This is a genomic window from Frigoribacterium sp. Leaf8 (assembly GCF_001421165.1).
Taxonomy (GTDB): domain Bacteria; phylum Actinomycetota; class Actinomycetes; order Actinomycetales; family Microbacteriaceae; genus Frigoribacterium.
Window position 1 is genome coordinate 58,701 of record NZ_LMKB01000008.1, and the last position, 57,020, is coordinate 115,720.

The following is a 57,020-nucleotide window of genomic DNA, read 5'->3' on the forward strand; positions in this document are numbered from 1 at the left end:
CTGGATGGTGGAGAAGTCTTCGTCCTTGCCGACTTCGAGCAGCGAGACGTCGAACGTTCCGCCACCGAGGTCGAAGACCAGGATGAGCTCGTCTTCCTTGCCCTTGTCGAGGCCGTAGGCGAGCGCCGCGGCGGTCGGCTCGTTGATGATGCGCAGGACGTTCAGGCCCGCGATCTCGCCGGCCTCTTTCGTGGCCTGGCGCTCGGAGTCGTTGAAGTACGCGGGGACGGTCACGACGGCGTCGGTGACCTCTTCGCCCAGGTACTGCTCGGCGTCGCGCTTGAGCTTGCCCAGGATGCGCGCGCTGATCTCTTGCGGGGTGTACTTCTTGTCGTCGATCTCGACCTTCCAGTCGGTGCCGACGTGCCGCTTCACCGACGCGATGGTGCGGTCGACGTTGGTGACGGCCTGGCGCTTCGCGGTCTCGCCGACCAGCACCTCGCCGTCCTTCGTGAAGGCGACGACCGAGGGGGTCGTGCGCAGACCCTCGGCGTTCGCGATGACGGTGGGCTCGCCACCCTCGAGGACGCTGACGACCGAGTTGGTGGTACCGAGGTCGATTCCTACTGCACGTGCCATGTGCTTTTCTCCTTCGTGGTGCGATGTTGCGGAAACCTGGGGGGCCGGCCTTGAGTCGGCCAGGCTCAACTTTACTCGCCCTGCCGACGAGGTCAAGCGGTGAACCTGAAAGTTGAGCCAGAAAGACTCAACTCTCGTGAGAGGGTCGCCGCGCCCACGCCGGACGAGCAGGCGCGACCCCCCTCGGCCACGGACGCCCACTAGGTTGACCCCCATGACCGCAGCGCAGACGCTCGCCGACGCCGACCCGATCCCCCGCCGCCGTGTGCTCTCGTGGGCCCTCTGGGACTGGGGCTCCGCCGCCTTCAACGCCGTGGTCACCTCGTTCGTCTTCAGCACCTACCTGGCGTCCGGCGCCTTCGTCGATCCGGCGATCGTGGCGGCGGCCGACGACGACGCGCGCAACCCGGCCCTGGTGCTGGCCAAGGCCGAGAACGCGACGGTCATCTCGACCGCCCTGACCATCGCGGGGGTGCTGATCGCACTGCTCGCGCCGGTGCTCGGCCAGCGCAGCGACGGCTCCGGCCGCCGCAAGCTCTGGCTGGCCATCAACACCGGTCTCGTGGTGCTGGCCATGGCCGCGATGGTGCTGGTCGCCCCGGCGCCCGGGTACCTCGTCTTCGGCGCGGCTCTGCTCGCCGTCGGCAACCTCTTCTTCGAGTTCGCGAGCGTCAACTACAACGCCATGCTCGTGCAGGTCTCGACACCGGGGACGATCGGGAAGGTGTCGGGGTTCGGCTGGGGCCTCGGCTACGTCGGCGGCATCGTCCTGCTGCTGTTGCTGCTCGTCGCCTTCTTGCAGAGCTTCGGCGTCGAGGGACGCGGCGGCCTGTTCGGCGTCGCCACGGGAACGGAAGGAGGCGCGTGGGACGTCCGCCTGTCGATCGTCGTCGCCGCGGCGTGGTTCGCGGTCTTCGCGGTGCCGGTCCTGCTGTCGGTGCCCGAGCTGCCCGCCACCGCCGCACGGGCCCGGGTGGGCTTGTGGCGCTCGTACCGCCTCCTGGGGTCGACGATCGCCAAGCTCTGGCGCACCAACCGCCAGGTGCTGCTGTTCCTGCTGGCCAGCGCCGTGTTCCGTGACGGCCTCGCGGCCGTCTTCACCTTCGGCGCGATCATCGCCGCCCAGGTCTTCGGCTTCTCGCCGAGCATGGTGATCTACTTCGCCGTCGGCGCCAACCTCGTCGCGGGGATAGGCACCTTCGTCGGCGGGTGGCTCGACGACCGCCTGGGCGCCAAGACGATCATCGTCGCTTCGCTGGTGGGGCTCGTGATCGCCGCCTTCGCGGTGCTCGCCATCGGGACGGCGACGAACCTGTTCTGGGTGTTCGGCCTGGCGCTGGCCCTCTTCGTCGGGCCGATCCAGTCCGCGAGCCGGTCGTTCCTCGCGCGGGTGACGCCACCCGGGCGCGAGGGAGAGATCTTCGGGTTGTACGCGACGACCGGGCGAGCCGTGAGCTTCCTCGCGCCGGGGCTCTTCACGCTCTTCGTCTCGGCGACGGGCGACACCCGGTTCGGCATCGTCGGCATCGCGCTCGTGCTGCTGGCCGGACTCGTGTTGATGCTGCCGGTCAAGGGAGTGCAGCGTTCGATCGACTGAGCCGGGCCTGAAGTCGCTTCTCGGGCGCGTGGAATGTAGAGTATCGGTTGGCCGTCCCGATCGGTCTTCCCTTTCCCCCATCCGGAAGAAGACATGAGCACGATCAGATCAGGCCTCACCGCCGTCGGCCTCGCAGCCCTCGCCGTGGGCACCCTCGCCCCCGCCGCAGCCCACGCGGCCCCCGCCATCACCGACCAGGCCCCGGCCGAGGCGCCGTCCGCGTCGCCCAAGGCCCCGTCCGCACCCCGCATCACGTTCGTCGAACCGAGCGAGGACGACAAGCTGTCCGTCGCCGGCATGGCGCCGGGCGCCCGACTCGCGGGGGTCATCGTCGAGGGAGGGGGCAGCTACAGCGCCGCCGTCTGGAACGACCGCTTCGCCACGCTCGTCGACGTCGCCGACCGGGGCAAGAAGGCCACACTCGTCTCGTACACCCCACAGGGGAAGGTCGAGGTCGAGTTCGTCCTCGAGACCCAGTACGCCGAGGGCGAGAACGAGGCACCCGGCACGCCCGTCATCCACGCCGTCAGCCAGTACGACGACGGCCACTTCGTGATCGAGGGGACCGTGGCGCACCAGCCCGACCTGTTCTCGAAGACCGAGGTGTGGGCCAACCGTTCCGGCATGTCGTGGGACTTCCCGTCCGAGAACGGATCGTTCTCGCTGACCGTGCCCGCCTCGCGCGCCGGCGAGGTCATCGAGGTGACGGCCTACTACCGTGGCCACGGGAGCGAGACAGCTCAGGTCGAGCTCGTCCCCACCGAACGCAACACCGCCTCGGACGTCCACCCGCTCGAGGTCGCATCGCCTACCGCGGGCGACGTGCTGGCGGCCCCCGAGGCGACGTTCGCCGGGTCCGGCATCCCGAACTCGCAGATCGTCGTGACGCGTGACGAGAAGACGAACCGCGCCTCCTCGACGCTCTGCGAGACCCGCGTCACGTCGCTGGGCGACTGGAGCTGCACGTCGCCGACGCTGCCGGCCGGCAGCTACGACACCGTCGTGACCGAGACGCCCGTCTGGGCCGCGGCACCGAAGCAGACCGCCGGGACGGCGTTCTCCGTCGCCGACACCATGCCCGACCCCGGGTCCGAGACGCCGGGTCGCCCCTCGACCCCCCTCCTGTCGTCGGTGACCGAGGGCCCCGACGGCCGCCTGACCGTCCGAACGATCATCCACGGGGCCGGCCAGGCCCGCATCGACGTCGGCGACCACAGCGAGACCCGCCTCCGCGGGCAGCACGGCCGGTTCTCGTTCCTGCTCGACGGGTCGCTGGCCGGGCAGACCGCGACCATCACGGGGCTGTCCCACGACGGCGACGGCGACGGCGACTCCCTCGAGATCGACCTGACGCCGCTCGAGGCCCCGGCCGGCTCACCGCTCTCGGCCCCGTTGATGCACGGCATCTCCGAGGAGTCGAGCACCTTCTACGTCCAGGGCACCACCTCGTACTTCGCCGACGAGTACCTCGTGCCGACGGTGATCGCCCAGATCGACGGTGAGTTCGTCGTGGCGACCGAGTCCACCTGGAACGGCGCGTACATCCTGCGCATCCCGACCTCGTTCGCCGGGCAGGACGTCGACCTCTACACCGTCCGGAACGGCGAGCTGTCCGAGGCCACCACGATCACGGTCGAGGCGACCGAGAAGAACTCGGCTCCCGAGACGTTCCCCCTCGAGGTGACCTCGATCGCCGAGGGCGAGACCATCTCGACCGACATGACCTCGATCACCGGCGAGGGCATCCCCGGGTCCCGCATCGCGATCGCGACCGACCTGGCGCGTGCCGGCGAGGCCTGCGCCGCGTTCGTCGGGAGCGACGGGACCTGGACCTGCGAGCTGGAGGCGCCCCTGACGTCCGGCCCGCAGACCATGACGGTCACCGAGACGCCCTACTGGCGGACCCTCGCGCCGTTGACCTCGACGCGCTCGTTCACCGTGTCCGACGGCTCCGACGGCTCCGACGACTCCGACGACGAAGACCTGACCGACCTCACCGTGACCAGCCACACCGACGGTGGCCGCTACACCACCGGCATCGCGACCTTCGCCGGCCGCGGCACGCCCGACGCCCGCGTGACCGCCGCCAACCAGTGGGGCACGCCCATGGGTTCGACCCGCGTGGACGAGGACGGCGACTGGAGCTTCAGCCGCAACCTCGGCCCGACCAGCGCCGGCTACGACATCACCTTCACGATGACGCCCACCACCGGTGCGCCCACCCTGGTGACCCTGCACCTCGACTACGAGGCTCCCTCGCGGCCGCTGACCGTCACCAGCCACGTGGACGGCGACTCCTACCGCGAGGGCATCGCCCGCTTCACCGGCACGGGCACCGTCGGCGCCCAGCTCGTCTCCACCAACCAGTGGGGCACCCAGATGGGCAAGGCGACCATCGGCAGCGACGGCACCTGGGCGTTCTCGCGCAACCTCGGACCGACGAACCCCGGCTACGTCCTGACCTTCGTCGCGACCCACGGAACGGACGAGCAACGGGCGACCCTGACGTTGACGCACCAGAAGGACGACCTCGTCGACGTGCAGATCTCGTCCCCGGTCATCCGTGACGGCGGCATCAGCGAGGCCCACCGGACCGTGACGTTCCGGGGCACCGCCACGCCCTTCGCCACGGTCGTCGGCAAGAACCAGTGGGGCACGCCGTTCGGCAGCACCACCGCCTCGTCCACCGGCGCGTTCGCGTTCGACCGCTACGTCGGGCCCGCCAGCACGACCTACCAGCTGACCTTCGAGCAGAAGGCCACCGACGGCACGACGAAGACCACCACAGGGATCGACTTCGTCACCGGACGCTGACACCACCACCAGTACCGACACCAGCACCAGCACCAGCACCACCAGGGCCGGCTCCGCACCCGCGGGGCCGGCCCTCCCCCGTCCCCGACGCCGACGCGCCCGGCGGTCGCCGCTCCTCCTCGAGACCGACGACAACGTCGGCCGTCCTCCGTAGGCTGACCGGGTGAGCACCCTCGACGACGACTACGACCTCCGCACCTTCGCGGCCGCGCTCGACCCCGAGGCGAGTGACGACTCCCCGCGGGCCGACGTGGCGACCGCCGCCTGGGTCGACGCCGAGTCGATGGGCTTCCACGAACCGGCCGGCGACGACGACTCCCTCGGCCGTGCCGCGCGTCGCCTCGTCGCCGACGGGCGACGTCTCACGGGCGTCTACCGCCGCGAGGCCACCCCCGGCTCGCTCGACGCCGAGGGTCGCCCCGTCGCCACCTTCGCGTCGTTCGACAAGACCCTGCACGTCGGCGGCGGCCGTCTGATCGACGCCGACCTGGTCGCCGGCGTCACCGTGCAACCGACCCACCGCCGCAAGGGCATCCTGCGTCGGATGATGACCGACGACCTCGCCCGCGCCAAGGCGGCCGGCACCCCGGTCGCCGCACTCACGGCCAGCGAGGCGTCGATCTACCGGCGCTTCGGCTTCGGCGTGGGCGTCCGCGAGCGCACCATCGAGGTCGACGTCCGTCGCGCGGGCGGCCTGCTCAGCGAGCCCGAGGGCAGCACCGAGCTCGTCACCACGGCCTCGCTCGCCGAGGTCGCCCCCGACGTCTTCGCCCGCTTCCACGTCCGCAGTCCCGGTTCCGTCGACCGGCACGAAGGCGCCTGGAACCACGCCCTCGGCCGCGAGCGCGCCGACGGCACGCCCGACCCCGCGGTCCGGGCCGCGGTGCACCGCGACGCGACCGGCACCGTCGACGGCTACGTCACGTACCGGGTCGAGTCAGCCGGGGGCGGCCCCGGTTCCACCGGCGTGCAGACCCTCGTCGTCGTCGACCTCGTGGCCGCGACCGACGACGCCTACCTCGGCCTGTGGCAGCTGCTGCTCGCGGTCGACCTGGTCCGGGTCGTCCGGTACTCGAACGCCCCGCAGCACGACCCCTTGGCGCACGCGATCGTCGACGGTCGCGCCCTGACCATCAGCCACGACGAGGACCACGTGTGGTTCCGCGTCCTCGACCCGGTCGCGGCCCTGCAGGCTCGCCCGTGGGCGGCCGACGGCGTCGTCACGATCGCCATCGGTGACGCGCTGGGCCACGCGGCCGGCACGTACCGGGTCACGAGCGAGGCAGGCGAGGCGACGGTGAAGAAGGCGGCCGTCCGCCGGGCCGACCTCGAACTCGACGTCGCGACGCTGGGTTCGCTCTGGCTCGGCGGCTCCGACCCGGTCACGCTGGCCGCGGCCGGCCTGGTCCGCGAGCGACGCAAGGGCGCCGTCCAGAAGTTCCGCGCGATGCTGCTGCCCGAGCGACCCCTGCACGGCATCACCTACTTCTAGGCACGGCATCGGCCCCGGGGCCGAGACGCAGGAGGCGCGGGTCGGGTGACCCGCGCCTCCTGCGTCCTCGTGCGCCCCGCGCCGTACCGGTCCGGCAGGGCCGGAGGGCGCTACGCCCGCGCCAGCCCGTTCGCGCGCGCGACCTCGCCGTACCAGCGGGCGCTCGGCTTCGGCGTCCGCTCGAAGGTGTCGCGGTCCCACCCGATCAGGCCGAAGGTCGGGCGGAACCCGCTGGCCCACTCGTAGTTGTCGAGGGCGCTCCAGTGCTGGTAGCCGAGCACCTCGATGCCCTCGTCGATGGTGTCGTGGACGTGCTCGAGCGCGCCCTGCGTGTAGGCGATGCGCCGGGTGTCGTCGGCGGTCGCGATGCCGTTCTCGGTGACCATGACCGGCACGTGGCCGGACAGCTCCCACGCGCTGCGGATGCCCTCGGCGGCGGCCGGCGGGTAGAACTCCCACCCGGTCAGCGTCGTCTCGAGCCCCTCGGCGACCGGCCGCGGCCCCTCGGGCCCGACGAAGGTCTGCGTGTAGGCCTGCACGCCGACGAAGTCGTCACCCGCCGCCATCTCGCTGTACCAGTCGTCACGCACGTAGCCGTACTCGCGCGTCGCCTCGGCGGCACCCGGCTCGTCGACGGCCTTGAACGCCTGGGTGGCGACGGTCCAGCCCGACTTGATCCGAGGCAGCTGTGACAGCACCTCGCGGCTGCGCTTGTGCGAGGCGAGCAGGGCGTCGGCGACCTCGAGGTCGGGGTTCGGCAGCCCGTATGCGACGAGGTTCGACGCGTCCTCCCCGCCGGCGAGCATCGCGGCGATGTTCGGTTCGTTGATGGTGCAGACGTACTCGACGCCCTCGGCGACGACGGGCAGGGCGAGCTCGGTGTACCGGGCGAACAGGTCGGCGGCGTCGGGTGCGCGCCAGAAGCCGTCGCGCTCGAACCAGCGCGGCACGGTGAAGTGCATCAGCGTGACGATCGGCTCGATGCCGAACTCGTGGCAGGTCTCGACCATGCGGCGGTAGTGAGCGATCTGCGCCTTGCTGACGACGCCGCGCTCGGGCTCGATGCGGGCCCACTCGATGCTGAACCGGTAGCTGTTGAGCCCCAGCTCGGCGAGCAGGCGGATGTCGTCGCGGAACCGGTTGTAGCTGTCGGCCGCGTCACCGCTCGGTTCGACGATGGTCGTGCCCGGCGCGTGCTCGTGCACCCACCAGTTGCTGTTCACGTTGTTGCCCTCGATCTGGTGCGCCGCGGTCGCGGCACCCCACAGGAAGCCGTCGGGGAAGGTGAGCACAGGGGTCCTTTCGGAGGAGGTCGAGGAGTTCAGGAGGCGCGGTGCGTGCGGCGCGGGTTCGGCACCGCGTCGAGCAGCTTCACCGTGTACGGGTCGGTCGGTCGCTGCAGCACCTCGGCCGTGTGCCCCCGCTCGACCACGGCTCCCTGGTTGAGCACCATGATGTCGTCGGTGATCAGGCGGGCACTGAGCAGGTCGTGGGTGATGTAGAGCATCGAGACGCCCCACTGCTCGCGGAGGTCCTCGAGCAGCGCGAGCACGCCGGCCCGCAGCGAGACGTCGAGCATCGAGACGGGCTCGTCGGCGATGATCACCTGCGGGTCGCTCGCGAGGGCCCGGGCTATCACGACGCGTTGCCGCTGGCCACCCGACAGCTGGTGCGGCAGCTTGGCCGCGAACTGCTCGACCGGCGTCAGACCGACCGTCTCGAGCAGTTCGAGCACCCGGCGCCGCGCCTCCTGACCGGTCAGGCCGGTGTAGTTCACGACGGGACGCGTGAGCGTGTACTCGACCGTGTGCAGCGGGTTCAGCGCCGCGTACGGGTCCTGGAAGACCATCTGCACGTCGCTGCGGAAGCTGCGCAGGGCGCGGCCGCGGAGCGCCGTGACGTCGGTGTCGCCGAACGTGACGCTGCCGCTCGTCGGCTTCTCGACGCCCGTGACGAGCTTGGCGATCGTGCTCTTGCCCGAGCCGCTCTGCCCGACGAGGGCGAGCGACTGGCCCGGTTCGAGCGTGAACGACACGTCGCGGACGGCCCGCACGGGGTCGTCGCCCCGACGGGGAGGCGCGTAGGTCTTGGTCACGCCGCTCACGGTGATCGCGTGCTGCGCCGTGCGCTGGCCGCGCGTGGCGACGGTCGGCACCGAGGTCGTCGTGTCGACGCGGCGGTCGCCCCGGGCCCGGCGGACCGAGCGGTCCTCGAACCCGGGCAGCGACACGACCTCGGCACGAGGGTCGGCGTAGTGCGACAGCAGCATCTTCGTGTAGTCGTCCTGCGGGTCGGCGAGCACGTCGGCCGAGCGACCGTCCTCGACGATGCGACCCTCGTGCATCACGAGCACGCGCTGGGCCGACTCGAGCACGATCCCGAGGTCGTGGCTGATCAGGACGGCGGTGAAGCCCTCGCTCTGCTGCAGCGAGATGATCGTGTCCATCACGGCGTGCTGCACGAGCACGTCGAGCGCCGTGGTCGGCTCGTCGAAGACCATCAGCTGCGGCTCGAGCGACAGGGCGAGGGCGATCGAGACGCGCTGGCGCATGCCGCCCGACAGCTCGCCGGGGAACCGGGCGAGCACGCCCGCGTCGAGCTCGACCTTCGCGACCAGCTCGGCGGCGCGGCTGTGCCACCGGTCGCGCGGCACGTGGCCGTGGGCCTTGAACACGTCGACGAAGTGGTTGCGGATCGTGCGCACCGGGTTCAACGCGTTCATGCCCGACTGCAGCACCATCGCGAAGCCGCCCTGACGCTGCTGACGCAGGGCCTCGGTGTCGAGGTCGCGGACGTCGGCACCGTCGAACCAGATGCTGCCGCCGTTGGTGCGCGCCGGCGGCTTCTGCAGCCGGGTCAGCGCGTAGCCGAGCGTCGACTTGCCCGAGCCGGACTCGCCGACCAGGCCGACGAACTCGCCCCGCCCCAGCCGGAACGACACGTGGTCGACGGCCTGCACGGGCTCGGCGCCGGCGCTCTCGTAGACGACGCTGAGGTCGCGGACGTCGAGCAGCACGTCGTCGGACGACGAGGAGGCGCGGTCGGCGGTGGTGAGGTCCGTGGCGGTCACTTGCGCGCCTCCTTCTTCTGCTTCGCGCCTTCGCGAAGTCGAGGGTTGCCGACGGCGTCGACGCCGAAGTTGATCAGGGTCAGGCTCATCGCCAGCAGGGCGATGCAGAGGCCGGGCGCGAAGAGCAGGATCCACTGGCCGGTGAGCAGGGCGTTCGAGTTCTGGGCCCAGTAGAGGATCGTGCCCCAGCTGACGATCGACGAGTCGCCGAGCCCCAGGAACTCGAGGCCGGCCTCGGCGAGGATCGCACTGGTCGCGGCGCCGAAGAAGGAGCCGGTGATCAGCGAGGTCATGTTGGGCAGGATCTCGCGGAACACGATGCGTCCCGCGCTCTCGCCCGAGAACCGTGCCGCCGTGACGAAGTCGCGCGAGCGCAGGGACTGCGTCTGGCTGCGCAGCACGCGGGCTCCCCACGCCCAGCCCGTGATGACGATCACCGCGAGGATCACGGTGATGCCGCCGTTCTGCAGGTAGGCCGCGATGACGATCATCAGGGGCAGACCGGGGATCACGAGGAACAGGTTCACGACGAAGCCGACGACGTCGCCGCCGAAGCCCTTCATGTAACCCCAGCTGAGCCCGATCGCCACGGCGACCAACGTCGACAGCACGCCCGCCACGACACCGACGAAGACGCTGATGCGGGCACCGTAGATCAGCTGGCTGAGGACGTCCTCGCCGGCCGCCGTCGTGCCCATCCAGTGGGCCCAGCTGGCGTCGGCGTTGCGCTCGAAGCCGTTCTCGCTGGCGCCGTAGGGGGCGAGCAGCGGGGCGAGGATCGCGACGAGCACGAAGACGCCGAAGATGACGACGCCGATCTTCGCCTTGGGGTTCGACCAGATGGTCGCGGCCATGCGGCCGATGGTGAGCCAGCGACTGGGCGCCTTCTGCTCGGCGGGCCCGGTGGGGGGCGCGCCTTCGGGCAGGTGGACGGACACGGTGGAGGTCATCGGCGGGTCCTTGGGTCGAGCACGCCGTACAAGATGTCGACGAGGAAGTTGGCGACGAGCACGCTGACCGTGATCATCAGGAAGAGGGCCTGCATCAGCGGGTAGTCCTGGCCGATGACGGCGTTGAACAGCAGGTAGCCGATGCCGGGGTAGCCGAACACCTGCTCGACGAGGATCGAGCCGCCGACCACGCCGCCCAGGGCGAGGCCGAAGCCGGTCAGGTTGGGCAGGATCGCGTTGCGGGCGGCGTAGCGCACGGCGACCGTGCGGCCCTTGAGCCCGTTGGCCTCGGCGAAGGTGACGTAGTCGTCGCCCAGCGTCGAGATCATCGCGTTGCGCATGCCGAGTATCCAGCCGCCGAGGCTCGTCAGCAGGATCGTGATCGCCGGGAGCACGGCGTGCTGCAGGGCGTCGCCGACGAAGGCCGGCGTGAACCCGGGCGTCGTCGTCGCGCCGTAGGCCCCCGTGGTGGGGAACCAGTGCAGCACGTAGCCCAGGAAGAACAGCAGCAGCAGAGCGGTCCAGAAGTACGGGAACGTGCTCATGAAGCTGCCCGACAGGGTGGGCAGCGAGTCGAGCCAGGTGCCGCGCTTCCAGGCCGCGGCGACCCCGATCAGGGTGCCGAGCACGAAGGCGATGATCGTGCAGACCCCGACGAGGATCAGCGTGAACGGCAGGGCCTGGCCGACCAGGTGGCCGACCGTCTCGGGGAAGAACGTGTAGCTCGTGCCGAAGTCCAGGCGCACGACCTGACCGAGGTAGCTGACGTACTGCTGGAGCACGTTGCCGCTCGGCACGCCGAGCTGGGCCTCGATGGCGGCGCGCGTCGCCGCGCTGACCGGGCCGTTCTGCGACAGCTTGGCGATCGCGGCGTCGGTCGGGCTGCCGGGCATCAACCGCGGCAGGATGAAGTTCAGCGTGACCGCCGCCCACAGGGTGAGCACGAACAGGCCGAGTTTCTGGGCTGCGTACTTCACTGGTCGCCCTCTTCCTGGTCGACGCGCTTGAGCTTCGTGAAGATCAGCAGCGGTGCCTGGTCGTAGTTCTGCGGTGCCATGTACGGGTTCTCGGCGGTGGGCCAGCCGGTGAACTTCGAGTCGTTGAACAGACCCCAGAGCCCGCCGTAGTAGAGGCCGATCACGGGCAGCTGGTCGTAGACGACGTTCTGCAACCGGTAGGCGTACTGCTTCTGCTGCTCGGGGTCGGTCGTGGCCTTCCAGTCGTCGAGCAGCTGGTCGACCGCCGGGTCGCTGAACCGCTCGAAGTTGGCCGCCGTGGTCTCGCCGACCGGGGTGGCGAACTGGCTGTTGAGCAGGTTGTTGTAGGCCTGGTAGACGTTGCCGTTGCCCATGCCGCCCATCGCCATGTCGAATTCGCCGTTCGCGATGGCCGACTGGTAGCCGGCCGGCTGGGGAGCCTGGATCTGCACGTCGATGCCCATCGCGCCCAACTGGCTCCGCACCTCCTGCACGGCCCGCAGCCAGTCGGTGTAGCCGTTGGCCGTCAGGATCGTGATCTCGAGCTGCTGGCCGTCGGGGCCGACCAGCTCGTCACCCTGCTGCGTGTAGCCCGACCGGGCGAACGCCGCGAGGGCGCCGTCGACGTCCTGCTCGAGGATGCCGGCGTTCGGGATCGACGGGTCGAGGTCGTCCTGCTGGTTGGGCAGGATGAGCCCGGTCTGACCGGCCGGCTCGAGGTAGCCCTCGGTGGCCGACTCGGCGATGGGGCCGCGGTCGAGCGCCAGGGCGATGCCACGACGCACGTTCACGTCGTCGAAGGGCGCCTTGGTGAGGTTCGGCACGAGCCCGATCACGCCGCCCGGCGGGAACCAGAACTGGTTGTCGGGGCTGGCGGCACCCCAGGTGCCCTCGACGTCGCTGATGAACGAGTACGACCAGTCATAACCGCGCGTGACGGTGTCGAGCTGGTTGTTCGTCGCGGGCAGGATCAGGTGACCGATCTCGATCTTGTCCGCCTGCCAGTAGGTCTCGTTCTTGTCCATCGAGTACTGCTGCGGCGAGTAGTTGCCGAGCGTGAACGGTCCGGTGCCCACCGGGTCGGGGTTGCGGAAGGTCGTGGGGTCGTCGACGTCCTTCCACAGGTGCTCGGGGACGATCGTCGTCTGACCGATGATCTCCATGGCCGGCACGTCGTCGGTCTGCAGGTGGAAGACCACGTGGTCGCCCTGCTGCTCGATCGTGTCGATGTGCTGCCACGCACCCTTGAGGTCGAGCGTGGGGTTCGCCTTGATGAGATCGAACGTGTAGACCACGTCGGCCGGGGTCATGGGCGTGCCGTCGGACCACTCGACGCCGTCGCGGATCGTCATGTCGATCGTGCGCGCGTCGGGCAGGACGGTCTCGCTCGCGAGCCAGGGCGTGATCTCGCCGTCGAGCGGATTGATCTCGAGCAGGGGCTCGTAGATCCAGGTCGAGGCCGTGCGCTTGTTCGTGAGGAACGGGTTGAAGTTGCGCTCGAACTGCGGGTTGCCCTTGTCGGCGTTGATCAGCATCGTGTCGGCCCCGATGCTGGGGTCGGGCTGGCTGCGGATCTGGATGCTGCAGCCGGTGGCCACGAGCACGGCGGCCGTGGCCGCTGCCAGGGCCGCGAGCGTGCGGAAGCGTCGGCGTGGGTGTCGCCGAGGGGGTGTCGCGTGCGTCATCGCCACGTTCTCTCATTCGTCGTCGAGGTGAGCTGGGCCCACTGTAAGCGCATACATCGCAGGGGCGCAAGTGGTCGGCCCCGTCGAGGGGCCCCGAGGAGGCGCGAGGTCGTTCGACGCCGAGCCAACCGTCAGGGGATGCCAGGGCCCGCACGCCAGAATCGGCGTCGGGTGCCGGTCACGGCACCCCGGCCGACCGGAGGGACCCGCATGGCCAGCACGACGCAGCTGCGAGCGCTCCGCGCCTCGCTGCCCGTGGTCGCCGAGCGGGCGCACGACATCGCCGACGACTTCTACCGCCGGCTCTTCGCGACGCGACCCGATCTGCTGCGGGACCAGTTCAACCGGGGCGACCTCGCCCAGGGGCGGCAGCAGCGCGAGCTCGCCCGCACGATCGTGGCGCTCGCCCAGGCCGTCCTCGACGCGGCCCCGGGGTCGACGCGTGCCGCCGGTGGCGACCGGCATCGCGCCTCCTCGGGGGGCGGACCGTCCGGCGTCGACGGCGACGCCGACGCCGTCGGCCAGGCCGGGGCGCCGACCCTCGCACCGGCGACGCCCGGCGAGATCGTCTCGCGGTTGGCCCAGCGGCACGCGGCGCTCGGCGTCACCCGCGACGAGTACGACCTGTTCGAGCGGCACCTCGGCGACGCGTTCGCGGCCGCCCTCGGCCCCCGGCTCACGGCCGAGGTCGCCGACGCGTGGTCGGCCGTCTACCGGCAGGCCCGCGACGAGATGGTGACGACGGTCGAGGCGATCTACCGGCAGGCCGACCTCGAGCCGGGCGAGGAGTGGCGCGAGGCCCTCGTCACCGAACACCGCGTCGAGGCCGAGGACGTCGTCGCACTCACCCTCGTCTCGGCCGACAGCGAGACGCTGCCGCGGTACCGTGCCGGCCAGTTCGCGTCGGTGCAGGTGCGGCTGCCCGACGGAGCCCGGCAGATCCGGCAGTACAGCCTGCGCGGCGGGCACGACGAGCAGTGGCGCATCAGCGCACGGCTGCTGGTCGGCGAACCGCCCGCCCCCGACGGCGAGGTCTCGTCGCACCTGATGCGCGAGCTGCGGGTGGGCGACGTGGTGAGCGTCTCGCCCCCGATCGGGTCGCTGACGATCGACGACCTCGACGACGCCCCGCTGCTGTTCGTCTCGGCGGGCATCGGCTGCACGCCCGTGCTCGGCATGCTCGACCACCTGGCCCGCACCGAGCCCGACCGCGTCGTGACGGTCCTGCACTTCGAGCGCACCCCCGAGCGGCACGCCCACCGCGTCGAGCTCGAGGCGCTGGTCGCGTCGATGCCGAACGCGACGCTGCGGGTCAGCTACACGCAGGGGTCGCTGTCGGCGCTCAGCGCGCTGGCCGAGGCGTCCATCGACGGGCCCGGGGTCTACCTCGACCCGATCGACCTGGCCCGGGTCGACCTCACCGCGTCGCACCGGGTGTTCCTGTGCGGGCCGGTGCCGTTCATGGCGATCGCCCGGGCGGCCCTGATCGGTCACGGCGTCGACGCCGACCGCGTGCACTACTTCGTCTTCGGGCCGGACGACGGCAGCGTCACGGGTGCCGACACCGGGCAGCGCGGACTGGGGTAGGACCGGGCGGAGGCGCCGGCCGACTCGCTGGCGGGGGCGCAGGCGGGCTCGCGGGCGGAGGCGCCGGCGGGCTCGCGGGCGGGCCACGCTCAGGGCGCGGGGCAGCTCTCGCGGAGCAGCACCTCGACCGGCAGGGTGACCCGCTGCGCGGGTGCTCCCGGGTCGGTCAGTCGCCGGACGACCGTCCGGACGGCGATGCGGCCGAGCTCGCCCATCGGCTGACGCACCGTGGTGAGCCGGGGCCGGGAGAACCGGCCGGCGTCGATGCCGTCGAACCCCGTCACGAGCACGCGACCGGGCACGTCGACGCCCTGCTCGCCGAAGACGTCGAGGACGCCGAGGGCCGACTGGTCGTTCGCGCAGAGGACGGCTCCGGGCAGGTCGCCGGCCTCGAGCAGGGCCGCCGCCGCACGACGACCGCCGGCACGGGAGAACTCGCCCGGCTCGACCCGGACCGTGACGCGCGCGCCGGACGCACGGTGCGCCTCGACGGCCCGGTCGAAACCGGCGTGACGGTCGAGTTCGTCGGGCGAGTCGGACGGTCCGGCGACGTAGGCGACGTCGCGAACCCCCCGCGACCCCAGCACGAAGTCGGTCAGGGCGTGCATGCCGGCGACGTTGTCGACGCCGACGTGGTCGAGGTCGTCGCCCGGTCGCGAGTCGGCGAGCACGACGACCGGGATGCGTCGTGCCACGTGCGCCAGCAGGTCGCCCGGCACCGTCTGGGCCAGCACCGCGAGCCCGTCGACCCGACCCGCGATGTCGTTGACCATCACCTCGCGGCTCGACCCCCGCCCGGCGGCGACCATGAGGGCGAAGCCCCGTCGCCAGGCCTCGACCTCGGCGCCGCGCAGCACCTCGTCGAAGTACAGGTTCGCCGGGTTCGACGCGTGGTCGCCCCGAGGAGGCGCGGTGAGGGTCGCCGCACCGCGGCCCGGGTCGACGACGGTCGGCGGGTCCGCCCGCTCGCGATCGTCGATCAGCGGGATGCGCGAGGCGTCCGACACCCGGGCCCAGTCGGGTTCGGGGCCGTCGATGCCGTCGTGGCCCGGCAGGAAGAGGCCGAGCACGCCCGTGCGTCGGCCGGCGAGGCCGCGGGCCGCGCCGCTCGGCACGTAGCCGAGGGCACGCACCGACTCGAGCACCCGGCTCCGGGTCTCGGGGCGCACGTCGTCGGGACGGCGCAGCACCCTCGACACCGTCGCGATCGACACGTCGGCGTGGGCGGCCACGTCGTAGACGGTCGGGGCCTTGGTCACGAGAGGTCCTCCAGGAGGGCGGCGGCGGGTCGCGGACCATCCTAGGTCGGTCGGTGCCCGGGGCCGACCCGCGCCTCCTGCCCCGGCCGGTGCGGGACGGCCGTCGGGTGCCGCCGGCGCGGACGTCGACGCGGGCGCCGTCGAGGGCGCCGTCGACGGACGTCGCGGGTGCCGTTTGTCGGAGTCGACGATGCGGGGCATACTCGGTATGCACGGGCGCCACGAGGCGACGCCGCGACTCGACCACAGGAGGCCACGTGACGGCACGACCGGACGGCGAGGCGGCCCCGTGACCGTGCGACTGGGCCTGCTGGCGATCCTCGACCAGGGCCCGGGGTACGGCTACCAGTTGCGCAGCGAGTTCGACCGACGCACCGGGTCCACCTGGCCGCTCAACGTCGGCCAGGTGTACTCCACCCTCGACCGGCTCGACCGCGACGGCCTCGTCGAGCGTGACGAGCCCTCGCCCCGCGACACGTCGCCCGAGGCCGACGGGTCGCCGGGGTCCGACGGATCGCCCGGGTCCGACGGATCGCCCGGGTCCGACGGGTCGCCCGCCGCCGAGGCCTCGGTGGCGGGCACCGGGCAGGCCGCCGGAGAACACCAACGACTCTGGCGCATCACGGCCGCCGGACGGGCCGAGGTCGCCCACTGGCTCGGGACGGCCGTCGACACCCCCGACGCCACCCGTGACGAGCTGCCGCTCAAGTTCGCCCTCGCCGCGACCCTGCCGGGGGTGGACGTGGCGACGCTCGTGCAGACGCAGCGCCGCGCCTCCTTGGCGAAGCTGCAGCGACTCACCCGGACCAAGCACGCCGGGGGCGACCCGGAGGCGCCCGGCGAGTTCGCCTGGCGCCTCGTCGTCGACTCGATGATCTTCGCGGCCGAGGCCGAGGTGCGCTGGCTCGACCACGTCGAGTCGAGCCTGCGCCGGGCGTCGCTCGCCGAACGGCAGTGGGCGGTCGAGGCCGTGGCCCCGACGACGAGCGGGCCCGGGTCCCCTGCCCGGACGCCGGGGCCGGCGCGGGCCGCACGAGGTCGGTCGTGACCGAGCGCGCCGAGGTGCTGACCCTGCTCGCGGTGGGGCACGAACACGGAACCGGCGACCTCGCCCGCACCGCCCTCGACGGCGTGAGCCTGACCGTCCTCGAGGGCGAGCTGGTCGCCGTCATGGGCGCGTCCGGCTCGGGCAAGTCGACCTTGCTGGCGATCGCGGGCGGCCTGACGACGCCGACCGCAGGGCACGTGCAGGTCGACGGCACCTGGCTCGCCGACCTGAGCGCGGCCGAGGTCGCGCGGGTGCGACGACGGTCGGTCGGCTTCGTGTTCCAGCAGTTCAACCTCGTCTCGACGTTGACCGCGGCCGAGAACGTCGCCCTGCCGCTCGAACTCGACGGCATCGGCACCCGTGCCGCCCGGCGTGCCGCCGACGACGCGCTGGCCACCCTGGGCCTGGCCGCTCGAGGACGGGCCTTCCCCGCCGAGCTCTCGGGCGGCGAGCAGCAGCGCGTCGCGATCGCCCGCGCCCTCGTCGGCAGCCGTCGCCTGGTGCTCGCCGACGAGCCGACCGGCGCGCTCGACAGCAGCACGGGCGACGAGGTCATGGGCCTGTTGCGCGAACGGGTCGACGCGGGTGCCGCGGGCCTGCTCGTCACGCACGACGCCCGCCACGCCGCCTGGGCCGACCGGATCGTGTTCCTCCGCGACGGCCGCCTCGTCGACGAGTCCGCGCCGCGGGGGCCCGAGTCGCTGCTGACCCCGGAGGCGCGGTGACGGCCGGCGGCCTCGTCGCGCGTCGACAGGTGCTCAGGCGCCTGCGCGAGTACGTGATGGTCGTGCTGCTGATCGCGCTGCCCGTGGCCGGCGCCTCGGGGGCGGCGGTGCTCGTCGCGAGCGCGATGCCCACGACCCGGCAGGAGATCACCTCGACGCTGGGCCAGACGGCCGCCCGGGTGCACTGGACCGGCTACGAGACCCGGCAGTCCGTCCGGGGGCTGAACCAGTGGTCGGGCGACGAGGTGACCTACCGCCCGCCGGCCGACGTCGTGCCCGGGGTCGAGCGGACGCTCACCCTGCGCACCCTCTGGACCCGGGTCGGCACGTCCCCTGCCGGCGTCGTGATCGGACCGGTGACCGACCCGGCCTTCGAGGGCCGTTACGTGCTCGAGCGGGGGCGGGCCGCCGAGCGGGGCGACGAGGTGCTCGTCACGCCCGCCCTCGCCCGCGACGACGGGCTCGAGACGGGATCGACCACGACCGTGCACCGCGTCCCCGGCGCCGACGGCCCGCGCGACCTCGAGGTCACGGTCGTCGGCATCATGTCCGAGGTCGGCGGCGGCACGGACGACCGGCAGGTGTTCGCCCGCGACGACCTGGCGGCGGGCCTGCCCGACCCGTCGTCGACGACCTCGGCGTCGTCGACGTCGTCCGAGCAGTACCTCGTGGGCGACGCCGTCGACTGGGACGAGGTGCGCGAGTTGGGGCGCGCGGGATTCGTCGTCTGGTCGGCGGCGGTGGTCGCCGACCCTCCGCCCGAGGGCACCCCCGGGCTCGAGAGCGAGGCGGGTTACGGCAGCACGGGCACCTACGCCGCCCTCGGCGTGGTCTTCGCCGTCTTCGCCGGCGCCGAGGTCGCCCTGCTCGCGGGGGCGGCCTTCGGGGTCGGGGCCCGTCGGCAACGCCGCACCCTGGCCGTGCTCGCCGCGGTCGGGGCCGACCAGCGCACGCTGACCCGGATCGTGACGCGGCAGGGGGTGTGGGTCGGCGTCGTCGCCGCGGTCACCGGTCTCGCCGTGGGCGTCGACCTCGGCATCGGCGTCGTCGCCCTCGCCCGTCGAGCCGGCGTCGACGTGGGCCCGTTCGCCTTCTGGGGCGTCCACGTCCCCGGGGTCGTGGTCGCGGGCATCGGACTCTTCGCCGTCGCCGTGTCGTGGATCGCGGCCGTGGTGCCCGCGCGCCGTGCCGCCCGGGTCGACGTGATGGACTCGCTGCGCGGCGGGACGGCCTCCGGCGCGGTGGACGCCGCGTCGGACCGGGGCCGCGGCCGACGGTCCGCCGTGCTCGCCGGCGTCCTCGTCGTCGGCGGCGTCCTCGCCTGCTTCGGGGCGGGATGGGTCTCGTACGCCACCTCGGTCCCGGTCGGCTCGCGCTGGTGGTGGGCGGCGTTCGTCGGCCTCGCGGTCTCCGCCGTGGCCGCCCTCGTCGGCGTCCTGCTGCTCGTGCCGGCGCTCGTCCGTCGGCTCGGGCGCGCGTCCACGCTCGCACCCATGCCGTTGCGGCTCGCCCTGCGCGACGCCTCCCACGGCGCCGCCCGCACGGCTCCCGCCGTGGCGGCCGTCACCACGGCGGTGTTCGTCGCGGTGTTCGGCGTCTCGATGTCGACCGCGGCCGCACGACAGTCCGAGGACTCCTTCTACCGCCCCTACCCGGCGGGCACCGTGGCGATCTCGTACGACCAGGCGTCCGACCTCCGCGTGCCGGGCGGCTCCCCCGAGGCGGCCTCGCTCGACTCCGCGGCCGTCGCCGCCGTCGCGCGCGGCCTCCCGGTGAGCGACCGTGCCGTGTGGCAGACCCCGGTCCCCAGCGGTTACGACTCGAACGGCGCCCCGGTCGCCGTCGACGCGGTCACGCCGTGGGCCGTGCTGACCGTCCCCGACCGTTGCGACTCGTCGACGGGGCGCCTCGAGGGCCTGTCGTCCCGTGAGGCGCAGCGGATCACCGATGCCGACCCTGCCTGCGACTACCCGCTCGGGTCGTTCACGTCACAGGACAACATCATCGTGACCGACGAGGACGGCCTCGCCGTGACCCTGGGGGCCGCTCCGTCCACGGCCGCCCGCGCCGCGTTCGAGTCGGGCGGCGTCATCGCCTTCGACCCGTCGCTCGTCGTCGACGGCGAGGCCACCATCGGTCTCGCCACCCCGGCCGATGTCGTGGACGGCTTCGACGCCTCGGCCACCCCCTCGACGTCCGTGTCGCTCCCGGCCGTCGTCCAGCGTCCGACGACGCTCAGCACCGGGGCCGTCCTGATGAGCCCCGGCACCGCCGAGCGGCTGGGCTTCGAGCTGACCCAGCGTGCCGTCGTGATGGTCACCGACCGGCAACCGACCGAGGACGAGGCCGCCGGCCTCCGGGCCGCGGTCACCACCGCCACCGACGGCCGGGCGACGGTCGAGACGAGTCCCGTCGATCGGGGCCTCGACCTGGCCCTCGTCCTGGCACTCCTCGCGACGACCCTCGTCTGCGCCGCGGCGGCCGCGGTCGCCTTGGGGCTGGCCCGCGCCGAGGGCCTGAGCGACCAGGTGACCATGCAGGCCGTCGGAGGCACGGACGCCCAGCGACGCGCCATGTCGTTCTGGCAGGGCGTGGTGGTCGTGGGCACGGGTGCCGTGCTGGGCACGATCCTGGGGCTGGTGCCGACGGGGGCCATGGTCTGGGCCTCGGACCTGCCGTTCGCCCCACCGTGGTGGGTGCTCGCCGTCGTGGCCGTCGGGCTTCCCCTCGTCGTCGCCGCCGGCAGTGCCCTGACGAGCCGTCGACCGGCCTCCCTCGTGCGACGACCCGTGCTGGACTGACGAGCGGGCGGGCCGCCGCTAGCGGGTCTCGTCGACGCGACGACGCCGCCCGACGCCGACGCCGACCACGCCGAACGCGACGATCAACAGGGCGGCGAGGGCCACGGGACCCGGCTCCGAACCGGTCCACGCGAGAGCGGCCGAGGAGGCGCGGGCCGGGTCGGCGGCGAGCGGGCGCCCCGGGGCACCCGTCGGGACGACGGCCTCGCCCGGCGAGGAGCCCGGCGTGGGCGACGCCGACCCCGGACCGGCCGGTGCGGCCCCGGGCTCGGCCGGGACGCCGGCCTCGTCACCCGGCACGGGAGCCGGGACCGGGTCGACGGCGAAGAGGACGGCGGTACCGGTCGCCGAGACGACGTCGTCCACGGTCCAGGTGACGGCCGAGACCTGCCAGGCACCGGCGGCGAGGCCGGCGAACGTCGCGCGGAACGTGCCGTCCTGCTCGGCACGGACCGTCGAGGACTCGGCAGCGGCGGGAGCGGCCGCCAAGGCCCGGGCCGTCGCGGGCAGGTCCCCGGCGGGCAGGTCCCCGGCGGGCGGGCTCCCGGCGGGCTCGACGGTGACGGCGACGCGGGCGGAGTCGATCGAAGTGCCCTCGACGACCACGGCCTGCCCCGAGGGCAGACGGTCGCCGTCGGCCGGTGAGGTGACGACCGGGCCGGCCAGCGCCTCCTGCACCTCGACGTCGACGACCGCGCCCGAGCCCGACGACCCGACCACGGAGAACGACAGGGGACCCGTCGGGGTGCCGGGCGAGAGCCGGACGGGCAGCTGGACCCGGCCACGCTGATCGGCGACGGTCGACGTCGAGTCGTCGAACGCGTCGCCCTCGGCCCGGACCGTCTCACCGGGCACGAAGCCGGCGCCCCGCAGGGTGGCCGCCGCGCCCGCCTGCAGCACGCCGTCGGGGGCGACGGCGACCGCCCCGCGTCCCCGGTCTTCGGTCACGGCCGCGAAAGCGTCGACCATGCCGGCCCCGAAGTACTCGGAGGGAGTCTCGCCGCCGGCCTGCCGGGCGAGCAGGTCCCGCAGTTCGGCCGGGGTCGCGCCCGGGTGCACGCTCGCCAGCAGGGCCGCGACCCCGGCGACGTGCGGAGCCGCCATCGAGGTCCCGCTGAGGGCGGCGAACCCGCCACCGGGGACCGTGCTGAGCACGGCGGCCCCGGGGGCCGTCAGGTCCACGACGCCCGCACCGTAGTTCGAGAACCGGGACTTCTCGATCGAGCTGCCGCCCTGCTGGGCCGACGAGACGGTGACGACGCCGTCGACCTCGGCGGGCAGCTGCGAGCACCCCTGCGAGACGTCGCGCCCCGGCTGCGGGGTCGAGTCGTTCGGGCTGAGCGAGTCGGCGGTCTTGTGGGCGAGGTCGACGGCGACGGCACCGACCGTGGCGTTGCCGGCGGCCGCCACGTCGAGGACGCCCTCGTGCTGGGACCAGGCGACCGCCCGCGCGACCGCGTCGAGGGCCGGGGCCTGGTCGGGGTCGGCCGAGCACCAGGCGGCCCACGGGTCGACGAAGAAGCTCGCGTTCGTCACGTCCATCTGCTGCTGCGCCGCCCACATGTAGCCGCAGATCGCGTACTCGGGGTAGATGAAGCCGTCCGCGTCGACGACCTTGACGCTGGCCAGCCGCACGCCCGGCGCGACCCCGACGACACCCCGGCCGTCGTCGGCCGCGGCGATGATGCCCGCCACGTGCGTGCCGTGCTCGCGGGTGCTCGTCGCGGCGTCGGACGACGGCGCCCAGGCGGCGGGGTCGGGGTCGGCGACGCCGTCCACGCTGCAACCCACGGAGGCGGCCGGGTCGACCTGCGAGACGAGGTCGGGGTGCGTCGCGTCGATGCCGCTGTCGAGCACGCCGACCAGCACGGCGGGGGTCCCGGGCTGCACCGCACGCGCCTCGGCGGCGTGGACGGCCTGGTCGTTCCACCGCCGCTCCTCGCCGGGATCGGCGACGTCGGCGACCCGCTCGGCCAGACCGGTCGCCTGCACTCCCGTCGACGGGACGGCAGAGGACTCGGCGTCGCCACCCGCGTCGGCGTCGGGCGTCGCACGGACGGCGGCCGTCCGGGTCGGGCCGGCCGACTCGACGGACGAGGAGGCGCGGACCCGGTCGACGAAACCGGCGGCGGTCGACCGAGCGGTCACCACCCCGATCTCGTCCCACCGGGCGAGGACGGTGCCGCCCGCGGCGACCACCGCGGCCGAGGCCGCCTCGGTCGTGACGGCGCCCGGCACCGCGTTGACGACGTAGTTCATCGCATCGACGGCAGCCGCGGCGGGGGCGGCGGGGGCTGCGGGGGCTGCGGCAGGCGTCGCGCTCGAGGCGGGCGCGGAGAGCTCGGGCACGCCGGCCGTGGGGGCCGGTGACGAGGAGGCCGTCGGAGCCGGTGACGAGGCGGCGGTCGCCGGGGCGTCCGCGGCGACGGCCGTGACCGGTGCGAACACGAGGACCGCGGCGAGCGCTGCCCCACCCACGGCACGGGTCGATCGACGAGCGGGACGGCGTCGAGGGCTGTGGGTCACCTGGCAACGATAGGCGGCGACCGGTCACGACGGGGTCACGATCCCGCCTCCCGTTCGAGGGACTCGCGGACGAGGCGGCTAGGCGGCCCGGCGCCCCGGGGCCCGTGCTCGTCCGGGCGTCAGGTGGCCGGGCGTCTGACGGCCGGACGTCAGGCGGCCGGGCCGCCCTCGGCCTCGGCTTCGGCTTCGGCTTCGAAGACGAGTTCGCGCAGCACGGGGGCGAGCTTGGCGTCGAACGCCCCCGTGTAGTGGGTGAAGTCCCGCTTGACGGGCACGTCGTCGACGAAGGCGGGGCAGAGCCCGTCGACGCAGAGGAACCGCGACGTGTCGACGAGGGAACCGCCCAGGGCGCTCATCGTCTTCTGCGTCTCGGCGAGGTTGGCGGCGTGATCCGCCGACACGGACGAGATGCAGTCGACGGGCGAGCCGCCCGGGCGGTAGCAGTCGTCGAGCGACCGGTGTGCCGGCGGGGGCGTGACGAACACGGTGCGCGTCGCCGCGCCGCCCACCGACTCGAGCTGGCGCTGCAGTGCCTCGGCGTACTCGCGCGGCGTCACGGGTGCGCCGGTGTCGGCGTGTTCGAACGGGACGAAGGAGTTCGTGACGACGAGCAGGTCGGGTGCCGTCTCGACGATCGTCCGGACGGCGTCGGCCTGGTGGGTGGTGCAGCTCTCGGGGTCGGAATTCTGGGCGACGGCGAGATCGACGAACGGGCAGCCGAACAGGGGCAGCGCGACCAGGCGCCACCCGCTGTCGTCCGGTTCGACGATCTCGACCACGGCATCCAGCTCGGCGGCGGCCGTCGAGTCGCCCACGAGGACGACCGTCTTGTCGCCGGTGCCGAAGGTGCACTCGGCGCGCGGCAGGGGCAGATCGACGCGACCGCAGTCGTTGTTCGCCCCGAACGGCATGGTGTCGCCCGGGTCGGGGGTCAGCGTCGGCCACGAGGTCGCCGCCAGCGCGGCCCGGACCGACTCGGCCATCGCCCCCTCGGCCGGACCGACCGGACCGGAGCCGTCGACGCCGTCGCCGTCGGCACCGCCGTCGGACGCCCCGGCCTCGACGGAGGCCCCGAGGCCGGTGCCCCCTGCGACGGGCGGGAGCACGGGCGGCGCCGCCACGGGCCGGACCGAGACCACCGCGGCCACCACCATCACGACGGCCAGCATGCCGAGGCCCCCGAGGGCGGCCCGACCGGCGGACGGCGCCTGGTCGTCGGCCCAGCGACGCCACAGCCGACGACGGCCCTCGCCCCGTCGCGGGGCTAGCAGGGGCGACGAGATGAAGGGCTTCTCGACGAGGTGGTGACCCACCACGGCGAAGCCGAGCGACAGGGGGTAGGCCAGCAGCTCGCCCTCGGGCACGACCGCGCGGATCATGACGACGATCGGGAAGTGCCAGAGGTAGAGCGAGTAGCTGATCGCACCCAGGTAGTCGGTGACCCGGTTCGCCAGGGGCGCCGGTGCGACGGCCCCGGGCACGCCGCCGCCCACGACGACCGCCAGGGTCGCGACCACGGGAAGCGCTGCCCACGGGCCCGGGAACGCGGTCTGCCCGTCGACGACCACGACGCTCGCCAGGATGCCGACGAGACCGAGCCAGCCGAGCGTCGTGCCGATCGCCCGCGGCAACCGCCGGGTCAGCGGAACGGCCAGCGCCGCCAGGGCACCGAGCCCGAGTTCCCAGACCCGGGTCAGCGTCGAGAAGTAGGCGCCCGTCGGGTCGCCCGCCGTGTCGACCACGGCCCAGACGAACGACGCCGCGCAGAGGGCGGTGATCACGGCCGCGAGCACGAGCCGTCGGCCCGACCCCGACCCCGTGCCCGCCTCGCGGGAGACGGCCGCGGGGCGCCCCGGACGCCGCAGGCCGAAGCCGAGGACGACGATCACGAGGAGCGGCCAGAACGCGTAGAACTGCTCTTCGACCGAGAGCGACCAGAGGTGCTGGAAGGCCGAGACGGGTCCGTCGGCGGTGAAGTAGTCGGTGCCCACGGCGGCGAAGTGCCAGTTGGCCACGAAGGCGAGGGAGTAGAGGGCGTCGATCCCGAGCCCGACCACGCGGCGGTCGGGCAGGAGGACCGTCGCGGCGAGCAGGGTCGCGGCGACGACGACGAGCGCCGCCGGCAGGAGGCGTCGGACCCGGCGACGGTAGAAGTCGGCCAGCGAGATGCGGCCCGTCCGAGCGTGCTCACGGAGCAACAACCCGGTGATCAGGAAGCCCGAGATCACGAAGAAGACGTCGACGCCCACGAAGCCGCCGTGCGGCCAGCCCGAGACGTGCTCGAGCACGACCGCGACGACGGCGACGGCGCGCAACCCCTGGACGTCGCGACGGAAAGCTGCCGACCCGCCGCCCGTCGAGGAAGCACCACCCCGACGCGACGACGAGGGAGCGGACGGAGGACGGTGGGGGGTCGAGTCGGACATGCTTCTCTCTCGGGTCGGAATCACGTGACATACCAATATCTCACGTCGCATCCTGAACGACAAGAGCCGACGGTCTCGCCCGTCGCCGCCACGGTCCCCGCGCGTTACGCAGCGTTGCCCCGCGACGCCCGCCACCGGCGTGCCGCCCGTAGCGTGGGACGCATGGCCACCAGCGACACCATCTCGAACCTGCTCGACGAGCGACGGACCTTCGCCGCGCCTCCTGCGCTCGTCGAGGGGGCCAACGTCACCTCGGCCGAGCACGCCCGCGCGGCCGCCGACCCCGTCGCGTTCTGGGCCGAGGCGTCGCAGCGGCTCGACTGGCACAAGCCGTGGACGGTCGCGCACACCTGGAAGCCCGTGACCGAGGGGCCGGACGGCACGCTCACCGTGCCCGAGGCGACCTGGTTCGCCGACGGAACGCTCAACGTCGCCGTCAACTGCGTCGACCGGCACGTCGACGCCGGCCTCGGCGACAAGGTCGCCCTGCACGTCGAGGGCGAGCCCGGCGACCGTCGTGACATCACCTACGCACAACTGCAGCGCGAGGTCGTGAAGGCCGCCAACGGCCTGCGATCGCTCGGCGTCGAGAAGGGCGACCGGGTGGTCGTCTACCTGCCGGTCATCGCCGAGACGATCGTCGTGACGCTCGCCATCGCCCGACTCGGCGCGATCCACTCGCTCGTCTTCGGCGGCTTCTCGGGCGAGGCGTTGAAGTTCCGCGTCGAGGACACACGGGCCAAGCTGCTGGTCACGACCGACGGGCAGTTCCGACGAGGGTCCGCGGTGCCGGTCAAGGCGAACGCCGACCACGCCGTCAGCGGCGACAACGAGATCGAGCACGTCCTCGTCGTGCGGCGCACCGGCGAGCAGACGCCCGACGTGCCGTGGACGGACGGCCGCGACCTCTGGTGGCACGACGTCGTCGACGCGCAACCCGACACCGACGAACCCGAGTACTTCGGCGCCGAGACGCCGCTGTTCATCATGTACACGAGCGGCACCACCGGCAAGCCCAAGGGACTCGTGCACACGAGCGGCGGCTACCTGACGCAGGCGAACTGGACCCACTGGGCCGTCTTCGACGCGAAGCCCGACGACGTGCACTGGTGCACGGCCGACCTCGCCTGGGTGACGGCGCACACCTACGAGATCTACGGCCCGCTGTCGAACGGCCTGACGCAGGTGATCTACGAGGGCACGCCCGACACCCCGCACCCCGCCCGCCACCTCGAGATCATCGAGCGCTACGGCGTCACCGCCTACTACACGGCGCCGACGCTGGTGCGGACCCTGTCGTCGTGGTTCCCCGAGGGACTGCCCGACACCTACGACCTGTCGTCGCTGCGCCTGCTCGGCACGGTCGGCGAGGCCATCAACCCCGAGGCGTGGGTCTGGTTCCACGAGCAGTTCGGCCGGGGCCGGTGCCCGATCGTCGACACGTGGTGGCAGTCCGAGACGGGGGCCGCCGTCATGGCCCCGCTGCCCGGTGCCGACACCCTCAAGCCCGGCTCGTCGCTGCGGGCGCTGCCCGGGCTCTCGACCGCCGTGGTCGACGACGCCGGCGAGCGCGTGCCGAACGGCAGCGGCGGCTACCTCGTGGTGCAGCAGACCGGACCGGCCCTCGCCCGCACGGTCTGGGGCGACCCCGAGCGGTACCGCGACAGCTACTGGGCGACCTACTGGCGGCAGGGCTGGTTCTTCTCGGGCGACGGCGCGAAGTACGACGCGGACGGCGACATCTGGGTGCTCGGCCGGGTCGACGACGTGATCAACGTGTCGGGGCACCGCCTGTCGACCATCGAGATCGAGTCGTCGCTCGTGTCGCACCCGGCCGTCGCCGAGGCCGCCGTCGTCGGCGTGGCCGACGACCGCACCGGCCAGGCGATCGCGGCGTTCGTGGTGCCGTCGACACGGCCGGAAGGAGGCGCGGTGCGGGACGCCGGCGACGTCGCCGAGCCGTCGGTGTGGGCTCCGCTCGCGGGGTCGCTGTCCCCCGTGCTGCGCGCCCACGTGGCCGACCAGATCGGGCCGATCGCCAAGCCCGCGACCGTGTTCGTCGTGCCGGACCTGCCCAAGACGCGCTCGGGCAAGATCATGCGGCGGCTGCTGGCCGACATCGTCGACGGCCGACCCCTGGGTGACACGACGAGCCTGCAGGACGAGACCGTGCCCGGCCGGGTGGCGGCGATCCTCGCGGAGGCGACCCGCGCCTCCTGAGGTCGGGAATCACCGGCCCACACCGAGGGTTACCGTGGTCGGGGCCCGATGACGCGCCTCGCCTCCCCCGTCCCGTTCCGAGAAGAAAGCGTCGTCATGTCGATCTCCGAGACCACCGCCGCCCCGTCCACCCTCCGCACCGCCGAGACGAGCGTGCCGCTCGTGCCGCTGCTCGACGAGCGCTGGAGCCCCCGCTCGTTCGACCCCACCGCCGAGATCTCGGACCGTCAGCTGGACGCCCTGCTCGAGGCCGCCCGCTGGGCACCGTCGGCCGCGAACACGCAGCCGCGTCGCTTCGTCGTCGGCCGTCGCGGCACGGCCACGTTCGACACGATCGTGAAGGCGCTCATGGGCTTCAACGCCGCCTGGGCGGGCAACGCGTCGGCGCTCGTCGTCGCCGTCGCCGAGACCTCGACCGTCGAGGGCGAGGTGCGCCAGTGGGCCGAGTACGACCTCGGCCAGGCCGTCGCCCACCTCACGGTGCAGGCACACGCCGAGGGCTTCCACACGCACCAGATGGCCGGCGTCGAATGGGACGAGATCGTCGTCGCGTTCGGCCTGACCGACAACCTCAAGCCCGTGACGGTCACGGCCGTCGGCGTCGTCGACGAGGCCGACAAGCTGATCGAGGCCCTCGCCGAGCGCGAGACCGCCCCTCGCGAGCGCCTGCCGCTCAGCGAGCTCGTCCTGCGGCGCGACTAGCAGCTCGGCGAGGCGAGCCCGGGCTGGTGCCTGCCAGCCCGGGCTGGTTGGCTGGGCGCATGTCGATCTCCAGCACGGCCGAGAAGGCCGAACTCCTCCGCTCCCTCCACGTCCCCGGCGACCCGCTGATCGTGACGAACGTCTGGGACAGCATCACCGCGCGCATCGTCGCGGGCGCACCGGGCGTCAAGGCCCTGGCCACCGCCTCCCACTCGATCAGCGAGGCGCACGGCGTCGAGGACGGCGAGGGCCTCGACGTCGACGACATGCTGGCCGCCGCCCGCATCGTGATCCGCTCGGTCGACCTGCCCGTCTCCGTCGACTTCGAGAAGGCGTACGCGACCGACGCCGCCGGCACGCTCGACAACGTCTTCCGCCTGATCGAGGAGGGCGCCGCCGGCCTCAACATCGAGGACAGCATCGGCCAGGCCAAGGCGCCCCTCTACGACATCGACACCCAGGTCTCGAAGATCGCCGCCGCCCGCCGTGCCGGCGACCGCGCCGGGGTGCCGATCGTGATCAACGCCCGGGTCGACGCCCTGGCCGGCGACCCCGACTCGTTCGACGACGCCGTCACCCGGGCCAACGCCTACCTCGACGCCGGCGCCGACTGCGCCTTCGTCCTCGGCCTGGGCACCGAAGACCTCGTGAAGGCCGCCCTCGACCGGATCGACGGCAAGGTCAGCGTCATCTCGAACCCGTCGTCCGTGCCGCTCGCCCGCCTGGCCGAGCTCGGCGTCTCGCGCGTCAGCTTCGGGCCCACCACGATGGGCCTGACGCTCTCGCACCTGCGCGACGCCGCCACCACCCTCACCGCGCGGGGCGACTACCCCGCCGAGCTCGGCTTCTCGTTCTGACCGACGGCCGGTGCGGGCGGGGCTCGCCCACCGGCTGACGAACGACGCGACCCGCGCCTCCCGAGCTCGTGAGAGCCGAGGAGGCGCGGGTCGCGTCGTCAGGGGACGTCACCTAGTCGTCGCGGTCGCCCTTCGAGTGCCCGTCCCCGGCGCGCTCGTCCTTCTTCCGGTCGGACTCGGACGCCTCGGAGCCGCCCTCGCCGTCCGGCTCGGGCACCTCGTCGCCGTTCCGCTCGATCGTCGCGGCGGCGGCCTGACGCAGTCGCATGCCGGCGAGTTCGTCCTTGGCGAGGGCCGCGGCCTTCTTCTCGCTCTGGGCCGTGTCACGGGGTGGCAGCAGGATGTCGCGCTCGGCCCGGAGGCCGGCCTGCAGCTCGCGACCACGTTCGAGCTCGGCGTCGAACTCGGCCCCGAAGAGCAGGGCGTTGTTCGTGATCCAGAGCCACAGCAGGAACACGATGACCGCACCGAGCGAGCCGTACGTCTTGTTGTAGTTCGAGAAGTTCGCGATGTAGAACGCGAACCCCACGGACGCGACCAACCAGATGACCAGGGCCACGAGCGACCCGAGGCTCATCCACTTGAACTTGGGCTGCTTGACGTTCGGGGCCCAGTAGTAGAGCACCGCCACGATCACGACGGCGATGATCGCGAGGATCGGCAGCTTCGCGATGTCCCAGACGAACACCGCGGTGCTGCCCAGTCCCACGAGGTCGCCGACCGTCTCGGCCACGGGGCCGCTGATCACCAGGATGAGGGCGGCGACCACGATGAGTACCACCGTGAACGCCGTGACGCCGAGCATGGTCGGGCGGAGCTTCCAGATCGGACGCCCCTCGTCGATGCCATAGACGCGGTTCATGGCCCGCCCGAAGGCGCCCACGTAGCCGGAGGCCGACCAGAGGGCACCCAGCACACCGACGATCAGGGCGACACCGGCAGCCGGCGAGCCGGTGAGCTGCATGATCGGGTCACGCAGCAGGTCGGCGACCTGCGGCGAGCCGAACTGCGAGACCAGGTCGAGCAGCGTCGTGGCCGTCGAGTCCGCCTGCCCCACGACGCCGAGCAGCGACACGATCGCCAGCAGCGCCGGGAAGATCGCCAGCACCGCGTAGTACGTGAGTGCGGCGGCGAGGTCGGTGCACTGGTCACGGGTGAACTCGCGCAGGGTCTTGCCCAGCACGTACCCCCAGGAGGGCTTGGAGACGTCCGACAGGTCTTGCGGCTTGCGCGAGTCGTCCGCGTCGGGCGACTGCTGCTCGCGCTCGGTGCTCTTCTGTGCCATCGGTCAGCGCCTGATCGTCTTGACGATGCCGGCGACGAGCGCGACGACGCCGATGGTGCCGGCCGCAGCGGCCGCCACCACGGGCTTCGGGTCGCGGTCGAGGCGCCGTGAGACGCTCGCCTTCAGCCGACGGGCGTGGGCAGGGACGCTCAGCTTGTCCTCGATGGCGTCGAGCGTCGCCGCGAACTCTTCACGGGTACGGGCGAGGTCGAGCTCGATCTCGGGGATGCTCGCGCCGGGGCGTGGCCCGGCCGCGTTCTCGGCGTCCTTGTCGGGAGACGTGCTGCCGTGGGCGTCGTCGCGCTCTTCGGCCGCACGCGCCTCGGCGAGCTCGGCACGGGGGTCGGGCTGGTCGCCCGTACCGTGGCCGTTCGCGTCAGTGCTTCTCGGAGTCATAGCTGCCCTGCCCCTTCAACGCGCTGACGTCGGCCTTCACGCTGGCGACGGCCTTCTCGGGGGTCGGCGGCACGCCCTTCTTGAGGGCCTTGATGCCGAGCAGGGCCAGGACGGCCGTGATCACGAGCAGGACGGCGGCGACGATGAGCGCCGCGAGCCAGGGGGCGACGACCGTCGCCAGCCCCAGGACGCCGGCCGTGATGAGCACGGCGAGCAGGAAGAAGCCGAACAGTGCGGCTCCGACCAACAAGCCGACACCCACCCCGGCCTCTTTGGCCTTCGTGGCGAGCTCGGTCTTGGCCAGCGCGATCTCGCCGCGGATGAGGCGCGAGATCAACTCGGGCAGGCTGCCGATCAGCGAGCCGAGCGAACGTTTGGTGCTCTGTTCGGGTGCCTTCAGGTCACTCACCGACCGTCACCCCCGGCAGCTTGTCGTCGTCGGGGCTGGTGCCCGAGGTCTGCTTCTTGACGTCGTCGGCCTTCTCGTCCACCTTGTCGGCGGCCTTGTGGGCTGCCTCGGTGGCCTTGGCGGCGACCTTGTCGGTGGCGCCCGAGCCCTTGCCCGAGACGGACTTGGCCTTGGAGCCGACCGCGTGGGCGGCGTCGTTCGCGACGTCCTGCGCCTTCTTGGCGACGACCGGAGCGTTCTCCTTCACGAAGCCCTCGGCCTGCTGGACGCCCTTCTGGACGGTCGGGTTCTCCCACAGGCTCTCGGCCTGGTCCTTGATCTTGACGTACGCGCCGCGACCTGCGCGGGCTCCGAGGACGTATCCGACGGCCGCTCCTGCGACGAAGAGGATCTTGCCTTTCATGAGTGCTCCTTGGCTCGTGGTGGCAGGTAGGCCTTCCACGCTGGCACGACCCGGCGTGGACGGCTCAGATTGACCGGGCGACCGGGGACGACGCCGCCCGGCGCCGGCCTGGGGACGAGCCGCCCCCGACACCACGTCAGGAGGCGCGGGCCGCCACGAGCGGGACGCCCACCTCGAGCGCGTCGCTGCGCACCGTGGCGACCGCCAGTCGCACGAGGCGCACCGCGCACCAGCAGAACAGCACCACGAGAAGGCCGTTGCGGGCACCCAGGACGAGCACGGCGACCGGGTTGAGCTCGATCAGCGGCCGGTAGAGGATCGGGAACACGAGCGTCGTGAGCCCCGAGGCCCAGGCGGTCAACACGGCGGGCGTCCGGAACGCCTCGGGACGCGAGGCATAGCCCACGGCCACGATCGGCACGATCCAGAGCAGGTACTGCGGCGACCCCACCTTGTTGAAGACCACGAAGGCGAGCGTGAGGGTGAGGGCGCCGAGCAGCACCGTGCCGAACTCGTCGCCGCGATCGCGAGCCGGGACGACGGCCGCGGTGCGCCCGGAGCCCGCCGACCCGCGCCTCCCGGGCTCGGCCCACCGGGGCAGCCCGAAGGTCGCCACGGCCAGCACGCCGGCCAGCAGCACGAGGACGGCGAGCATGACCTGCGTGCTGTCGTTGATCATCCAGGTGTCGCCCGGTCCCATGACCTCGCGCGTGGCGAGGGCGACGTTCTGGTAGACCGAGGCGCCGGGGACGCGCAGCATGGCCATCCAGAGCCAGGGCGTCGAGAGGGTCGCCTCGAGCTGCATCGCCCGTCCCGACTGCATCGTCACGAAGCTCGTGATGTCGTCGGCCCCGCGGCCGAGCAACACGCACGACACGACGACCATGGTGACGAGCACGCCCCCGCGCAGCACGACCGCCCGGTGACGCGACCCGACGACGACCGCCGCGATGACGGCGGCGGGCCAGACCTTGATCCAGGTCGCCGCGGCGAGCAGCAGCCCGGCCACCCGCGGACGCGTGGACAGCAGCATGAGGGCGGCGACGACCAGCGGCGCGCTGAACCCCTCGAGCCGGAGGAAGGCCACGGGGCTGAGCACGAGCGTCACGAGCAGCCACCACCAGGCTGCCCGGTTGTCGACCGTGCGACGACCGCGGTCGGTCAGCAGCCAGAGCGCGACGGCGTTGAGGGCGGTCAGCAGGGCCAGCCAGACGAACTGGTAGTGCTGTTCGCCGAAGACGTTCGGCAACACGATCGGGACGATCGCCCCGGCCGGGTAGACCCACGAGAAGTCGAGGACCGGCCAGACGCCCTCGCTCAGGGCCCCCGTCGCCCACAAGCGGTAGAGCGGCAGGTCGCCGCTCACCCCGCCGCCGATCATCAGCGGCGTGAGCGCCAGGAACACGGCGGCGTGCACGGCGACGAAGCCGTAGAGCAGCCCGCGCGGATGCGCCTGCACGCGCGACCAGGTCCGGCGGAGGCGCGTGGGGAGGGGCGCAGGCGCGACGGCGCTCGAGGTGGTCACGCCTCGAATGTACGGCCGCGTCCTTGCCGTTGTCTTTCCGGCAGGTGAATCCATCGGAAGATCACTCTCGAGACGGAGGTCCGACCGGTGTACGGTGCCGACCATGGACCGACGACGTTCCGCAGACGCAGGCGAGGTCACCCCGCCGACCGACGACACGCACGCACCCGACGAGCTCGGAAGCGTCGACGACGACCTGGCCGTCGACCGGGGGCGCCCGATCGGCTTCTGGTTGAGGCTCGTCGACGGGCTGATCGACCGGCGCTTCGAGGAGGTCCTCGACGAACACGGGGTCACCCGCCGGCAGTGGCAGCTGCTCAACCTGCTGGAGCGCGGCCCGACGACCCGCGCAGCACTCGACGGAGCCGTCGCGCCCTTCCTCGACCCGGCCACGGGCGAGTCCAGCTCGGACCACCTCGCCGAGCTGGTCGAGAGCGGCTGGGTGAGCCTCGCGACCGACGGGGTCGGCGACGATCGCTACGCCCTCACCGAGCGCGGGAGCCTCGCGCACCGCAAGCTCGTCGACGTGGTCGAGGGCATCCGCGACGAGACGGTCCGGGGGGCCGAGCCGGGAGCCCACGCGACCACGGTGCGCTTCCTGCGCAGGGCGGCACTCAACCTCGGCTGGCGCCCCTGAGCGCCCGGCCTGCCCGCGGGCCGCGGGCCGAGGGCCGAGGGGCTAGGGGCTAGGGGCGAGGGCCGACGACCGCAGGAGGCGCGGCGTCAGCCCCGCAGGAACACCCACCAGATCATGAGCATCGTCACGACGAACCCGCTGACGAAGTTGAGCGCCAGGAAGCGTCGCCACCCGCGGTTGACCTCTTCGGCCCGGTCGTCGGTCACGTTCCACCAGGGGGCGCAGCTGATCGCGTAGGGCAGGGTGAGCAGGGCCGCCAGCGGGCCGGGCCACTCGGTGAAGGTCAGCAGCACGCCCGCCAGCAGGTAGGCCACCACCGAGAGGCGGACGGTCGCCCGGGCACCGATCTCGGTCGCGATCGACGAGATGCCGCCCTCGCGGTCGGCGAGCACGTCCTGGACGGCTCCGAACGCGTGGCTCGCGACTCCCCAGAGGAAGAACGCGCCGAGCAACGCCCACAGCTGGGGCGTGAACGTCGCCCCGGCCAGCACGAGACCGTAGACGGCCGGGCTGACGAAGTGCGTGCTCGAGGTGACCGAGTCGACGAAGGGGCGCTCCTTGAAGCGCAGGCCGGGAGCCGAGTAGGCGATCACGGCGAAGACGCTGACGGCGAGCACGAGCCAGCTGAGCGGGTCGCCGACCGCCACGAGGAACACCAGGAAGGGCACGTTCGTGATCACTGCGGCGCGCAACGTCGTGCGGTGCAGGCTGCGGTCGAGCAGCGCACCCTCGACGCCGCCCTTGCGCGGGTTGTGCAGGTCGCTCTCGTAGTCGAAGACGTCGTTGATGCCGTACATCGCGAGGTTGTAGGGGATCAGGAAGTACAGGGCGCCGACGATCAGCACGAGCCAGTTCACCGGGCCGAGGGCGTTCTCGGCCGCGAAGAAGAGGACGGCCTCCGTGCCGGTCGGCGTCACGTCGACCTGGGACAACGGCTGGTACGACCCCAGGTAGCCGGTCGTCACCGGTGCGAGCAACGAGGTCAGCACGTACGCCGCCGCGAACGGGAACGCCGTGTTGATCCAGCTCAGGGGCCGGGACGAGACGAACAGGGCCTTGATCGTGTTCACGAGCGCGCCTCCTCGACGGTCGTCGACCCGCCGGCCGCCGGCGCCGCGGGGGCGCGGGGCGTCTTCGGGCCGCCGAGCAGCACCCACACCGACGGCAGCAGGACGAGTGCCGCGACCGCGTAGGCGAAGTCCTCGAGCGGGGCGATGCCGACGAAGACCCCGCTGATCCGGGCGGCGTCGTAGCCGACCAGCCCGATCCCGATCATGACGTTGTCGAACACGGCGGTCATCACGAGCAGCACGCCGGTCGCCAGGCCCGCCCCCAGCAGTTGCTCGCGCCGCCGCCGCGACCTCTCGGCCGGGGACGAGGAGGCGCGCGCGGCCCGGCCACGCACGCCTGCGGTCACCAGCGCCAGCACCCCGAGCACCGCGACGATCGACAGGAACACCGCGTTGACGGCCCAGTAGGTCACGACGCCACGCCGTCCACCGGTCGACCGGACTGCGTGGAGCTCGCGCCACGCCGGTCGAGCACGACGGCCGCAGCCATCCGGGCCGCGGCCAGCAGGTTCATCGTCAGGTAGCAGAGCAGCGTCAGGAAGAAGACCTCTTCGAGCGGCAGCTCGGTCGCCACCAGCACGCCGGTCATGAACGAGGTCTCGCCGCGGAAGAAGATGCCGAGGTCGATGCCGACGACGTCCCAGACCAGGAAGAACACGACGCCGACCAGCAGCGTCACCGCCGCCCGGGGCACGTCGCGCCAGAAGAACAGGCGGAACCTGCGGTCGAGCATCACCATGCCGAACAACGAGACGAGCAACGCCGCGAGGTAGACGAAGCCCATCAGCCGACGGCGGGCTCGGGGAGCGGCTCGGTGCTGGTGTCGCCGCGCAGGTTCTTGAGCAGCACCTCGGCGCTGATCAGGCACATCGGCAGGCCGATGCCCGGACGGACCGACCCGCCGGCGTAGAACAGCGAGTCGACGTGGGTCGAGACGTTGCCGGTGCGGAACAGGGCGCTCTGGGCGAGCGTGTGCGCGGGGCCGAGCATGCTGCCGCTCCAGGCGTTGACGTCGTCGACGAAGTCGCGCGGACCACGGGTGCGCCGCACCACGATCCGCTCGGCGAGGTCGGGCACGTGCGCCCACTCGGCGATCTGGGCGATGACGCCGTCCGCGAGACGCTCGATCATCGGGTCGCCGTCACCGTCGACGTCGCCCGAACCGAGGGCCGGGTCGGCGGGCAGTGGCACCAGGACGAAGAGGTTCGTGTGCCCGGCGGGCGCGGTCGACGGGTCGACGGTGCTCGGCTTGCAGACGTACAGCGACGGGGGGTCGGGGATGCGCTTGTCGGCGCCGAAGATGCGCTCGAAGTTCTCGTGCCAGTCGCGGGCGAAGAGCAGCGTGTGGTGCTCGAGCTCGGGGATCTCGCCCTCGACGCCCAGGTAGAGCAGCAGGGCGCTCGGCCCGGGGTTCTTCTTCGCCCAGTACGACGAGTCGTAGGTGCGCAGCTCGCGGGGCAGGAGCCGTGTCTCGGTGTGGTGCAGGTCGGCCGCGCTCACGACGAGGTCGGCGTCGACGCGGTGCGTCGCTCCCTCGGCGTCGGTCCAGTCGACCCCGGTCGCCTCGGCGGTCGCCTTCGAACCGCGCGGCAGGGCTGCGCCCTCGACCCCGAGCGGCTGCGTCACGATCCGGGTCACGGTCGCGCCGGTCACGACGGTCACCCCGGCCTCGACGGCCACGTCGCGGATGGCCTCGATCACCGAGATGAGGCCGCCCTGCGGGTACAGCACGCCGTCGTCGAGGTCGAGCGTGCTCATGAGGTGGTACATGCTCGGCGTGTCGAACGGCGACGAGCCGAGGAAGACCGCGGGGTACCCCAGGATCTGACGGAGGCGCGGGTCGGTCACCGTGCGGGACGCGTACGAGTCGAGGCTCGTCAGCAGCAGCCGGGCCAGCTTCGGCAGGCGGACCAGCACGTCTCCGCGCAGCAGGGGCGTGAGGCTGCCGAAGCTCGTGTAGAGGAACCGCCGTTTGGCGATCTCGTAGGTGTCGCGGGCGGACCGGAGGTACCGGCGCATGCGCTCACCGCTGCCCGGTTCGACGCGCTCGAACAGCTCGACGTTCTCTTCCAGGCCGCGCGGGACGTCGATCGGCGCACTCGCCGCGGGGGCGTCGGGCGTCGGCTCGAACAGCACGCGGTAGCCCGGGTCGAGTTCGACGAGGTCGAGGCGCTCGGCGGCCGACGTGCCCATCAGGCGGAAGAAGTGGTCGAAGACCTCGGGCATGAGGTACCAGCTCGGGCCGAGGTCGAAGCGGAAGCCCTCGTGGCTCCACGACCCGGCACGGCCACCGACCTCGTCGTTCTTCTCGAGCAGGGTGACCTCGTGGCCCTCGCGGGCGAGCAGCGCAGCCGAGGCCAGGCCGCTGATGCCGCCGCCGATCACGACGACGCGGCGGCCGTGGCGGGTGACGCTCAGGCCGTGCGACTCGTCGGACGCCCCGGTGCCGGCACCCGTCGCCCCTCGGTCGACCGTGTCGCGGCTCATGCGCGGGCCTCGGGCAGCCGGGTGACGCGACCGGCGGCGGCGCCCGCGGCGATGCGCACCTTCACCGGGTTCGGAACGCGCACGCGCGCCCGGACCAGCGAGGAGGCGGGGGTCGCCTCGAGACGCCGGTTCAGCTCGGCGAACAGGCCGTGGGCCAGTGCCACCGCCCGACGCGAGGACGTCGGCAGCACGGGGATGATCTCGCCGCTCACGCGGAGGTCGTCGTCGATGTCTCGCACCAGTCTCGTCTTGGTCTGCTCGTCGAACGTGGTCACGTCGACTCCGGGGAAGTAGCTGCGGCCGAGCTGCTCGAAGTCGGCCGCGAGGTCACGCAGGAAGTTGACCTTCTGGAAGGCCGCACCGAGGCGCCGGGCGCCCTCTTCGAGTTCGGCGACCGTGCTCGGGGGGAAGGGATGCCCGTGGAGGAACGCCTTGAGGCACATCAGGCCGACGACCTCGGCCGACCCGTACACGTAGGCGTCGAACGACGCCTGGTCGTGCTCGCGGGCACTGAGGTCGGCCCGCATCGACGCGAAGAACGGTGCGGTGAGCTCGGCACCGAACCCGGTGGCGCGGGCGGTGCGGGCGAAGGCGTGCACGACCAGGTTGGGGCTGAAGCCCTCGACCAGGGCCCGCTCGGTCTCGGCCTCGAAGCCGTCGAGCAACCGGCCCGCCGCGTCGGCGCCCAGACCGGCCTCGGTCGCGGGGCCGTCGACGATCTCGTCCGCGACACGCACGAGCGCGTATACGTTCTCGACGTGCTGCCGCACCTCGCCGCCCAGCAGGCGCGAGGCCAGTCCGAACGACGTCGAGTAGCGACGGATCACGCCTCCCGCGGTCGCGTCGGCCACGGAGTCGTACAACGACAAGCCCGTCATCGCACCCTCTCGAGGACGTCCTGGACGACCGGCGTCAATGCTTCGCGCAACGACTCGGGCACCTCGGCCCGGTCGAGCACGTCGAGCGCGCGGCGGGCGTGCTGCTCGACGAGTCCCTCGGCGAAGGAGCGGGCGCCGCAAACCTCGAGGCGACCACGGACGTGCTCGGCCTCGGCCTCGCTGAGGTCGGCCTTGCCGATGAACGGCTGGATCGTGAACCACTCGTCGGTGGTCGCGGCGTGGGCGACGAGCACCGTGCGCTTGCCCTCTCGGAGGTCGCCGCGGGTGGTCTTGCCGGTGGCCTCTTCGGTGCCGAAGACCCCGAGCAGATCGTCGACCACCTGGTACGCGACCCCGACCTCGCGGCCGAAGTCGCCGACCGCCGTGACGACGGCCTCGCCCGCGCCCGCCAGGACGGCGCCCGCCTGCAGCGGTGCCTCGAACGAGTAGACGGCCGTCTTGGCGCGCTCCATGTCGAGGATCTCGTCGACGGTCGGCAGCTCGGCGGACAGGGAGAACTCGACGTCGACCATCTCTCCGCCCGCGCTGACGAAGATCGCCTCGTCGAGCAGGTCGAGCAAGCGCGTGCGGACGTGGTCCTGGCAGCCGATGCCGAGCAGCATGCGACTGGCCCCGGTCAGGGCGAGGTCGCCGGCGATGACGGCGGCCGACATGCCCCGGTGCTCGGCCGCGGGGGTCGGGATGCCCGCCGTCGTGGCGGTGTCGCGGTAGCTGCCCGAGACGTTGGGGATGCCGCGTCGCGAGAAGTCGCGGTCGATGACGTCGTCGTGGACGATCAGGGCCGTGTGCAGCAGCTCGAAGGCCGCGCCGACCCGGGCCACGGCCTCGTCGTCGGTGCCCCCGAGGGCGTCGTAGGCCGTGAAGACCATGCGGGGCCGGAAGCGCTTGCCCCCGGCGCTGTTGCGCTCGAGCACCGACCAGAGATCGACGTACCGCCAGCCCACGGACTCGGCGCGGCGCTTGGCCAACGCGAAGAAGTCGTCGAGGACGGCGTCGACACGATCGTGTCTCGCCCGCGTGCCTGCGTGCAGGTGATCACCGTCCACCAGGGCAGACTACCTCTCATGACCCGTGAGATCTCGACGCATCCCCAGCCGACGTCCGGTGACCGCCCGGGCGCTCACGACGAGCTCGTGGTGCTCCTCGACGACGAGGGCACGCCCATCGGCACGACCGCGAAGGCGACCGTGCACACCACCACGACGCCGTTGCACCTGGCGTTCAGCTGTCACGTCACCGACGACCTCGGCCGCGTCCTGGTCACCCGACGAGCCCTGTCGAAGAAGACCTGGCCCGGCGTCTGGACCAACTCGTTCTGCGGCCACCCCGCCCCCGGCGAGACGCCGGCCGAGGCGTTGATGCGGCGCGCCCACCAAGAGCTCGGCATGGAGGTCCGCGACGTCGAGGTGATCCTGCCCGAGTTCCGGTACCTCGCCACGGACGCCTCGGGCGTCGTCGAGAACGAGATCTGCCCGGTCTTCACGGCCCGCGCCGTCGGCCTGCCCGATCCCTCGCCCGACGAGGTCGCCGAGTGGGCGTGGGTCGAGCCCGGAGAGCTTCGCGACGCGGTCGCGGCGGCACCCTTCGCCTTCTCGCCCTGGTTGGGCTGGCAGCTGGCGGCCTGGCCCACCTGAGCGAGACGGACGACGAAGGCTCCTCCGGGGACGACGAGGGTTCCTCCGGGGACGACGAAGGCGCGAGCCGGATCGCCTGACCCGACCCGCGCCTCCTGCGGTCCCTGTGTTCGGCGCCGCCTAGCGCGGACGCATCGCGTACGCCGCGGGGCAGTCGAACGGGTCGCGGGCCGAGAGGCCGACGCGGTTGAGGTACCGGATGACGATCGCGTACGACTTGGCGATCGTCGTCTCGGTGTAGGGGATGCCGTGCTCGGCGCAGTGCGCCTTCACCAGGGCGCTGGCCGCGCGCAGGTTCGGACGCGCCATGCTCGGGAACAGGTGGTGCTCGATCTGGTAGTTCAGCCCGCCCATGAAGGCCGTCGAGTGCCGACCCGTGATGTTGCGCGAGGTGAGCACCTGCTTGCTCAGGAAGTCGACCTTCGCACCCTCGGGGATGATCGGCATGCCCTTGTGGTTCGGGGCGAAGGACGACCCCATGTAGAGGCCGAAGACGGCCATCTGCACGCCGATGAAGGCGAAGGCCATGCCGAGCGGCAGGAACCAGAAGACGACGCCGAAGTAGGCGACGAGGCGCACGGCGATGAGCGTGATCTCGAGCGCGCGGCCCTCGACCTTGTCACGGCCGAGCAGCGTGCGGAACGAGGTCACGTGCAGGTTGACGCCCTCGCCGAGCAGCAGGGGGAAGAAGAAGTAGCCCTGACGGCGGGTGATGAAGCCGAGCACGCCGCGCTGCTTCGCCGCGTCCTCTTCGAGGAACGAGATCGTGTCGAACGCGATGTCGGGGTCTTTGCCCTTGGTGTTCGGGTTGGCGTGGTGGCGGCTGTGCTTGGTCATCCACCACGCGTAGCTGATGCCCACGACGCCGGCCGCGAGGACGCGACCGACCTTGTCGTTGCGCGTGCCCGACTCGAACACCTGGCGGTGCGCGGCCTCGTGCGTGAGGAACGCGAACTGCGTGAGGATGACGCCGAGGGCCGCGGCGATCAACAGCTGGAACCAGCTCGAGCCCAACAGGACGAACCCGGTGGCCGCGCCGCCGAGGCACGCGACGAGGACGACGAAGACCGTCACGTAGAAGCCGGTGCGGCGTTGCAGCAGGCCCGCCTCGCGCACGGACTTGAGCAGGCTCGAGTACGTGCTGGTCGGCTTGCCGACCTGTCCGGCGACGGTGGGGCGGAACCCGGCGGGTGCCGCACCTGCCGGTGCGTGGACGATCCGCGGGTACGCGGTTCGGGGGGTCGTGGGGACGGTGGCGGTCATCGGGCTCCCGCGGCTGATCGACTTCTCAGCCGGGTGGATGGGCCGGAGGCGGCCCGAAGATGGTGCGAACGTAACGGCGTGGGCTGGGAAGGTGTCGGGAGGTCGCCGTGCAGGAGGGTTGCAGCTTTCCGTATGTCACACGTAACCTATCGTCGATGACAGCGAGTTTCGTCGAGCGGCTCAGCGGGGTGGTGCACGACCTCGAGCAGGTGCCCTACAGGACGGGCGAACGGGACGCCCATCAGGGCCACGGCCTGCGGGACTCCGCCCTCGGGGCGGCGGCGTCGGACGCACCGGCCCACGAGATCGAGATCTCCGGGCTCGAGGTGCTCGTCGGGCTCTGGCCCGACGCGAAGGACGGCCACGGTTCATGGCTCGGGGGCGGCACCGTGGTCGGCATCGGGCCACGGCCCGCCACGGTCGTGGCGGGCTACGCCGACCTGCTCTTCGTGAGCACCGAGGGCGTCCGACGCACCTACTACCGACTGCTCACCGTCGACCATCCCGACCCCGACGTCGCGACGGTGCGCCTCCTCGAGTGCGTGAAGGAGGTCCGGCCCGGCTGGCGGTCCACGTGGGCCGACACCACCACCGCCTACACCCGGGTCAGCCGGTTGCCGACCGGCGTGCGGATCGCGATGGGGTTGGACACGGCCGAGGGGCTGGCCTCCACCCGACGTTCGCTGGACGGTGTGCTCGCGGGGTTGTCGCTCGAGGCCGAAGGGGTGCTGCGGGTGACGCCTGCCCACATGGCACGTCAGCTCGGGACGCTCAGGGGCCGCGGCTGGCCGTTGACGCTCGGCACCGTCCGCCGCCTGGCGTTCAGGAGCGCGCGGTAAACTCGGCGGGTCCCCCACCCGTGAAAGAGGTCTCGTGACGCCTGCGCACCACGACTCCGGCGCGACCGCCCCCGTGGCGTCGCCCGACCCCTCGGGCAGGGGCGTCGACCCGTCGCTCTCCGCGTACTGGCCCGTCCCCGTGCTGCGTGCCGTCCCGGCCCTCGCGGCCGCGGCGGCCATCACCTTCAACCCCGACCACTCGCCCCGGGTCGGCCTGCTGACCTTCGGGGCGGCGGCGGTCGCCGGCGGTGTCGTGCTCGCCGTCGGATCGGCCCTGCGCCTCCACGACCGCTCGAGCCGCACCATCGCCGTCCTGCAGGGCGTCGTCGGTGCCGTGATCGGCGCCCTCTGCCTCGTCTTCTCGCACGGCCAACTGCCCGTGCTGGTCGCCTTCGTCACGGCCTGGGCCGTGCTGACCGGCGGCCTCGAACTGCTCACCGGCCTGCGACGTCGTCGTCGCTCGCCGCTCGCCCGTGACTGGACGACCGTCGGCGTGCTCACCCTGGTGCTGGCCCTGGTCTTCCTGGTCGTCCCGCCGGACTACAGCCAGCAGCTCGGCGGCATCGAGCAGATCGAGGGCGAACTGACCTCCTCGACCGTGCTCGTCGGCATCCTGGGCGCCTACGGCGCCCTGGTCGGCGTGTTCCTCGTGATCGCCGGCCTCTCGCTCAAGTGGCAGACCGGGCACCCGGCCCCTGCCGACACCCCTGACGACAAGGGACGAACGTCATGACCCACCCCACCTGGCGCGACCGGTTCCGCCCCGCCGAGTTCCTCGGACTGTCGGGCGTCTTCGCCGCCTTCGTCGGCCTCGTCGTCCTCATGACGACGCGCGACCTCCAGCTGGCGCTGATCTTCCTCTGCATCGGCTTCATCGTCGCGCTCGTCACCATCGCCATGCTCGCGCTCGCGGCCAAGCCCAACGACGACGAGCGACACGAGATCGACGACGCCGACAAGCCGCGGGGCCACTGACGCTGGTCGACCGCCGCGGCCTCCCGGCCTCTCGGTCGCTGCCCGTCGGCCGCTGCTCCGTCGCGGCCCGTCGGCCGATGCTCCGTCGCTGCCCGTCGGCCGCTGATCCGTCGCGCGGCGCCCTCGGGCGCGCGGGCCGTCCTGACGGGCCGACCCGCGCCTCCTGGGGTCAGGCCAGGCGGTCGACGAGCTGCGCCGCGATGCCCGTGTAGGTCGCCGGGGTCAGGGCCACGAGGCGCTGCTTGGCCTCGTCGGACACGTCCAGGCCCTCGACGAACGCGACCAGTTCGGCCTGGCCGACGCGCTTGCCGCGGGTCAGCTCCTTGAGCATGGCGTAGGGGTCGTCGATCGAGGATCGTCCGGCGACGACCTCGGCGCGGATGACGGTCTGGATGGCCTCGGCGAGGACCTCCCAGTTGGAGTCGAGGTCGGACTCGAGGGTCACGGTGCCGACGGCGATCTCGCCGAGGCCGCGACGCAGGTTGTCGAGCGCGAGCATCGAGTGGCCGAACGCGACCCCGATGTTGCGCTGGGCCGACGAGTCGGTGAGGTCGCGCTGCTGGCGGCTGGTGACCAGGGTCGAGGCCAGCGAGTCGAAGAGCGCCGACGAGATCTCGAGGTTGGCCTCGGCGTTCTCGAAGCGGATCGGGTTGATCTTGTGGGGCATGGTCGACGAGCCGGTCGCCCCCGCCTGCGGGATCTGCGTGAAGTAGCCCATCGAGATGTACGACCACACGTCGGTGGCGAGGTTGTGCAGCACCCGGTTGGCGTGGGCGACGCGCGAGTAGAGCTCGGCCTGCCAGTCGTGCGACTCGATCTGCGTCGTCAGCGGGTTGAAGGTCAGCCCCAGGGCGTCCTCGACGAAGGAGCGGGCCGTCTCGGGCCAGTCCAGCCCGGGGTCGGCGACGACGTGGGCCGAGAACGTGCCGGTCGCTCCGCTGAACTTGCCGAGGAACTCGGTGCCGACGATCTGCGAGCGCAGACGCTGCAGGCGGTGCGCGAACACGGCGAACTCCTTCCCGACCGTGGTCGGCGTCGCCGGCTGCCCGTGGGTGTGCGCGAGCATCGGCACGTCGCGGGCGTCGGTGGCCCAGGTGGTGAGGGCGGCGAGCACGGCGTCGAAGGCCGGGAGCCAGACGTCGAACAGGGCCCCCTTGACGGTGACCGCGTACGACAGGTTGTTGATGTCCTCACTGGTGCAGGCGAAGTGGGTGAGTTCGGCGATCCCGTCCAGCCCGAGCTCGGCCAGCCGTGCCCGCACGAAGTACTCGACGGCCTTGACGTCGTGACGGGTCGTCGCCTCGAGGCCGGCGAGTTCGTCGATCGCCGCCTGGCCGAAGTCGGTGACGACGGCCCGCAGCGCCCGCTTCTGCTCGTCGTCGAGCGGCGTCGAGCCGAACGCACGGCGGTCGGTCTGGGCGATCAGCCATTCGACCTCGACGTGCACGCGGGCCCGGTTCAGCCCCGCCTCGCTGAGGTGGTCCCCCAACGTGCGGACCGACGAGCGGTAGCGGCCGTCGAGCGGGCTGAGGGGCTGAGGAGGCAACGTCATGACTGTCCCTTGCGGAGTGCGGGTTCGATCTGGCGGAAGAGGGCCGAGCAGGCGCGCTCGACCATGTCGAGCACCTCGTCGAAGAGTGCTGCGTCGGAGTAGTACGGGTCGGGGACGTCGAGACCGCCACCCGCCGGCGCCGCGTCGGGAGCGAAGGTGAGCAGCAGCTGCACCTTCGAGCGGTCGGCGTCGTCGCCTGCCCAGGCCCGGAGGATGCGTTCTTGGCCGCGATCGAACGCCACCACGAGGTCGTAGCGTGCGAAGTCGTCGGCCTCGAACTGCTTCGCCCGGTGCCGGGAACCATCGTAGCCGCGGCGCTCCAGGGCCTCGACGGTGCGGGGATCGGCCCCCTCGCCGACGTGCCAGTCGCCGGTGCCCGCGCTCGTGACCTCGACCCGGTCGCCGAGGCCCGCGTCGTCGGCGAGCGAGCGCAGCACGGTCTCGGCCATGGGCGAGCGACAGATGTTGCCCGTGCAGACGAAGCAGATGCGGAACCGGTTCACCGCTTCCGGTCACCCCGCCCGACCACGGGGCGGACGACGACGCCGATGGCCCAGGCGAAGACCGCGAGCACGACGGCACCGATCACGCCCCACCAGAAACCGTCGATCGTCAACCCGAAGCCGAAGAGATCCGAGATCCACGCCACGATCAGCAGCAGCAGCCCGTTCACGATCAACGCGATCAGGCCGAGCGTCAGGATGTAGAGGGGGAAGGCCACCACCCTGATCGCCGTGCCGACCACGCCGTTGACGATGCCGAAGACCAGGGCGAGCAGCAGGAAGGTCACGATCGTCTCGAGGGTGCCCCCTGCTCCGTAGGGCGTCACCGTCACCCCCGACACGAGCAGCGTGGTGAGCCACAGGGCCACCGCGTTGATGAGCAGCCTCACGACGAATCGGGTCATCCCCCCATCATGCCGACCTCTCCTCCACGGGCGGTAGTGCCCGACCGGATCCCCCGAGGAGGCGCGGTGCCCTGCCGCGACGCGGCCCCCGCCCCATAGGCTGGCCGCGTGACCACTCCCGTCCGACTCCGTCCCGAGATCGCCGCCCTCCCGCCCTACCGCCAGGGCAAGCAGGCGTCCCCCGACGCCTTCAAACTGTCGTCGAACGAGAACCCGTTCGAGCCCCTCCCCTCGGTCGTCGAGGCCGTCCGTGGCGCCGTCTCGCTCAACCGTTACCCCGACGCCTCGGCGACGGCCCTGCGGACGGCCCTCGCCACCCGGTTCGGCGTCACCGTCGACGAGGTGCACGTCGGCGCGGGGTCGGTCTCGTTGCTGGCCCAGTTCGTGCTCGCCGCGGCCTCGGTCGGCGACGAGGTCGTCTACGCCTGGCGTTCGTTCGAGGCCTACCCGGGGCTCGTCACGGTGGCCGGTGCGACGAGCGTCCAGGTGCCGCTGCGGGCCGACGGGGGCCACGACCTCGAGGCCATGGCCGCGGCCGTCACCGACCGCACCCGCGTCGTCATCGTCTGCTCCCCCAACAACCCGACGGGCACCACGGTGTCGACGGGCGAGTTCGAGTCGTTCATGGCCGCGGTGCCCGACGACGTGCTCGTGCTGCTCGACGAGGCGTACGCCGAGTTCGTCACCGACAGCACGGCCGTCGACGGCGAGACGCTCACCGAGCTGCACCCGAACCTCGTCCTGCTGCGCACCTTCTCGAAGGCGTACGGGCTGGCCGCACTCCGCGTCGGGTACGCGATCGGCGCCTCCTACCTGCTCGACGCCGCGCGGGCCACGGCCATCCCCCTCGCCGTCACCGAGCAGGGCGCGGCCGCGGCCCTCGCCTCGCTCGAGCACGCCGACGAGCTGCTCGGGCGGGTCGACCGCATCGTCCTGCTGCGCGACCAGGTGCGACGCGCCCTGATCGACCAGGGGTGGACGGTTCCCGAGGCGCAGGGCAACTTCGTCTGGCTCGCCACGGGCGAGCACACGGCGGCCGCGGCCCAGGTGTTCGCCGACCACGGGGTCGTCGTCCGGCCGTTCGCGGGCGAGGGCGTGCGCGTCACGATCGGCGAGCCGTCGTCGGTCGACAAGCTGCTGCACGCCGCCCAGCAGATCGTCGACCTCACATCCCGGTGACGGCATATGCCGCGGAATAGATTGGACGCCATGTCTTCCTCCGAAGCGACCGACGCGCCGCCGCCCGTCCAGCTCCTGTCGCCGTCGGGCGAGGTGGTCGAGTCGGCTGCGGCCGACGAGTTCCGCCCCTACGTCGACGCCCTCGGCGACGACGGACTCCGCGCCCTGCACCGCGACATGGTGCTGACGCGTCGATTCGACCGCGAGGCCGCGGCACTCGCGCGCCAGGGGCAGCTCGCCCTCTGGGTGCCGAGCCACGGCCAAGAGGGGGCCCAGGTCGGCCTGGCCCACGCGACCCGCCCGCAGGACCACCTCTTCCCGTCCTACCGCGAGCACGCCGTCGCGCTGTCCCGCGGCATCGACCCGGTCGACATCCTGCGCCTGCTGCGCGGTCACACGCACGGCGGCTGGAACCCCGCCGAGCACCAGAACTTCCACGTCTACACGCTGGTGATCGGTTCGCAGACGCTGCACGCGACCGGCTTCGCCATGGGGCTCGGCCTCGACGGCAAGAGCGGCACGGGCGATCCCGAGGTCGACCAGGCCGTGGTCACGTTCTTCGGCGACGGGGCGACCAGCCAGGGCGACGTCAGCGAGGCCCTGGTCTTCGCCGCGAGCTTCCAGACCCCCGAGCTGTTCTTCCTCCAGAACAACCAGTGGGCGATCAGCGTGCCGGTCGCGCGTCAGTCGCGCACGCCCCTCGTCGCCCGGGCCGGCGGCTTCGGCATCCCCGGCACGCAGGTCGACGGCAACGACGTGCTCGCGAGCTACGCCGTCAGCCGCCGCGACCTCGAGGCCGCCCGCGGCGGCGGCGGGCCCCGCTTCATCGAGGCGCTCACCTACCGCGTCGGCGCGCACACCTCGTCCGACGACCCCACCAAGTACCGCACCGACGACGAGCTGCAGTCCTGGATCGCCCGCGACCCGATCACGCGCTTCGAGGCCTTCCTGCGGAACCGAGGCGAGGGGGACGCGTTCTTCGCCGACCTCGAGACCGAGGGCGACGACCTCGGAGCCGACGTCCGTCGGCGCACGGTCTCGCTGCCGAACCCCGACCGCGGCCTCATCTTCGACCACGTGTACTCCGAGCCGCACCCGCTCATGACCGAGCAGAAGCAGTGGCTGGCGACCTACGAGCAGAGCTTCGGCGGCGCGGGCGAGACCGCGACCACCGACGAGGGGGCAGCATGACCGACACCGTCGAGAACCCGACCGGCACGACCGAGTCGAGCCGCGCCTCCGTGCAGTCCATGCCGCTCGGCAAGGCGATCAACGCCGGCCTCCGCAAGGCCATGGCCGACGACCCCCGCGTCCTGCTGATGGGCGAAGACATCGGCACGCTCGGCGGCGTCTTCCGCGTGACCGAGGGGCTGCAGGCCGAGTTCGGCGACAGACGCGTCATCGACACCCCCCTCGCCGAGTCCGGCATCGTCGGCACCGCCATCGGACTCGCGATGGGTGGCTTCCGCCCGGTCTGCGAGATCCAGTTCGACGGCTTCATCTACCCCGGCTTCGACCAGATCACGTCGCAGCTCGCCAAGCTGACCAACCGGCACGAGGGCACCCTGACGATGCCCGTCGTGATCCGCGTGCCCTACGGCGGGCACATCGGCGCGGTCGAGCACCACCAGGAGAGCCCCGAGGCGTACTTCGCCCACACGGCGGGCCTGCGCGTCGTCAGCCCGAGCACGCCGCACGACGCCTACTGGATGATCCAGGAGGCGATCGCGTCGAACGACCCCGTCATGTTCTTCGAGCCCAAGAGCCGTTACTGGCCCAAGGGCGACGTCGACCTGAGCGACCCGCAGGCACCGCTGCACGCGAGCCGCGTCGTCCGGACGGGCACCGAGGTCACCCTGCTGGGGCACGGCGCGATGGTCAGCGTTCTGCTGCAGGCGGCCGAGATCGCGGCGGCCGAGGGCGTCTCGGCCGAGGTGGTGGACCTGCGGTCGCTCTCCCCCGTCGACTACGGGCCCATCCTCGAGTCGGTCCGGAAGACCGGGCGCCTCGTCGTGGCGCAGGAGGCCCCCGGTTTCGTGTCGGTCGGCTCCGAGATCGCCGCCACCGTCGCCGAGAAGGCCTTCTACTCGCTCGAGGCACCCGTCCTGCGCGTCAGCGGCTTCGACACGCCCTTCCCTCCCGCCAAGCTCGAGACGCAGTACCTGCCCGACGCCGACCGCGTGCTCGAGGCGGTCGACCGGGCCCTGGCCTACTAGGAGTCACGACATGACCAGCGAATTCACCCTGCCCGACGTCGGCGAGGGCCTGACCGAGGCCGAGATCGTCGAATGGAAGGTCGCCCCCGGCGACAGCGTCGAGATCAACCAGGTGCTCGTCGAGATCGAGACCGCGAAGTCGCTCGTCGAGCTCCCCTCGCCCTACGCCGGCGTGGTCGAGAGCATCCTCGTCGAACCAGGTACCACGGTCGACGTCGGCACCCCGATCATCCGGGTCGGCGACTCGACGGCACCCGCGACCCCGTCGGGTCGGGCCGCCGAGTCCGAGTCCCTCGAGTCGGGCGGACTCGCCCGCACGGCGCAGGTCGTGTCACAGAACGAACAAGCACTCTCCGCGCAGCGTGCCCGCCAGGCCGAGCCCGCGGCGTCCGCCACCTCGGTGCAGAGCTCCTCCCCCGCCGCTCCGGCCCGCTCGGCCGACGCGGTCAGCGCCGACGGCGACACCGGCTCGGTGGCGCACGCCCCCGAGGCCCCGGCCGACTCGGGGTCGGGTGCCGTGCTCGTTGGCTACGGCGCCGCGGGGGGTCACGGAGCGACCCGTCGCCGCCGACCGTCGCAGACCGAGGTCGACGCCCGGCAGCTGCGCGTCGCCGAGCAGGCCCGGCGACGCCCCACCACGTCGGTGCCCGCCGCCCAGGCCCTGCCGATCATCGCGAAGCCGCCCATCCGCAAGCTCGCCAAAGACCTCGAGGTCGACCTCGCCGTCGTCCAGCCGACCGGCCTGGCCGGAGAGGTCACCCGCGACGACGTCATCCGTCACGCCCAGCAGGCCAGCGTGTTCCGCAACATCGAGACGCCCGAGTGGGGCGAGGAACGCGTCGAGCGCATCCCCGTCAAGGGCGTCCGCAAGGCCATCGCCGCGGCCATGACGTCGTCGGCGTTCACCGCCCCGCACGTCAGCCTGTTCGTCGACGTCGACGCCACCCGCACGATGGAGTTCGTCAAGCGGTTGAAGGCGTCGCCGCAGTTCGCCGGCGTCAAGGTCTCGCCGTTGCTGATCATGGCCAAGGCGATCATCTGGGCCGTGCGACGCAACCCGATGGTCAACTCGGCCTGGACCGACCGCGAGATCCTCGTCCGGCACTTCGTCAACCTCGGCATCGCCGCGGCCACCCCGCGTGGCCTCATCGTGCCGAACGTCAAGGAGGCCCAGTCGATGAGCCTGCTCGAGCTGGCCCAGGCCCTCGAACAGCTGACGCTGACCGCCCGAGACGGCAAGACGACGCCGGCCGACATGCGGGACGGCACGATCACGATCACCAACATCGGCGTCTTCGGCATGGACACCGGCACGCCGATCCTCAACCCGGGCGAGGTCGCGATCGTGGCCCTCGGCACGATCAAGCCCAAGGCCTGGGTGGTCGACGGCGAGGTCCGCTCGCGCATGGTGACGACGATCGGGGCGAGCTTCGACCACCGCGTGGTCGACGGCGACGTCGCCAGCCGGTTCGTGGCCGACGTGGCGAGCGTCCTCGAAGAGCCGGCGCTCCTGCTCGACTGAGCCCGCGCCTCCTCGTCCGTTCCTGGGAACCCCGCGGGCAGCCGGGCCCCGACCTGGCTGGCGACGGACGGCGTGCAGTAACGTCGAGGCCAGGACGACCGGTCATGACCAGATGGGACCACCCTCGGGCGCGACGGACGAGGGGGCCCATGACCGACCGCATCACCGACGGAGCCGTGCCGAAGCACGAGCAGTTGCGCTCCATCGTGCAGCGGCTCGCGGCCGGTCAGCAGCCCGGCTCGGCGATCGCCAGCGAGCGCCAGCTCATGCTCGAGTACGGCGTCAGCCGGATCACGGTCCGCGAGGCCGTGGGGCAGCTCGTGAACGAGGGCTGGCTGACCCGCGTGCGGGGCAAGGGCACCTTCGTGGCCCACCGCGTGGTCCAGTCGACGCTGCACCTCGCCTCGTTCACCGACGAGATGACGAAGCTCGGCCACGTGCCGAGCACGATCGTGCTGGTCAAGGCCGAGACGGCTCCCCCGCCCGAGACGGCCGCGGCCCTCGGACTCGAGGCCGGCGCCTCGGCGTTCCACGTCAAGCGCCTGCGCCTCGCCGACGGCGTGCCGGTCAGCATCGACGACGGCTGGTACCCCGCGGACCGGCTGCCCGGGCTGCTCGACCACGACCTGAGCCGTTCGCTCTACCGGACCCTCGACGGCGACTACGCGACGCCGATCACCCGCGCGACCCAGACGGTCAGCGCCGAGGGGGCCGACGCCGACGTCGCCACGCTGCTCGGCACGAGCGAGGGCGCCCCGGTGATGTACTTCGATCGGATCTCGTTCGCCGGCGACGTCCCGCTCGAACACGCCAAGAGCTGGTACCGCTCCGACCGCTACCGCCTGCAGATGCAGGTCGAGTCGGGCACGACGCCCGACTGACTCCTGGCCGCGCCGCGTCGGCCTCAGAGGTCGAAGAGGGGCTCCCCCGAGGCGACGGTCGTGCCGACGGCCTGCTGCGGGACGCTGTCCGGGGCGCTGTCGAGCACGACGACCGGGATGACGGCCGAGTAGCCCGCCTCGGCCACGACGGCCGGGTCGAAGCGGACGACGACGTCGCCCGCCGCGACGGTCGCCCCCTCGGCCACGACGAGCTCGAAGCCCTCGCCGCCGAGCTTGACCGTGTCGATGCCGACGTGCACGAGCAGGCCGGTGCCCGACTCGTCCACGACCACGAACGCGTGCGGGTGCAGCTTGACGATCTCGCCGGCGACGGGCGAGACGACGGAGACCACACCCCCTCCAGGAGGCGCGCTCGGCTCGACCGCGACGCCCGCGCCCACGAGCTGCCCGGCGAAGACGGCGTCGGGCACCTCGGCGAGCGCCGTCACCCGGCCGGCGACGGGCGAGAGGACCGTGGTCACGGCAGCAGGTCGTTGATGTCTTCGGCGAGCGAGTCGGCGATCGTGCCGACGATCACCTGGACGCTGCCCCCCGCGTGGACGACGGCGGTGGCTCCCGCGGCCTTGAGGGCGGCGTCGTCGACGAGCGAGATGTCCCGGACGTCGGTGCGGAGGCGCGTGATGCAGCCCTCGATCTCCTCGATGTTGTCGGCGCCGCCGAGTCCGTCGATCATGGCCTGTGCTTTCGACATGAGCTGTTCTCCTCCGTGGGTCGGTCGCTCGCGGCGACGAGGGTGTCGTCCTAGTTGACACCACCCGTCGGTCTGAGGAAACTACCACTCACTGGTCATGACCGGACAGGACCGGAGGCTCCGCGCTCGACGCGACCCGCGCCTCCGGAACCGCCCCACCCGCACGACACCCGACCCACCCCGCACCACGGCTGCTCACCGACGAGAGGACCACCTGATGACGACGACGACCGAGTCGGCCCCGACCAAGAAGAGGGGCTCGGCCGCCTTCGCGGTGCTGCAGCGCCTCGGGCGCAGCCTCATGCTGCCGATCGCGGTGCTCCCGGCGGCGGGCATCCTGCTGCGACTCGGGCAGGCCGACCTCCTCGGCGCGATCCCCGGCTTCGAGACGGGCGCCTCGGTGATCGGCGCAGCCGGGCAGGCGGTCTTCACCTGGCTGCCGCTGATCTTCGCGGTCGGCATCGCGATCGGCTGGGCGAAGAAGTCGGACGGTTCGACGGCCCTCGCCGCGGTCGTCGGCTACATGGTGATCGACGGCGTCTTCAAGGCCATGTCGCCGGTCGTTCTCGCGGGCCGTGAGACCCCGACGGGCGACCCCGAGGTCATCAACTACGGCGTGCTGGCCGGCATCGTGATGGGCATCCTCTCGGCGATGATCTGGCAGCGCTTCTACCGCACGAAGCTGCCCGACTTCCTCGGGTTCTTCTCGGGCCGTCGCATGGTGCCGATCCTCACCGCCGTCACGGGCCTGGTCGTCGGCGTCGTCATGTCGTTCATCTACCCCCTGTTCAACAACGCCCTCACCGGCATCGGCCAGGCGGTCGCGTCGAACGACGTGGTCGGCAGCGGCATCTACGGCGTCGCCAACCGCCTGCTGATCCCCACCGGCCTGCACCACATCCTCAACTCGGTCGTGTGGTTCCTGGTCGGCGACTACACCAACGCCAGCGGGGAGATCGTCCGGGGCGACCTGAACCGCTTCTTCGCCGGCGATCCGAGCGCCGGGGTGTTCATGACCGGGTTCTTCCCGATCTTCATGTTCGCCCTGCCCGCCGCGGCCCTGGCGATCTGGCGTCACGCCCGCCCCGAGAAGAAGAAGCTGATCGGCGGCATCATGCTGTCGACCGCGCTGACGGCGTTCATCACGGGCATCACCGAGCCGCTCGAGTTCTCGTTCATGTTCGTCGCCTGGCCGCTGTACGTCATCCACGCGGTGCTGACCGGCACGTCGATGATGCTGGTCAACGCACTCGACATCCACACCGGGTTCACCTTCTCGGCGGGGTTGATCGACTACGTGCTGAACTTCAACATCTCGCAGAACTCGATCTGGCTCATCCCGATCGGGCTCGGCTACGCGGTCGTCTACTACGTCCTGTTCAGCTTCGTCATCAAGAAGTGGAACCTCAAGACGCCCGGCCGCGAGGACGACGACGCCGCCGGCGCCGAGTCCGTCGAGGCCGCCACGAAGGCCTAGGCGCGCTGCGACACCCCCTGCTCGGCATCACACCCTCGGAACAGGGGGTGTCGTGCCGAGCAGGGGGTGTCGCGCTGTCTCGGGACGCGGGAGGCGCGCTCGGCCGACCCGCGCCTCCTCGTTTTGACAATCATTATCAGTAGCAATAGCGTGACGACCATGAAGATGCGCTCGCTGCCGACCCTGCTCGTCCTGCCCGCCGCCGCGGTCCTCGTGCTGAGCGGTTGCGCCACGGGCGCCTCGGGCTCGACCGACTCCACCGACGGAGGCGCGATCTCGGTGGTCACGTCGACCAACGTCTACGGCGACATCGCCGAGACCGTCGGCGGGGACCTCGTCGACGTCACCAGCATCATCAGCGACCCCTCGCAGGACCCGCACTCGTACGAGGCCGACGCCCGCACGCAGCTGGCCGTCTCGAAAGCCGACGTGGTCGTCGAGAACGGCGGCGGCTACGACTCGTTCGTCGACACGATGGTCGACGCGAGCGGAACCGACGCCACCGTGATCACCGCCGTCGACGTCTCGGGGCTCGACCCCGAGGCCGGGCACGACGACCACGCCGACGAGGCCACCGACGCCGCGAGCGACGACGCCACCGCAGACGCCGACGCCGACGAGCACGACGACCACGACCACGCCGCGTTCAACGAGCACGTGTTCTACAGCCTGCCGAGCATGGCGAAGCTCGCCACGGCCCTGGCCGACGAGTTCGGCCGGGTCGACACGGCGAACGCCGACACCTTCACCGCGAACGCCGAGGCCTTCGGCACGAAGATCGCCGACCTGGAGGCGCAGGCCGCGTCGATCAAGACGGCCCACGACGGCGACCCGGTCGCCTACACCGAACCCGTGCCCGGCTACCTCTTCGACGCGATGGGCCTGGTCAACGTGACGCCCGAGCCCTTCTCCGAGGCGATCGAGGAGGGCGACGACGTGTCGCCCGCCGTGCTCAACGACACCCTGAAGCTCTTCACCGACGGGAAGGTCGACCTGCTCGCCTACAACGAGCAGACCTCGAGTCCCGAGACCGAGCAGGTCGAGAAGGCCGCGACCGACGCCGGCGTCGCCATCGTGCCGGTCACCGAGCTGCTGCCCGAGGGGGAAGACTACGTGGCATGGCAACAGAGCAACATCGACGCGATCTCGGCGGCCCTCGGCGAGTGACCGACCCGTCCGGCGCGACCTCCGTCGCCGCCGCCACCCGCGCCTCCTCGGCCGGTGGCGGCGGCGACGCCGTGCTGCGCCTCCGCGACGCCGGGGTCTCGTTCGGCGCCCGCACGCTCTGGTCGGGTCTCGACCTCGACGTGCGGCCGGGCGAGTTCATCGCGGTGCTCGGGCCGAACGGTGCGGGCAAGACGACGATGCTGCGCACGATCCTCGGGCAGCAGCACCTGACCGAGGGCAGCATCGAGTTCCTCGGCCGGCCGGTCGGGCGCGGCCACCGCCGCATCGGCTACGTGCCGCAGCAACGACTGATGGAGTCCGGCACCCCGCTGCGTGCCCGCGACATGATCGCGCTCGGCGTCACGGGCCACCGCTGGGGGCCGCGCCGCGAGACCCCCACCGAACGGGCCCGCATCGACGCCCTGGTCGACGAGGTCGGCGCCACCTCGTTCGCGACCTCTCCGGTCGCGAGCCTCAGCGGCGGCGAGCAGCAGCGCACCCGGGTCGGCCAGGCGCTGGCCGCCGAACCGGCCCTGCTGCTCTGCGACGAGCCCCTCATCTCGCTCGACCTGCGGCACCAGCGCGAGGTCACCCGCCTGATCGACGAGCAGCGGCGGGCCCGCAACGCCGCGGTCGTGTTCGTCACGCACGACGTCAACCCCATCCTCGACGTCGTCGACCGGGTGCTCTACCTGGCCGGAGGCCGGTTCCGCATCGGAACACCCGACGAGGTGCTGCGCGCCGACGTGCTGAGCGACCTCTACGGCACTCCGGTCGACGTGATCCGCACCATGGGGCGCATCGTGATCGTCGGCAGCCACGACGGGCACGACCACCACGTCGACGAACACCTCGACGACGAAGGACTCGTCCGATGACCGACCTGTGGTCGCAGCTGTTCAGCTTCCAGGACTTCGGCGAGCTGCTCGTGCTGGTGCGCAACAGCGTCGTCGCGGGCGCCGTGCTCGGCCTGGTGGGCGGCCTGATCGGGCCCTTCGTGATCACGCGCAACATGCCCTTTGCGGTGCACGGCATCAGTGAGCTCTCGTTCGCCGGTGCCGCCGCCGCCCTGCTGCTCGGCGTGAACGTCGTCAGCGGCTCGCTCGTCGGCAGCCTGATCGCCGCCCTGCTGATCGGGCTGCTGGGCACCCGGGCGCGGGAGCGCAACTCGATCATCGCGGTGCTCATGCCGTTCGGCCTGGGCCTCGGCATCCTCTTCCTGGCGCTCTACCGAGGGCGGTCGGCCAACAAGTTCGGGCTGCTGACCGGCCAGATCGTGTCGGTCGACAACCCGCAGCTGGGCTGGCTCGTCGCCATCTCGGCCGTGGTGATCGTCACGCTGATCGTCATCTGGCGTCCGCTGACCTTCGCCAGCGTCGACCCCGACGTCGCCGCGGCGGCCGGCGTCCCCGTGCGCACGCTCGGCATCGTCTTCATGCTCGTGCTGGGCCTGTCGGTCGCGGTGTCGGTCCAGATCATCGGGGCGCTGCTCGTGCTCTCGCTGCTCGTCACGCCCGCCGCGGCCGCGCTGAGGCTCACGGTCAACCCCCGGCTCGTGCCCGTGCTGAGCGTGACCTTCGCGGTCGTCTCGGTCGTCGGCGGCATCCTGCTCGCCCTCGGCGGCGGTCTGCCGATCAGCCCCTACGTCACCACGATCTCGTTCACGATCTGGCTCGTCTGCCGCCTGGTCGGCTGGCGTCGCACGGCCGCCGCCGTGAAGCCGCGCAGGGGCCCGCGGGTACCCTTGGCACCGACCGGCGTCTGAGGCAGACCGGGGTCCGACACACCTGGTCCCGGTGCACCGGGACCCGACGCACCGAGGTCCGACGCACAGGTCCGACACACAGAGAGGCAGGACGCCGTGGTGGTCCGACGCAACACGTGGCAACGCGAGGCCGTGCGAGAAGCACTCGGCACGAGCGAGGGGTTCGTCAGCGCGCAGGCGCTGCACGCCCACCTGCGCGAGACCGGCATCGGCCTGGCCACGGTCTACCGGGCACTCGCCGACCTCGCCGCCGACGGCTCGGCCGATTCGCTGCAGCAAGAAGGCGAGAGCCTCTACCGCGCCTGCACCCCGGGCACGCACCACCACCACCTGATCTGCCGCAACTGCGGCACCACCGTCGAGATCGAGGCCGACGAGGTCGAGACCTGGGCCCAGCACGTCGCCGCCACGCACGGGTTCACCGAGGCGCAGCACGTGGTCGACGTGTTCGGCCTGTGCCCCGCGTGCACGGCCGAGGCCCGCGCGGCCGCCGACGCCTCCGCGA

General features: G+C 72.1%; 51 protein-coding genes (2 of these 51 cut by a window edge). 25 read left to right on the forward strand and 26 right to left on the reverse strand.

What is annotated here, in order from left to right:
- On the reverse strand, nucleotides 1–579 hold the start of the coding sequence (gene dnaK / locus ASL10_RS14750) for a molecular chaperone DnaK (RefSeq protein WP_056049689.1). The gene continues 1,302 nt to the left of window position 1, outside the view; 579 of the gene's 1,881 nt are visible here — the first part of the coding sequence; it begins with the start codon at nucleotides 577–579; its stop codon lies off the left edge, out of view.
- Between the two features lie 214 nt (nucleotides 580–793).
- Between dnaK and ASL10_RS14755 the strand changes: the two genes are divergently transcribed.
- The 3 genes from ASL10_RS14755 (at nucleotide 794) to ASL10_RS14765 (ending at nucleotide 6,482) form a co-directional block, all read left to right on the forward strand.
- Complete coding sequence (locus tag ASL10_RS14755; RefSeq protein WP_056049691.1) at nucleotides 794–2,176, forward strand: MFS transporter; 1,383 nt, start codon at nucleotides 794–796, stop codon at nucleotides 2,174–2,176.
- A gap of 93 nt (nucleotides 2,177–2,269) precedes the next feature.
- Entirely contained in the window at nucleotides 2,270–4,990 is a 2,721-nt protein-coding gene (locus tag ASL10_RS14760; protein WP_056049692.1) for a hypothetical protein, read from the forward strand.
- A 163-nt stretch (nucleotides 4,991–5,153) separates the two neighbouring features.
- Nucleotides 5,154–6,482 carry a GNAT family N-acetyltransferase gene (locus ASL10_RS14765; protein WP_056049696.1) on the forward strand — a complete coding sequence of 443 codons (1,329 nt, stop codon included), beginning with the start codon at nucleotides 5,154–5,156 and terminating at the stop codon, nucleotides 6,480–6,482.
- Between the two features lie 110 nt (nucleotides 6,483–6,592).
- On the opposite strand, the gene ASL10_RS14770 is transcribed toward ASL10_RS14765, so the two are convergent.
- The 5 genes from ASL10_RS14770 to ASL10_RS14790 are packed head-to-tail and all read right to left on the reverse strand — an operon-like array spanning nucleotide 6,593 to nucleotide 13,164.
- Nucleotides 6,593–7,774, reverse strand: a complete 1,182-nt coding sequence (locus ASL10_RS14770; protein ID WP_056049700.1) for a glycoside hydrolase family 1 protein — start codon at nucleotides 7,772–7,774, stop codon at nucleotides 6,593–6,595.
- A 29-nt stretch (nucleotides 7,775–7,803) separates the two neighbouring features.
- Entirely contained in the window at nucleotides 7,804–9,552 is a 1,749-nt protein-coding gene (locus ASL10_RS14775) for an ABC transporter ATP-binding protein (protein ID WP_200922620.1), read from the reverse strand.
- Nucleotides 9,549–10,502 carry an ABC transporter permease gene (locus ASL10_RS14780; protein WP_056049702.1) on the reverse strand — a complete coding sequence of 318 codons (954 nt, stop codon included), beginning with the start codon at nucleotides 10,500–10,502 and terminating at the stop codon, nucleotides 9,549–9,551. The genes ASL10_RS14775 and ASL10_RS14780 overlap by 4 nt, the downstream gene beginning before the upstream one ends.
- Nucleotides 10,499–11,479 (reverse strand): ABC transporter permease, encoded by a 981-nt coding sequence (locus tag ASL10_RS14785; RefSeq protein WP_056049705.1) that lies wholly within the window; start codon nucleotides 11,477–11,479, stop codon nucleotides 10,499–10,501. The genes ASL10_RS14780 and ASL10_RS14785 overlap by 4 nt, the downstream gene beginning before the upstream one ends.
- A complete protein-coding gene (locus tag ASL10_RS14790; RefSeq protein WP_056049870.1) occupies nucleotides 11,476–13,164 on the reverse strand; it encodes an ABC transporter substrate-binding protein in 1,689 nt (562 codons plus the stop codon). Before ASL10_RS14790 ends, ASL10_RS14785 begins: the two co-directional genes overlap by 4 nt.
- Nucleotides 13,165–13,374: 210 nt before the next feature.
- Here ASL10_RS14790 and ASL10_RS14795 point away from each other — a divergent pair, with 210 nt between their 5' ends.
- Nucleotides 13,375–14,751: a globin domain-containing protein gene (locus tag ASL10_RS14795; protein ID WP_056049708.1), complete on the forward strand. Its 1,377-nt coding sequence runs from the start codon at nucleotides 13,375–13,377 to the stop codon at nucleotides 14,749–14,751.
- Nucleotides 14,752–14,840: 89 nt separating this feature from the next.
- On the opposite strand, the gene ASL10_RS14800 is transcribed toward ASL10_RS14795, so the two are convergent.
- Nucleotides 14,841–16,010 (reverse strand): LacI family DNA-binding transcriptional regulator, encoded by a 1,170-nt coding sequence (locus ASL10_RS14800; protein ID WP_056049712.1) that lies wholly within the window; start codon nucleotides 16,008–16,010, stop codon nucleotides 14,841–14,843.
- A 289-nt stretch (nucleotides 16,011–16,299) separates the two neighbouring features.
- On the opposite strand from ASL10_RS14800, the gene ASL10_RS16630 reads away from it, so the two are divergent.
- Genes ASL10_RS16630 through ASL10_RS14815 form a run of 3 tightly spaced genes read left to right on the forward strand, consistent with a single transcriptional unit; the run spans nucleotide 16,300 to nucleotide 20,584 of the window.
- Nucleotides 16,300–17,058, forward strand: coding sequence for a PadR family transcriptional regulator (locus tag ASL10_RS16630; RefSeq protein WP_056049715.1), 759 nt, complete (start codon nucleotides 16,300–16,302; stop codon nucleotides 17,056–17,058).
- The gene (locus tag ASL10_RS14810; protein WP_056049874.1) at nucleotides 17,055–17,783 is read left to right on the forward strand and encodes an ABC transporter ATP-binding protein; all 729 of its coding nucleotides are present in this window, start codon (nucleotides 17,055–17,057) and stop codon (nucleotides 17,781–17,783) included. The genes ASL10_RS16630 and ASL10_RS14810 overlap by 4 nt, the downstream gene beginning before the upstream one ends.
- Nucleotides 17,780–20,584: an FtsX-like permease family protein gene (locus tag ASL10_RS14815; protein ID WP_056049718.1), complete on the forward strand. Its 2,805-nt coding sequence runs from the start codon at nucleotides 17,780–17,782 to the stop codon at nucleotides 20,582–20,584. Before ASL10_RS14810 ends, ASL10_RS14815 begins: the two co-directional genes overlap by 4 nt.
- A gap of 18 nt (nucleotides 20,585–20,602) precedes the next feature.
- On the opposite strand, the gene ASL10_RS16405 is transcribed toward ASL10_RS14815, so the two are convergent.
- Both ASL10_RS16405 and ASL10_RS14825 read right to left on the reverse strand, forming a co-directional pair.
- On the reverse strand, nucleotides 20,603–23,110 hold the full coding sequence (locus ASL10_RS16405) for a S8 family serine peptidase (RefSeq protein ID WP_235452893.1): 2,508 nt from the start codon (nucleotides 23,108–23,110) through the stop codon (nucleotides 20,603–20,605).
- A gap of 149 nt (nucleotides 23,111–23,259) precedes the next feature.
- Nucleotides 23,260–25,536, reverse strand: a complete 2,277-nt coding sequence (locus ASL10_RS14825; protein WP_162234624.1) for an acyltransferase family protein — start codon at nucleotides 25,534–25,536, stop codon at nucleotides 23,260–23,262.
- A gap of 162 nt (nucleotides 25,537–25,698) precedes the next feature.
- On the opposite strand from ASL10_RS14825, the gene acs reads away from it, so the two are divergent.
- From acs to ASL10_RS14840, 3 genes are all read left to right on the forward strand, one after another.
- Complete coding sequence (gene acs, locus ASL10_RS14830) at nucleotides 25,699–27,756, forward strand: acetate--CoA ligase (RefSeq protein WP_056049728.1); 2,058 nt, start codon at nucleotides 25,699–25,701, stop codon at nucleotides 27,754–27,756.
- Nucleotides 27,757–27,852: 96 nt separating this feature from the next.
- Complete coding sequence (locus ASL10_RS14835; RefSeq protein WP_056049877.1) at nucleotides 27,853–28,458, forward strand: nitroreductase family protein; 606 nt, start codon at nucleotides 27,853–27,855, stop codon at nucleotides 28,456–28,458.
- A gap of 59 nt (nucleotides 28,459–28,517) precedes the next feature.
- Complete coding sequence (locus ASL10_RS14840; RefSeq protein WP_056049731.1) at nucleotides 28,518–29,315, forward strand: isocitrate lyase/phosphoenolpyruvate mutase family protein; 798 nt, start codon at nucleotides 28,518–28,520, stop codon at nucleotides 29,313–29,315.
- A 112-nt stretch (nucleotides 29,316–29,427) separates the two neighbouring features.
- Here ASL10_RS14840 and ASL10_RS14845 read toward each other — a convergent pair whose 3' ends face one another.
- The 5 genes from ASL10_RS14845 to ASL10_RS14865 all read right to left on the reverse strand — a co-directional run bounded on the left by ASL10_RS14845 (nucleotide 29,428) and on the right by ASL10_RS14865 (nucleotide 33,333).
- Nucleotides 29,428–30,600, reverse strand: coding sequence for a YihY/virulence factor BrkB family protein (locus ASL10_RS14845; protein ID WP_082460643.1), 1,173 nt, complete (start codon nucleotides 30,598–30,600; stop codon nucleotides 29,428–29,430).
- Between the two features lie 3 nt (nucleotides 30,601–30,603).
- Complete coding sequence (locus ASL10_RS14850) at nucleotides 30,604–30,996, reverse strand: DUF3618 domain-containing protein (protein WP_056049734.1); 393 nt, start codon at nucleotides 30,994–30,996, stop codon at nucleotides 30,604–30,606.
- Nucleotides 30,977–31,405: a phage holin family protein gene (locus ASL10_RS14855; protein WP_056049738.1), complete on the reverse strand. Its 429-nt coding sequence runs from the start codon at nucleotides 31,403–31,405 to the stop codon at nucleotides 30,977–30,979. The genes ASL10_RS14850 and ASL10_RS14855 overlap by 20 nt, the downstream gene beginning before the upstream one ends.
- The gene (locus tag ASL10_RS14860; protein WP_123570908.1) at nucleotides 31,398–31,808 is read right to left on the reverse strand and encodes a YtxH domain-containing protein; all 411 of its coding nucleotides are present in this window, start codon (nucleotides 31,806–31,808) and stop codon (nucleotides 31,398–31,400) included. The genes ASL10_RS14855 and ASL10_RS14860 overlap by 8 nt, the downstream gene beginning before the upstream one ends.
- Nucleotides 31,809–31,944: 136 nt before the next feature.
- On the reverse strand, nucleotides 31,945–33,333 hold the full coding sequence (locus tag ASL10_RS14865) for a glycosyltransferase 87 family protein (protein WP_056049741.1): 1,389 nt from the start codon (nucleotides 33,331–33,333) through the stop codon (nucleotides 31,945–31,947).
- 103 nt (nucleotides 33,334–33,436) lie between these two features.
- Between ASL10_RS14865 and ASL10_RS14870 the strand changes: the two genes are divergently transcribed.
- Entirely contained in the window at nucleotides 33,437–33,970 is a 534-nt protein-coding gene (locus ASL10_RS14870; RefSeq protein ID WP_123570910.1) for a MarR family winged helix-turn-helix transcriptional regulator, read from the forward strand.
- Nucleotides 33,971–34,056: 86 nt separating this feature from the next.
- On the opposite strand, the gene ASL10_RS14875 is transcribed toward ASL10_RS14870, so the two are convergent.
- From ASL10_RS14875 to ASL10_RS14900, 6 genes are read right to left on the reverse strand one after another with little or no spacing between them, the layout of a single operon-like run.
- A complete protein-coding gene (locus ASL10_RS14875) occupies nucleotides 34,057–35,040 on the reverse strand; it encodes a prenyltransferase (RefSeq protein WP_056049744.1) in 984 nt (327 codons plus the stop codon).
- Nucleotides 35,037–35,453, reverse strand: a complete 417-nt coding sequence (locus tag ASL10_RS14880) for a lycopene cyclase domain-containing protein (protein ID WP_082460645.1) — start codon at nucleotides 35,451–35,453, stop codon at nucleotides 35,037–35,039. Before ASL10_RS14880 ends, ASL10_RS14875 begins: the two co-directional genes overlap by 4 nt.
- On the reverse strand, nucleotides 35,450–35,824 hold the full coding sequence (locus ASL10_RS14885; protein ID WP_056049747.1) for a lycopene cyclase domain-containing protein: 375 nt from the start codon (nucleotides 35,822–35,824) through the stop codon (nucleotides 35,450–35,452). Before ASL10_RS14885 ends, ASL10_RS14880 begins: the two co-directional genes overlap by 4 nt.
- Entirely contained in the window at nucleotides 35,824–37,527 is a 1,704-nt protein-coding gene (crtI, locus tag ASL10_RS15735) for a phytoene desaturase family protein (protein ID WP_199736290.1), read from the reverse strand. The genes ASL10_RS14885 and crtI overlap by 1 nt, the downstream gene beginning before the upstream one ends.
- The gene (locus ASL10_RS16410; protein WP_056049749.1) at nucleotides 37,524–38,405 is read right to left on the reverse strand and encodes a phytoene/squalene synthase family protein; all 882 of its coding nucleotides are present in this window, start codon (nucleotides 38,403–38,405) and stop codon (nucleotides 37,524–37,526) included. Before ASL10_RS16410 ends, crtI begins: the two co-directional genes overlap by 4 nt.
- Nucleotides 38,402–39,472, reverse strand: a complete 1,071-nt coding sequence (locus ASL10_RS14900; protein ID WP_082460646.1) for a polyprenyl synthetase family protein — start codon at nucleotides 39,470–39,472, stop codon at nucleotides 38,402–38,404. The genes ASL10_RS16410 and ASL10_RS14900 overlap by 4 nt, the downstream gene beginning before the upstream one ends.
- Nucleotides 39,473–39,490: 18 nt before the next feature.
- On the opposite strand from ASL10_RS14900, the gene idi reads away from it, so the two are divergent.
- Nucleotides 39,491–40,060, forward strand: a complete 570-nt coding sequence (gene idi, locus ASL10_RS14905; protein ID WP_082460647.1) for an isopentenyl-diphosphate Delta-isomerase — start codon at nucleotides 39,491–39,493, stop codon at nucleotides 40,058–40,060.
- A 120-nt stretch (nucleotides 40,061–40,180) separates the two neighbouring features.
- Here the strand turns inward: idi and ASL10_RS14910 are convergent, their stop codons facing one another.
- Complete coding sequence (locus tag ASL10_RS14910; protein ID WP_082460648.1) at nucleotides 40,181–41,323, reverse strand: acyl-CoA desaturase; 1,143 nt, start codon at nucleotides 41,321–41,323, stop codon at nucleotides 40,181–40,183.
- 155 nt (nucleotides 41,324–41,478) lie between these two features.
- On the opposite strand from ASL10_RS14910, the gene ASL10_RS14915 reads away from it, so the two are divergent.
- The 3 genes from ASL10_RS14915 to ASL10_RS14925 are packed head-to-tail and all read left to right on the forward strand — an operon-like array spanning nucleotide 41,479 to nucleotide 43,137.
- Entirely contained in the window at nucleotides 41,479–42,162 is a 684-nt protein-coding gene (locus tag ASL10_RS14915; protein ID WP_157485561.1) for a hypothetical protein, read from the forward strand.
- 34 nt (nucleotides 42,163–42,196) lie between these two features.
- Nucleotides 42,197–42,895 (forward strand): DUF308 domain-containing protein, encoded by a 699-nt coding sequence (locus tag ASL10_RS14920; RefSeq protein ID WP_235452895.1) that lies wholly within the window; start codon nucleotides 42,197–42,199, stop codon nucleotides 42,893–42,895.
- On the forward strand, nucleotides 42,892–43,137 hold the full coding sequence (locus ASL10_RS14925) for a hypothetical protein (protein WP_043594098.1): 246 nt from the start codon (nucleotides 42,892–42,894) through the stop codon (nucleotides 43,135–43,137). The genes ASL10_RS14920 and ASL10_RS14925 overlap by 4 nt, the downstream gene beginning before the upstream one ends.
- Before the next feature lie 169 nt (nucleotides 43,138–43,306).
- Here the strand turns inward: ASL10_RS14925 and purB are convergent, their stop codons facing one another.
- From purB to ASL10_RS14940, 3 genes are read right to left on the reverse strand one after another with little or no spacing between them, the layout of a single operon-like run.
- Nucleotides 43,307–44,689 carry an adenylosuccinate lyase gene (purB, locus tag ASL10_RS14930; protein WP_056049755.1) on the reverse strand — a complete coding sequence of 461 codons (1,383 nt, stop codon included), beginning with the start codon at nucleotides 44,687–44,689 and terminating at the stop codon, nucleotides 43,307–43,309.
- The gene (locus ASL10_RS14935; RefSeq protein WP_199736314.1) at nucleotides 44,686–45,138 is read right to left on the reverse strand and encodes a low molecular weight protein-tyrosine-phosphatase; all 453 of its coding nucleotides are present in this window, start codon (nucleotides 45,136–45,138) and stop codon (nucleotides 44,686–44,688) included. Before ASL10_RS14935 ends, purB begins: the two co-directional genes overlap by 4 nt.
- Before the next feature lie 50 nt (nucleotides 45,139–45,188).
- Nucleotides 45,189–45,596, reverse strand: coding sequence for a phage holin family protein (locus ASL10_RS14940; protein ID WP_056049758.1), 408 nt, complete (start codon nucleotides 45,594–45,596; stop codon nucleotides 45,189–45,191).
- A 108-nt stretch (nucleotides 45,597–45,704) separates the two neighbouring features.
- Between ASL10_RS14940 and ASL10_RS14945 the strand changes: the two genes are divergently transcribed.
- The 5 genes from ASL10_RS14945 (at nucleotide 45,705) to ASL10_RS14965 (ending at nucleotide 51,394) form a co-directional block, all read left to right on the forward strand.
- The gene (locus ASL10_RS14945; protein WP_056049761.1) at nucleotides 45,705–46,775 is read left to right on the forward strand and encodes a histidinol-phosphate transaminase; all 1,071 of its coding nucleotides are present in this window, start codon (nucleotides 45,705–45,707) and stop codon (nucleotides 46,773–46,775) included.
- Nucleotides 46,776–46,805: 30 nt separating this feature from the next.
- Nucleotides 46,806–47,966 carry a thiamine pyrophosphate-dependent dehydrogenase E1 component subunit alpha gene (locus ASL10_RS14950; RefSeq protein WP_056049763.1) on the forward strand — a complete coding sequence of 387 codons (1,161 nt, stop codon included), beginning with the start codon at nucleotides 46,806–46,808 and terminating at the stop codon, nucleotides 47,964–47,966.
- Nucleotides 47,967–48,025: 59 nt separating this feature from the next.
- Nucleotides 48,026–48,991, forward strand: coding sequence for an alpha-ketoacid dehydrogenase subunit beta (locus tag ASL10_RS14955; protein ID WP_369794408.1), 966 nt, complete (start codon nucleotides 48,026–48,028; stop codon nucleotides 48,989–48,991).
- Between the two features lie 10 nt (nucleotides 48,992–49,001).
- Complete coding sequence (locus tag ASL10_RS14960) at nucleotides 49,002–50,513, forward strand: dihydrolipoamide acetyltransferase family protein (RefSeq protein WP_056049769.1); 1,512 nt, start codon at nucleotides 49,002–49,004, stop codon at nucleotides 50,511–50,513.
- Nucleotides 50,514–50,662: 149 nt separating this feature from the next.
- On the forward strand, nucleotides 50,663–51,394 hold the full coding sequence (locus ASL10_RS14965) for a GntR family transcriptional regulator (protein ID WP_056049772.1): 732 nt from the start codon (nucleotides 50,663–50,665) through the stop codon (nucleotides 51,392–51,394).
- Between the two features lie 23 nt (nucleotides 51,395–51,417).
- Here ASL10_RS14965 and ASL10_RS14970 read toward each other — a convergent pair whose 3' ends face one another.
- On the reverse strand, nucleotides 51,418–51,876 hold the full coding sequence (locus ASL10_RS14970; protein WP_056049775.1) for a PTS glucose transporter subunit IIA: 459 nt from the start codon (nucleotides 51,874–51,876) through the stop codon (nucleotides 51,418–51,420).
- On the reverse strand, nucleotides 51,873–52,106 hold the full coding sequence (locus tag ASL10_RS14975; RefSeq protein WP_054145886.1) for a glucose PTS transporter subunit EIIB: 234 nt from the start codon (nucleotides 52,104–52,106) through the stop codon (nucleotides 51,873–51,875). Before ASL10_RS14975 ends, ASL10_RS14970 begins: the two co-directional genes overlap by 4 nt.
- 217 nt (nucleotides 52,107–52,323) lie before the next feature.
- On the opposite strand from ASL10_RS14975, the gene ASL10_RS14980 reads away from it, so the two are divergent.
- From ASL10_RS14980 to ASL10_RS15000, 5 genes are all read left to right on the forward strand, one after another.
- Nucleotides 52,324–53,583, forward strand: coding sequence for a PTS transporter subunit EIIC (locus tag ASL10_RS14980; protein WP_056049777.1), 1,260 nt, complete (start codon nucleotides 52,324–52,326; stop codon nucleotides 53,581–53,583).
- A gap of 159 nt (nucleotides 53,584–53,742) precedes the next feature.
- Nucleotides 53,743–54,750, forward strand: coding sequence for a metal ABC transporter solute-binding protein, Zn/Mn family (locus ASL10_RS14985; RefSeq protein ID WP_056049901.1), 1,008 nt, complete (start codon nucleotides 53,743–53,745; stop codon nucleotides 54,748–54,750).
- Complete coding sequence (locus ASL10_RS14990; RefSeq protein ID WP_369794407.1) at nucleotides 54,747–55,628, forward strand: metal ABC transporter ATP-binding protein; 882 nt, start codon at nucleotides 54,747–54,749, stop codon at nucleotides 55,626–55,628. The genes ASL10_RS14985 and ASL10_RS14990 overlap by 4 nt, the downstream gene beginning before the upstream one ends.
- The gene (locus ASL10_RS14995) at nucleotides 55,625–56,515 is read left to right on the forward strand and encodes a metal ABC transporter permease (RefSeq protein WP_056049779.1); all 891 of its coding nucleotides are present in this window, start codon (nucleotides 55,625–55,627) and stop codon (nucleotides 56,513–56,515) included. Before ASL10_RS14990 ends, ASL10_RS14995 begins: the two co-directional genes overlap by 4 nt.
- A 99-nt stretch (nucleotides 56,516–56,614) precedes the next feature.
- On the forward strand, nucleotides 56,615–57,020 hold the 5' portion of the coding sequence (locus ASL10_RS15000; RefSeq protein ID WP_054145907.1) for a Fur family transcriptional regulator. The gene runs 8 nt beyond the window's last position; the window shows 406 of its 414 coding nt (coding positions 1–406); it begins with the start codon at nucleotides 56,615–56,617; the stop codon falls past the right edge of the window.

Coding starts and splice junctions, on each gene's coding strand:
- ASL10_RS14755 (WP_056049691.1), top strand. CDS start 794: ATGACCGCAGCGCAGACGCTCGCCGACGCCGACCCGATCCCCCGCCGC.
- ASL10_RS14760 (WP_056049692.1), top strand. CDS start 2,270: ATGAGCACGATCAGATCAGGCCTCACCGCCGTCGGCCTCGCAGCCCTC.
- ASL10_RS14780 (WP_056049702.1), bottom strand. CDS start 10,502: ATGACCTCCACCGTGTCCGTCCACCTGCCCGAAGGCGCGCCCCCCACC.
- ASL10_RS14790 (WP_056049870.1), bottom strand. CDS start 13,164: ATGACGCACGCGACACCCCCTCGGCGACACCCACGCCGACGCTTCCGC.
- ASL10_RS14795 (WP_056049708.1), top strand. CDS start 13,375: ATGGCCAGCACGACGCAGCTGCGAGCGCTCCGCGCCTCGCTGCCCGTG.
- ASL10_RS14825 (WP_162234624.1), bottom strand. CDS start 25,536: ATGTCCGACTCGACCCCCCACCGTCCTCCGTCCGCTCCCTCGTCGTCG.
- acs (WP_056049728.1), top strand. CDS start 25,699: ATGGCCACCAGCGACACCATCTCGAACCTGCTCGACGAGCGACGGACC.
- ASL10_RS14835 (WP_056049877.1), top strand. CDS start 27,853: ATGTCGATCTCCGAGACCACCGCCGCCCCGTCCACCCTCCGCACCGCC.
- ASL10_RS14840 (WP_056049731.1), top strand. CDS start 28,518: ATGTCGATCTCCAGCACGGCCGAGAAGGCCGAACTCCTCCGCTCCCTC.
- ASL10_RS14845 (WP_082460643.1), bottom strand. CDS start 30,600: ATGGCACAGAAGAGCACCGAGCGCGAGCAGCAGTCGCCCGACGCGGAC.
- ASL10_RS14850 (WP_056049734.1), bottom strand. CDS start 30,996: ATGACTCCGAGAAGCACTGACGCGAACGGCCACGGTACGGGCGACCAG.
- ASL10_RS14860 (WP_123570908.1), bottom strand. CDS start 31,808: ATGAAAGGCAAGATCCTCTTCGTCGCAGGAGCGGCCGTCGGATACGTC.
- ASL10_RS14870 (WP_123570910.1), top strand. CDS start 33,437: ATGGACCGACGACGTTCCGCAGACGCAGGCGAGGTCACCCCGCCGACC.
- ASL10_RS14885 (WP_056049747.1), bottom strand. CDS start 35,824: ATGGGCTTCGTCTACCTCGCGGCGTTGCTCGTCTCGTTGTTCGGCATG.
- crtI (WP_199736290.1), bottom strand. CDS start 37,527: ATGAGCCGCGACACGGTCGACCGAGGGGCGACGGGTGCCGGCACCGGG.
- ASL10_RS16410 (WP_056049749.1), bottom strand. CDS start 38,405: ATGACGGGCTTGTCGTTGTACGACTCCGTGGCCGACGCGACCGCGGGA.
- idi (WP_082460647.1), top strand. CDS start 39,491: ATGACCCGTGAGATCTCGACGCATCCCCAGCCGACGTCCGGTGACCGC.
- ASL10_RS14910 (WP_082460648.1), bottom strand. CDS start 41,323: ATGACCGCCACCGTCCCCACGACCCCCCGAACCGCGTACCCGCGGATC.
- ASL10_RS14915 (WP_157485561.1), top strand. CDS start 41,479: ATGACAGCGAGTTTCGTCGAGCGGCTCAGCGGGGTGGTGCACGACCTC.
- ASL10_RS14925 (WP_043594098.1), top strand. CDS start 42,892: ATGACCCACCCCACCTGGCGCGACCGGTTCCGCCCCGCCGAGTTCCTC.
- purB (WP_056049755.1), bottom strand. CDS start 44,689: ATGACGTTGCCTCCTCAGCCCCTCAGCCCGCTCGACGGCCGCTACCGC.
- ASL10_RS14935 (WP_199736314.1), bottom strand. CDS start 45,138: ATGGCCGAGACCGTGCTGCGCTCGCTCGCCGACGACGCGGGCCTCGGC.
- ASL10_RS14940 (WP_056049758.1), bottom strand. CDS start 45,596: ATGACCCGATTCGTCGTGAGGCTGCTCATCAACGCGGTGGCCCTGTGG.
- ASL10_RS14950 (WP_056049763.1), top strand. CDS start 46,806: ATGTCTTCCTCCGAAGCGACCGACGCGCCGCCGCCCGTCCAGCTCCTG.
- ASL10_RS14955 (WP_369794408.1), top strand. CDS start 48,026: ATGCCGCTCGGCAAGGCGATCAACGCCGGCCTCCGCAAGGCCATGGCC.
- ASL10_RS14960 (WP_056049769.1), top strand. CDS start 49,002: ATGACCAGCGAATTCACCCTGCCCGACGTCGGCGAGGGCCTGACCGAG.
- ASL10_RS14965 (WP_056049772.1), top strand. CDS start 50,663: ATGACCGACCGCATCACCGACGGAGCCGTGCCGAAGCACGAGCAGTTG.
- ASL10_RS14975 (WP_054145886.1), bottom strand. CDS start 52,106: ATGTCGAAAGCACAGGCCATGATCGACGGACTCGGCGGCGCCGACAAC.
- ASL10_RS14980 (WP_056049777.1), top strand. CDS start 52,324: ATGACGACGACGACCGAGTCGGCCCCGACCAAGAAGAGGGGCTCGGCC.
- ASL10_RS14985 (WP_056049901.1), top strand. CDS start 53,743: ATGAAGATGCGCTCGCTGCCGACCCTGCTCGTCCTGCCCGCCGCCGCG.
- ASL10_RS14995 (WP_056049779.1), top strand. CDS start 55,625: ATGACCGACCTGTGGTCGCAGCTGTTCAGCTTCCAGGACTTCGGCGAG.